General features: G+C 64.4%; 53 protein-coding genes and 3 tRNA genes (1 of these 56 cut by a window edge). 24 read left to right on the forward strand and 32 right to left on the reverse strand.

Going from position 1 to position 56,683, the window contains the following annotated elements; translation table 11 throughout:
* Positions 1–137: 137 nt before the first annotated feature.
* The gene (locus tag Q8R75_RS15945; protein ID WP_305615218.1) at positions 138–2,099 is read right to left on the reverse strand and encodes a DNA topoisomerase IV subunit B; all 1,962 of its coding nucleotides are present in this window, start codon (positions 2,097–2,099) and stop codon (positions 138–140) included.
* Between the two features lie 193 nt (positions 2,100–2,292).
* Here Q8R75_RS15945 and Q8R75_RS15950 point away from each other — a divergent pair, with 193 nt between their 5' ends.
* On the forward strand, positions 2,293–3,189 hold the full coding sequence (locus Q8R75_RS15950) for a recombination-associated protein RdgC (RefSeq protein WP_305615216.1): 897 nt from the start codon (positions 2,293–2,295) through the stop codon (positions 3,187–3,189).
* 18 nt (positions 3,190–3,207) lie between these two features.
* Here the strand turns inward: Q8R75_RS15950 and Q8R75_RS15955 are convergent, their stop codons facing one another.
* The 19 genes from Q8R75_RS15955 to Q8R75_RS16045 form a co-directional block, all read right to left on the reverse strand.
* Positions 3,208–5,922 carry an EAL domain-containing protein gene (locus Q8R75_RS15955; protein ID WP_305615214.1) on the reverse strand — a complete coding sequence of 905 codons (2,715 nt, stop codon included), beginning with the start codon at positions 5,920–5,922 and terminating at the stop codon, positions 3,208–3,210.
* Positions 5,923–6,387, reverse strand: coding sequence for a prepilin-type N-terminal cleavage/methylation domain-containing protein (locus Q8R75_RS15960; protein ID WP_305615212.1), 465 nt, complete (start codon positions 6,385–6,387; stop codon positions 5,923–5,925).
* Between the two features lie 175 nt (positions 6,388–6,562).
* Positions 6,563–6,638: transfer RNA gene (locus Q8R75_RS15965), tRNA-His, on the reverse strand.
* A gap of 56 nt (positions 6,639–6,694) precedes the next feature.
* Positions 6,695–6,771 (reverse strand) — tRNA-Arg (locus Q8R75_RS15970).
* A gap of 32 nt (positions 6,772–6,803) precedes the next feature.
* Positions 6,804–6,880, reverse strand: a tRNA-Pro gene (locus Q8R75_RS15975).
* An 88-nt stretch (positions 6,881–6,968) separates the two neighbouring features.
* On the reverse strand, positions 6,969–9,056 hold the full coding sequence (gene pnp / locus Q8R75_RS15980) for a polyribonucleotide nucleotidyltransferase (protein ID WP_305615220.1): 2,088 nt from the start codon (positions 9,054–9,056) through the stop codon (positions 6,969–6,971).
* 158 nt (positions 9,057–9,214) lie between these two features.
* Positions 9,215–9,484 carry a 30S ribosomal protein S15 gene (gene rpsO / locus Q8R75_RS15985; RefSeq protein ID WP_069040295.1) on the reverse strand — a complete coding sequence of 90 codons (270 nt, stop codon included), beginning with the start codon at positions 9,482–9,484 and terminating at the stop codon, positions 9,215–9,217.
* A gap of 56 nt (positions 9,485–9,540) precedes the next feature.
* Positions 9,541–10,470 (reverse strand): tRNA pseudouridine(55) synthase TruB, encoded by a 930-nt coding sequence (gene truB, locus Q8R75_RS15990; protein ID WP_305615210.1) that lies wholly within the window; start codon positions 10,468–10,470, stop codon positions 9,541–9,543.
* Position 10,471: 1 nt separating this feature from the next.
* Positions 10,472–10,846, reverse strand: a complete 375-nt coding sequence (gene rbfA / locus Q8R75_RS15995; protein WP_305626192.1) for a 30S ribosome-binding factor RbfA — start codon at positions 10,844–10,846, stop codon at positions 10,472–10,474.
* 18 nt (positions 10,847–10,864) lie between these two features.
* A complete protein-coding gene (infB, locus tag Q8R75_RS16000) occupies positions 10,865–13,630 on the reverse strand; it encodes a translation initiation factor IF-2 (protein WP_305613552.1) in 2,766 nt (921 codons plus the stop codon).
* Positions 13,631–13,651: 21 nt separating this feature from the next.
* Entirely contained in the window at positions 13,652–15,124 is a 1,473-nt protein-coding gene (gene nusA / locus Q8R75_RS16005) for a transcription termination factor NusA (RefSeq protein WP_305613551.1), read from the reverse strand.
* A complete protein-coding gene (gene rimP / locus Q8R75_RS16010) occupies positions 15,121–15,573 on the reverse strand; it encodes a ribosome maturation factor RimP (RefSeq protein ID WP_305613555.1) in 453 nt (150 codons plus the stop codon). The genes nusA and rimP overlap by 4 nt, the downstream gene beginning before the upstream one ends.
* 161 nt (positions 15,574–15,734) lie before the next feature.
* The gene (locus Q8R75_RS16015) at positions 15,735–16,793 is read right to left on the reverse strand and encodes a 23S rRNA pseudouridine(2605) synthase RluB (RefSeq protein WP_305613554.1); all 1,059 of its coding nucleotides are present in this window, start codon (positions 16,791–16,793) and stop codon (positions 15,735–15,737) included.
* A complete protein-coding gene (gene scpB / locus Q8R75_RS16020) occupies positions 16,783–17,352 on the reverse strand; it encodes an SMC-Scp complex subunit ScpB (RefSeq protein WP_305613550.1) in 570 nt (189 codons plus the stop codon). Before scpB ends, Q8R75_RS16015 begins: the two co-directional genes overlap by 11 nt.
* On the reverse strand, positions 17,312–18,136 hold the full coding sequence (locus Q8R75_RS16025) for a segregation/condensation protein A (RefSeq protein WP_305613549.1): 825 nt from the start codon (positions 18,134–18,136) through the stop codon (positions 17,312–17,314). The genes scpB and Q8R75_RS16025 overlap by 41 nt, the downstream gene beginning before the upstream one ends.
* Entirely contained in the window at positions 18,136–19,338 is a 1,203-nt protein-coding gene (locus Q8R75_RS16030) for a tryptophan--tRNA ligase (protein WP_305613548.1), read from the reverse strand. The genes Q8R75_RS16025 and Q8R75_RS16030 overlap by 1 nt, the downstream gene beginning before the upstream one ends.
* An 18-nt stretch (positions 19,339–19,356) precedes the next feature.
* A complete protein-coding gene (locus Q8R75_RS16035) occupies positions 19,357–20,013 on the reverse strand; it encodes a site-2 protease family protein (protein ID WP_305613547.1) in 657 nt (218 codons plus the stop codon).
* Positions 20,014–20,038: 25 nt separating this feature from the next.
* Positions 20,039–20,671, reverse strand: a complete 633-nt coding sequence (locus Q8R75_RS16040; protein ID WP_305626191.1) for an L-threonylcarbamoyladenylate synthase — start codon at positions 20,669–20,671, stop codon at positions 20,039–20,041.
* A 107-nt stretch (positions 20,672–20,778) separates the two neighbouring features.
* On the reverse strand, positions 20,779–21,636 hold the full coding sequence (locus Q8R75_RS16045) for a PHP domain-containing protein (RefSeq protein ID WP_305613890.1): 858 nt from the start codon (positions 21,634–21,636) through the stop codon (positions 20,779–20,781).
* An 80-nt stretch (positions 21,637–21,716) separates the two neighbouring features.
* On the opposite strand from Q8R75_RS16045, the gene gcvH reads away from it, so the two are divergent.
* Positions 21,717–22,094 carry a glycine cleavage system protein GcvH gene (gene gcvH, locus Q8R75_RS16050; RefSeq protein ID WP_305613891.1) on the forward strand — a complete coding sequence of 126 codons (378 nt, stop codon included), beginning with the start codon at positions 21,717–21,719 and terminating at the stop codon, positions 22,092–22,094.
* A 19-nt stretch (positions 22,095–22,113) separates the two neighbouring features.
* Here the strand turns inward: gcvH and Q8R75_RS16055 are convergent, their stop codons facing one another.
* The 6 genes from Q8R75_RS16055 to ppx are packed head-to-tail and all read right to left on the reverse strand — an operon-like array spanning position 22,114 to position 27,839.
* Entirely contained in the window at positions 22,114–22,851 is a 738-nt protein-coding gene (locus Q8R75_RS16055) for a GAF domain-containing protein (protein ID WP_305613892.1), read from the reverse strand.
* On the reverse strand, positions 22,841–23,452 hold the full coding sequence (locus tag Q8R75_RS16060) for an ABC-type transport auxiliary lipoprotein family protein (RefSeq protein WP_305613893.1): 612 nt from the start codon (positions 23,450–23,452) through the stop codon (positions 22,841–22,843). The genes Q8R75_RS16055 and Q8R75_RS16060 overlap by 11 nt, the downstream gene beginning before the upstream one ends.
* Positions 23,449–24,426 carry an MlaD family protein gene (locus Q8R75_RS16065; protein WP_305613894.1) on the reverse strand — a complete coding sequence of 326 codons (978 nt, stop codon included), beginning with the start codon at positions 24,424–24,426 and terminating at the stop codon, positions 23,449–23,451. Before Q8R75_RS16065 ends, Q8R75_RS16060 begins: the two co-directional genes overlap by 4 nt.
* 2 nt (positions 24,427–24,428) lie before the next feature.
* Entirely contained in the window at positions 24,429–25,199 is a 771-nt protein-coding gene (locus Q8R75_RS16070) for an ATP-binding cassette domain-containing protein (protein WP_305613895.1), read from the reverse strand.
* Complete coding sequence (locus tag Q8R75_RS16075; RefSeq protein ID WP_305613896.1) at positions 25,196–26,317, reverse strand: ABC transporter permease; 1,122 nt, start codon at positions 26,315–26,317, stop codon at positions 25,196–25,198. The genes Q8R75_RS16070 and Q8R75_RS16075 overlap by 4 nt, the downstream gene beginning before the upstream one ends.
* A 7-nt stretch (positions 26,318–26,324) precedes the next feature.
* The gene (gene ppx, locus Q8R75_RS16080) at positions 26,325–27,839 is read right to left on the reverse strand and encodes an exopolyphosphatase (RefSeq protein ID WP_305613897.1); all 1,515 of its coding nucleotides are present in this window, start codon (positions 27,837–27,839) and stop codon (positions 26,325–26,327) included.
* Between the two features lie 155 nt (positions 27,840–27,994).
* Here ppx and ppk1 point away from each other — a divergent pair, with 155 nt between their 5' ends.
* Together ppk1 and Q8R75_RS16090 are read left to right on the forward strand one after the other, a co-directional pair.
* On the forward strand, positions 27,995–30,091 hold the full coding sequence (ppk1, locus tag Q8R75_RS16085) for a polyphosphate kinase 1 (protein ID WP_305626190.1): 2,097 nt from the start codon (positions 27,995–27,997) through the stop codon (positions 30,089–30,091).
* 85 nt (positions 30,092–30,176) lie between these two features.
* Entirely contained in the window at positions 30,177–30,620 is a 444-nt protein-coding gene (locus tag Q8R75_RS16090; RefSeq protein WP_305613899.1) for a hypothetical protein, read from the forward strand.
* A 49-nt stretch (positions 30,621–30,669) separates the two neighbouring features.
* Here the strand turns inward: Q8R75_RS16090 and Q8R75_RS16095 are convergent, their stop codons facing one another.
* A complete protein-coding gene (locus tag Q8R75_RS16095; RefSeq protein WP_305613900.1) occupies positions 30,670–31,254 on the reverse strand; it encodes a hypothetical protein in 585 nt (194 codons plus the stop codon).
* 80 nt (positions 31,255–31,334) lie between these two features.
* Here Q8R75_RS16095 and Q8R75_RS16100 point away from each other — a divergent pair, with 80 nt between their 5' ends.
* The 6 genes from Q8R75_RS16100 (at position 31,335) to Q8R75_RS16125 (ending at position 35,361) form a co-directional block, all read left to right on the forward strand.
* Positions 31,335–31,694, forward strand: coding sequence for a Spx/MgsR family RNA polymerase-binding regulatory protein (locus Q8R75_RS16100; RefSeq protein WP_305613901.1), 360 nt, complete (start codon positions 31,335–31,337; stop codon positions 31,692–31,694).
* Complete coding sequence (locus tag Q8R75_RS16105) at positions 31,687–32,559, forward strand: Hsp33 family molecular chaperone HslO (protein ID WP_305613902.1); 873 nt, start codon at positions 31,687–31,689, stop codon at positions 32,557–32,559. The genes Q8R75_RS16100 and Q8R75_RS16105 overlap by 8 nt, the downstream gene beginning before the upstream one ends.
* An 82-nt stretch (positions 32,560–32,641) precedes the next feature.
* Positions 32,642–33,442, forward strand: coding sequence for a septum site-determining protein MinC (minC, locus tag Q8R75_RS16110; RefSeq protein WP_305613903.1), 801 nt, complete (start codon positions 32,642–32,644; stop codon positions 33,440–33,442).
* 21 nt (positions 33,443–33,463) lie between these two features.
* Complete coding sequence (gene minD / locus Q8R75_RS16115) at positions 33,464–34,279, forward strand: septum site-determining protein MinD (protein WP_305626189.1); 816 nt, start codon at positions 33,464–33,466, stop codon at positions 34,277–34,279.
* A 1-nt stretch (position 34,280) separates the two neighbouring features.
* Entirely contained in the window at positions 34,281–34,538 is a 258-nt protein-coding gene (gene minE / locus Q8R75_RS16120) for a cell division topological specificity factor MinE (protein WP_304923056.1), read from the forward strand.
* A gap of 52 nt (positions 34,539–34,590) precedes the next feature.
* A complete protein-coding gene (locus Q8R75_RS16125) occupies positions 34,591–35,361 on the forward strand; it encodes a fused MFS/spermidine synthase (RefSeq protein ID WP_304923055.1) in 771 nt (256 codons plus the stop codon).
* Positions 35,362–35,461: 100 nt separating this feature from the next.
* Here the strand turns inward: Q8R75_RS16125 and Q8R75_RS16130 are convergent, their stop codons facing one another.
* The 3 genes from Q8R75_RS16130 to Q8R75_RS16140 all read right to left on the reverse strand — a co-directional run bounded on the left by Q8R75_RS16130 (position 35,462) and on the right by Q8R75_RS16140 (position 37,210).
* Complete coding sequence (locus Q8R75_RS16130) at positions 35,462–35,785, reverse strand: cytochrome c (protein WP_305613908.1); 324 nt, start codon at positions 35,783–35,785, stop codon at positions 35,462–35,464.
* An 11-nt stretch (positions 35,786–35,796) separates the two neighbouring features.
* A complete protein-coding gene (locus Q8R75_RS16135) occupies positions 35,797–36,114 on the reverse strand; it encodes a c-type cytochrome (RefSeq protein WP_069040320.1) in 318 nt (105 codons plus the stop codon).
* Positions 36,115–36,220: 106 nt separating this feature from the next.
* Positions 36,221–37,210, reverse strand: a complete 990-nt coding sequence (locus Q8R75_RS16140) for an MDR family oxidoreductase (RefSeq protein WP_305613905.1) — start codon at positions 37,208–37,210, stop codon at positions 36,221–36,223.
* Between the two features lie 135 nt (positions 37,211–37,345).
* Here Q8R75_RS16140 and arsS point away from each other — a divergent pair, with 135 nt between their 5' ends.
* The 8 genes from arsS to Q8R75_RS16180 are packed head-to-tail and all read left to right on the forward strand — an operon-like array spanning position 37,346 to position 45,961.
* Complete coding sequence (gene arsS, locus Q8R75_RS16145; protein WP_305613906.1) at positions 37,346–38,308, forward strand: arsenosugar biosynthesis radical SAM (seleno)protein ArsS; 963 nt, start codon at positions 37,346–37,348, stop codon at positions 38,306–38,308.
* Between the two features lie 10 nt (positions 38,309–38,318).
* Positions 38,319–39,713 (forward strand): sodium:solute symporter, encoded by a 1,395-nt coding sequence (locus Q8R75_RS16150; RefSeq protein ID WP_305613907.1) that lies wholly within the window; start codon positions 38,319–38,321, stop codon positions 39,711–39,713.
* Positions 39,710–40,672 carry a hypothetical protein gene (locus Q8R75_RS16155; protein WP_305626188.1) on the forward strand — a complete coding sequence of 321 codons (963 nt, stop codon included), beginning with the start codon at positions 39,710–39,712 and terminating at the stop codon, positions 40,670–40,672. The genes Q8R75_RS16150 and Q8R75_RS16155 overlap by 4 nt, the downstream gene beginning before the upstream one ends.
* Positions 40,669–42,834 carry a bifunctional TVP38/TMEM64 family protein/FAD-dependent oxidoreductase gene (locus Q8R75_RS16160; protein WP_305663793.1) on the forward strand — a complete coding sequence of 722 codons (2,166 nt, stop codon included), beginning with the start codon at positions 40,669–40,671 and terminating at the stop codon, positions 42,832–42,834. The genes Q8R75_RS16155 and Q8R75_RS16160 overlap by 4 nt, the downstream gene beginning before the upstream one ends.
* Positions 42,831–43,517 (forward strand): TIGR04283 family arsenosugar biosynthesis glycosyltransferase, encoded by a 687-nt coding sequence (locus Q8R75_RS16165; protein WP_305613930.1) that lies wholly within the window; start codon positions 42,831–42,833, stop codon positions 43,515–43,517. Before Q8R75_RS16160 ends, Q8R75_RS16165 begins: the two co-directional genes overlap by 4 nt.
* Complete coding sequence (locus Q8R75_RS16170) at positions 43,510–44,142, forward strand: TIGR04282 family arsenosugar biosynthesis glycosyltransferase (RefSeq protein WP_305613929.1); 633 nt, start codon at positions 43,510–43,512, stop codon at positions 44,140–44,142. Before Q8R75_RS16165 ends, Q8R75_RS16170 begins: the two co-directional genes overlap by 8 nt.
* Positions 44,136–44,891, forward strand: a complete 756-nt coding sequence (locus Q8R75_RS16175; RefSeq protein WP_305613928.1) for a DUF3047 domain-containing protein — start codon at positions 44,136–44,138, stop codon at positions 44,889–44,891. The genes Q8R75_RS16170 and Q8R75_RS16175 overlap by 7 nt, the downstream gene beginning before the upstream one ends.
* Positions 44,888–45,961, forward strand: coding sequence for an FAD-dependent oxidoreductase (locus Q8R75_RS16180; protein WP_305626187.1), 1,074 nt, complete (start codon positions 44,888–44,890; stop codon positions 45,959–45,961). Before Q8R75_RS16175 ends, Q8R75_RS16180 begins: the two co-directional genes overlap by 4 nt.
* Before the next feature lie 59 nt (positions 45,962–46,020).
* On the opposite strand, the gene Q8R75_RS16185 is transcribed toward Q8R75_RS16180, so the two are convergent.
* A complete protein-coding gene (locus tag Q8R75_RS16185) occupies positions 46,021–46,710 on the reverse strand; it encodes an ATP-binding cassette domain-containing protein (RefSeq protein WP_305613926.1) in 690 nt (229 codons plus the stop codon).
* On the opposite strand from Q8R75_RS16185, the gene Q8R75_RS16190 reads away from it, so the two are divergent.
* Positions 46,709–47,350: an arylesterase gene (locus tag Q8R75_RS16190; protein WP_305613925.1), complete on the forward strand. Its 642-nt coding sequence runs from the start codon at positions 46,709–46,711 to the stop codon at positions 47,348–47,350. The two genes, Q8R75_RS16185 and Q8R75_RS16190, sit on opposite strands and share 2 nt — an antisense overlap.
* Positions 47,351–47,534: 184 nt before the next feature.
* Positions 47,535–48,617, forward strand: a complete 1,083-nt coding sequence (gene mnmH / locus Q8R75_RS16195; RefSeq protein ID WP_305663794.1) for a tRNA 2-selenouridine(34) synthase MnmH — start codon at positions 47,535–47,537, stop codon at positions 48,615–48,617.
* Here the strand turns inward: mnmH and Q8R75_RS16200 are convergent.
* On the reverse strand, positions 48,569–49,120 hold the full coding sequence (locus tag Q8R75_RS16200) for a methyltransferase domain-containing protein (protein WP_305613923.1): 552 nt from the start codon (positions 49,118–49,120) through the stop codon (positions 48,569–48,571). The two genes, mnmH and Q8R75_RS16200, sit on opposite strands and share 49 nt — an antisense overlap.
* A 103-nt stretch (positions 49,121–49,223) precedes the next feature.
* Here Q8R75_RS16200 and Q8R75_RS16205 point away from each other — a divergent pair, with 103 nt between their 5' ends.
* The 4 genes from Q8R75_RS16205 to Q8R75_RS16220 all read left to right on the forward strand — a co-directional run.
* The gene (locus tag Q8R75_RS16205; RefSeq protein WP_305626186.1) at positions 49,224–50,897 is read left to right on the forward strand and encodes a PAS domain-containing sensor histidine kinase; all 1,674 of its coding nucleotides are present in this window, start codon (positions 49,224–49,226) and stop codon (positions 50,895–50,897) included.
* Positions 50,898–51,152: 255 nt separating this feature from the next.
* Positions 51,153–53,846, forward strand: coding sequence for a bifunctional acetate--CoA ligase family protein/GNAT family N-acetyltransferase (locus Q8R75_RS16210; protein ID WP_305612632.1), 2,694 nt, complete (start codon positions 51,153–51,155; stop codon positions 53,844–53,846).
* Positions 53,843–54,460: a DNA-3-methyladenine glycosylase I gene (locus tag Q8R75_RS16215; protein WP_305612630.1), complete on the forward strand. Its 618-nt coding sequence runs from the start codon at positions 53,843–53,845 to the stop codon at positions 54,458–54,460. The genes Q8R75_RS16210 and Q8R75_RS16215 overlap by 4 nt, the downstream gene beginning before the upstream one ends.
* 174 nt (positions 54,461–54,634) lie before the next feature.
* Positions 54,635–56,683: the 5' portion of a ligase-associated DNA damage response DEXH box helicase gene (locus Q8R75_RS16220; protein WP_305612628.1), read on the forward strand. 687 nt of this gene lie beyond the right edge of the window; only the first 2,049 of its 2,736 coding nucleotides appear in the window; it begins with the start codon at positions 54,635–54,637; the stop codon falls past the right edge of the window.

Genomic DNA, 56,683 nt, shown 5'->3' on the forward strand with positions numbered 1-56,683 from the left:
CACCCCAACCTACTAAAAGCGTGAGAGTCACCGCCGGTCCGGTGTTGAGCGACAGCCTGGTGCCAAGCTGTTTCCGCGCGACTGCCACGCTGGCATGTTGGGCATCGCTGCGCTCACCCCAACCTACATGATTCCGATCAGGCATCGGGCACCACGCTGTCGCCTTCCTGTTCCATCCACCGGCGGCGACGTTCGGCTTCTTTCTTGCCCATCAGCATGGTGAAGGTATTCATCACCACATCGGCGTCGGCGCCCGGCGTGATGCGGATCAGCCGCCGCGTTTCCGGGTTCATCGCTGTTTCCTTCAGCTCATCCGGATTCATTTCGCCCAGACCCTTGAAGCGGCTGACGGTGAGCGCGCTTTCGGCGATGCCGTCGCCGATCAGGCCGGCGAGCATGCTGTCGCGTTCGGCTTCGTCGAGCGCGTACAGCCGGCGTGCCGGGCGCGCCCTGGTCGGCGCGATCTTGATGCAGTACAGCGGCGGCTGGCCGATGAACACGTGGCCGCGCACGATCAGGCGCGGGAAGTGGCGCAGGAACAGCGTGAGCTGCAGCGTCTGGATGTGCGCGCCATCGACGTCGGCATCCGACAGGATGATCACCTTGTGGTAGCGCAGGCCGTCGAGCACCGTGTCGGGCGCGTCCGGCTTGTGCGGGTCGATGCCCAGCGCCACCGCGATGTCGTGAACCTCGTTGTTCGCGAAAATTTCCGACGCATCGATTTCGAAGGTATTCAGCACCTTGCCGCGCAGCGGCAGCACCGCCTGGAAGGTGCGATCGCGCGCCTGCTTGGCGCTGCCGCCGGCCGAATCGCCCTCGACCAGGAAGATTTCGTTCTGCTCCGGCACCGTGCCGGTGGCGTCGGTCAGCTTGCCCGGCAGCAAGGTGACGCCGGAGCCGGCGCGCTTTTCCACCACCTTGCCGGCGCGCGCGCGCGACTGCGCGCTGCGGATGGCCAGCCCGGCGATACGCTGCGCCTCGGTGGCATGGTCATTGAGCCAGCGGTCGAGCGCGTCCTTGATCGATTCGTACACCAGCTTCACTGCTTCGCGGTTGTTCAGCTTGTCCTTGGTCTGGCCCTGGAAGCGGGGTTCCAGAACCCGGGCACTCAGCACATAGCTGGCGTGATGCGACACGTCTTCGGACTGCAGCGCCAGCTTGGCCGGCATCAGGCCGTGGTGGGTTGCGTAGTCCTTTACCGATTCGAACAGCGCCTGGCGCATCCCGGATTCGTGCATGCCGCCGCCCGGGGTCGGAATCAGATTGACGAAGGATTCGCGCACCGATGCGCCTTCGACGAAGCCGATCGCCCACTCGGCGCCCTCGCCGGCGTCGTAACCAGGCAGTGCGCTGCGCGCGCCGGCAAACACGGCCTGCCGCGGCGCGCCGGGTGCCGTGTCGCCGATCGCCTCGAACAGCTGTTCGCGCAGATAGTCTTCCAGCCCGTTCGCGTAGTGCCATTCACGTGTGTCGCCGCTTTCCTCGTCCTGAAACACGATGCGCACGCCGGGCAGCATGGCGCTGCGCGCGCGCAGCAGGTGTTCGACGTCAGCGCGCTTGATTTTCGCCGTGGCGAAATAGCGCGGGTCGGGCCAGGCGCGCACCCGCGTTCCGTTGTGCGTTTTCGGGCAGTTGCCCACTTCGGTCAGGCCTTGCGACACACCGTGGTCGAAGGCAATCGCGTACTCGCGGCCGGCGCGCTTCACGGTCGCTTCCAGCCGCTTCGACAGCGCGTTGGTGACCGTGACGCCGACGCCGTGCAGGCCACCCGCGATGCGGTAGGCCTTGCCTTCGAACTTGCCGCCCGAGTGCGGGATGGTGAAGATGACTTCGATCGCCGGCACGCCCTTGGTCGGATGGATGTCCACCGGAATGCCGCGCCCGTTGTCCTCCACGGTCACCGATCCGTCGGCGTGCATGATCACGCCGAGACGGTCGGCAAAGCCGCCCTGCGCCTCATCGCAGGCGTTGTCGATCATTTCCTGCACGATGTGGTTCGGACTTTCGGTCCGCGTGTACATGTCGGGCCGCTTCTGGATCGGCGCGATGCCCTCTAGCACCTGGATTTCGGCGGCGTTGTAACTGCTGGGTTTGTTCATGTCGCAGCGGGCTGAGGTCGGTGGAACAGAGATATTCGGTACAGCGCGTGCCGACGGGGCCGCGCGAAAAGTGCGCTAGTTTGCATGCAATGGCGCCCTGCCGTCGATACCGTCGTTGCGCGGCAGCGGATTGTCCGGCGAGGCGCAGCTTGGCGGATCGCTCGTGTAGACTGCGTCCCTTTTTGCCGACGCCATGTGGTTCAAGAACCTCCAGATCTACCGCCTCTCCACGCCGTTCACCGCCACCCCCGACCAGCTTGCTGAAAAGCTCGCTGCGCAGGCCTTCCAGCCCGGTACCAGCATCGAAATGCAGCGCATGGGCTGGGTGTCGCCGCGCAACGATGAGTCGCTGGTGCATGCCGTCGCCGGTCAGATGATGATTGCGCTGCGGGTCGAGAAGAAGCTGCTGCCGGCGTCGGTCATCAACCAGTTCGCCAAGGCGCGCGCGCAGGAGATCGAGGAGCAGCAGGGTTACAAGCCCGGACGCAGGGAAATGCGCGAAATCAAGGACGCGGTGACCAACGAACTGCTGCCGCGCGCGTTCGCCATCGCGCGCGACACGCGGGTGTGGATCGACCCGGTGCGCAACCTGATCGTTGTCGACGCCGCCGCCAGCGCGAAAAGCGACGAAGTGATGCAGTTGCTGAACGAAAGCATCGAAAACCTCGGCGCGCGGCCCTTGCAGACCGCGCTGTCGCCGGTGTCGGCGATGACCGCGTGGCTGGCGGCCGACGAAGCACCCGCAGGCTTCACCGTCGATCAGGACACCGAGCTGCGTTCCAGCACCCAGTCCAAGGCCACGGTGCGCTACACACGCCATGCGCTGGAAGCGGAAGACCTGCGCCGTCACATCGAAGCCGGCAAGCAATGCACTCGCCTGGCGATGACCTGGGCCGAACGGGTGTCCTTCACGCTGACCGAAACCCTGACTTTGAAGCGCATCGCGCCGCTCGACGTGCTGACCGAAAAAGAGGATGGCAGCGGTGACGAAACCGAGCGCTTCGATGCCGACTTCGCACTGATGGCGGGCGAACTGGGCAAGTTGATCGATCAGCTGATCGAGACGCTGGGTGGCACGGACGCGCGTTGATGTGCAACGCGCGCGGGCTTACGCCGCGATGCGTAGTTTCCCGAGCAGTTTTTCCGCCAGTTCATCAGGCGGCAGCGGACGAGAGTAAAGGAAGCCCTGAATCAGATCGCACTGCATATCGACCAGCAGGTCTCGCTGGGCAACCTGTTCCACGCCCTCGGCGACGATGCTGAATCCAAGCGAGCGGGCAAGCGAAATGACCTGACGAACGATGGCCTGCTGACGCGTGTCACCAGCAAGGTTGCGAATGAATGCGCGATCGAGTTTCAGGATGTCGGCCGGCATTTCAGTCAGATAGATCAGTGAGGAATAACCGGTGCCGAAATCGTCCAGCGCGATCTTCACGCCCATGTCACGCAGGCGCTGCAGCGTCGTGCGCACGCAGCTGCCGGCACCGACCTCCGACGTTTCGAGAATTTCCAGTTCGAGCCGGTCAGACGCAAGACAGTGTCGTTGCAGGGCCGCAATAATCTTGTCGAAAAAATCTGCAGTCTCCAGATCGGCCGGGGATACGTTGATCGAGACTGGAATCGGCGGCAAACCCGCCTTGTCCCACGCTGCCATCTGCGCGCATGCCTTGTCGAGCACGAAGCCGGTCAGCCAGCCATTCAGACCGATATTCTCGATCAACGGAAGGAAAGCTCCCGGCGACACCAGCCCCCGCGATGGCGATTGCCAGCGGATCAGCGCCTCGGCGCCCATGATGGCTCCATCGTGTGCGCTCACCTTTGGCTGGAAGTGCAGCAGAAGCTCTCCGCTCTGAACTGCCCGACGCAGCTCCTGGGCGAGCTCGAAGCGCTCGCTTACCGCGGCGTTCATCGACTGCGAGTAAAAGTTGAAGCCGCCACGGCTGGACTTCTTTGCTTCGTGAAGCGCAACTTCGGCCGTACGCATCAACGATTCGAAGTCGTCCGAATTGTCCGGGTAGAGCGAGATGCCTATGCTTGCCTGCGAAATGACATCCCGATCTTCAAGGCGTACCGGCGACGCCAGCAACCGGTGGATACGCTCTGCGATGCCATGCAGCACAAACATGCGTTCCGCGTCGTCCATTCCTGTTACGAGCATCACGAATTCATCCCCGGCAAGGCGTGCGACCGTGTCTTCCGGTCGCACAAGGGATTCAAGGCGGCGTGACGCCTCGATGAGAAACATATCGCCTGCAGTCTGGCCCAGTGCTTCGTTGATGGAATTGAAGTCATCAAAATCGATGCACAGGGCGGCAACCGACGCCTTTTCCCGACCCGCACGCGTGAGCGCCTGCGTCACACGATCGCGCAGCAGCGTGCGATTCGGAAGGCCGGTCAAGGCGTCGTAGTGCGACTGACGGTAGAGCTTTTCCTCCCAGGCGAAACTCGATCCCGCAACCGACATCCGATCGGCAAGATTGCGTCCTGCGGTGATGATTTCCTCCTTGTCCCGCGGGCCATCGGTCGCCACGGCAAGCACGAGCAGACCGTCGAGCCGTCCATGGCTGCGCACTGGAAACACCAGCGCAGCCCGGCCCGGATTTTGCGGCCGGCCGCTCAGCAGCGATTCAACATCGATCTGGACATCGTTCCATTCGTCGACACAGAGGCTGCAGATCTGGGCCAGGACATCGGCCGACACATCAAGACGCGGCGAGGGATGCTCGTCGCCCGCTTGCGCACGCGCATAGGTGGCCGTTCCGCTCGGATTGATGATTGCGATGCCTGCGGCGTCGCAGGGAATGGCGTCAAGCACGCCCGAAAGAATGGCTTCGGTTACCCGCGCGGGCTCGCCCGAACCGAGTACCGCGCGATCGAGCTCTGCAAGCAGTCGAAGCATGTTGAACTTGCGCTTCAGGCGATCGGACATCGCATTGAAGGTTGCGCCGAGCAGGGCGAATTCGTCATCGCCCGGCACTTCGACACGGGCGTCCATTTCGCCACGGGCAAGACGCTTGACACCCCGTGTTAGCGCATCAAGCGGTTGCGTCTGCCGTCCGATCTGGCTCGCCGCCATCGCCACGATCAAGCCCAGCGCGAGCGCGAAGATCGCAATGAACCCGTAACGGAGGTGAGCGAGCGGCAAGGACAGCGATTGTTCAGGGACGGTCGTCAACACATGAAAGACGCCCGCCCCGTAAAGACCGTCCAGGTGGGCGCTCCAGTACCCCACCAGGTGAGGCATGCCGTTGGACAATGCGGTGATCAGTGTCCGATCACTCGACGACAGGTTGAGCGCCGGGGGCTGCAGCCCCTGCGTGCAGAGGATGGGGCGCTGCCGCTCGTCGAGGATGCAGTAGGGTGTATCGACCGAATGCCTCAGCCACAAGGCCGCCGGGTCAAGGCGGCCGTACAGTATGCGGTTGTCCGTGTTCCGACGAACGACGAGCAAGGGCGCGTGCGCGCCATAAAGGCGGACGGTTGCCCCGTGTGCAGCAAGCGCCCGGGCTTCGTCGGCATTGAGGGTCGGCACCCGCGGATCACGTTCGTCCCTGATCCAGACGAATCCGCTTGCTCCCCCTTCGACTTTGCCCGCACTGCTGTCCTTGAGTATGCCGACGCGCAGGCTGAGCTCGTTGATGAGCTCCATGCCAAGGCTCTTGCCGTCGTCACGCAGACCCTGCTGGAGCTGATCCACCAGCTGCTCGCGCATTTCGCTATAGGAAAAGGTCGCCAACACCGCCATCGGCAGCAGGGCTGCGATAAGGAAACGGCTGAAGAGGCGGCGCCCGAAACGGCTTCGCAGATGAAGGCGGACAGACATTCAGTGATCGACGGCAAGGCCGACAAACGCGCCATTGCCGGCGCGGACGATGTCATCGCGCGAGGCGGCAGCCGTGAGCGGTTTCTGACTTCGCCCATCCTTGCCCATGCTGTAGAGGTCGTAATCGCTGTTCAGCGGCACAAGGTTCTTGTCCTTGCGCAGCTGACCTCGATTCGGGCGTGGCGTGCCGCCGATGCGCAGGTACTGGTAAGCGTTTCCCCACGGGTCCAGCAACTCGCCGAATCCAACCTCGGCGAGCGAAACCGGAAATTCGTTCGCCCGGATCACATGACGATCGATCGCCATCATGATGCTTGTCATGTCGCTCATCGCAGCAGTTCGCTTGCTGCGCTCGACATAGGCTTCGTAGTTTGGGAGAGCGATTGCGACAAGTGCCCCGATGATAGCGACCACGGCAAGCAGTTCTACAAGCGTGAATCCCGAAATCCGGTATTGCCCCTGCACGGCCGCCCCCCATCGATAACTCGAAAAACATGATCGGATCTGATGATCGACCTGTGCTTGCAGGAGCGTTAACGGGCACTCGGATTGATGGCTTGAGGGCTCAGCGTGCCAAAGTCACAGACTTCGAAGCCCGTGACACGGCAAGGGATGAACTGCGGAGGGGTAACTTGAAGAGTGGGGTGGCTGATGGGACTCGAACCCACGACAACCGGAATCACAATCCGGGACTCTACCAACTGAGCTACAGCCACCACTGGGACGCCGATCGAGCGATCAGCGTTTGAAACTCTCGGGCCACACATATAAATGGCCTGCCCGGCAGGAATCGAACCCGCAACCTACGGCTTAGAAGGCCGTTGCTCTATCCAGTTGAGCTACGGGCAGGTACTAAGTTACCGCGTTGCGGACCGATGTTCTGGTCGGGGTGGAGGGATTCGAACCCCCGACATCTTGCTCCCAAAGCAAGCGCGCTACCGGGCTGCGCTACACCCCGAGAGCGCGCGATACTACCGGCGCAAAGCCGCGCGGTCAATGGCTGCAGGGCCGGTGGATCAAGAAAAATCCACCCTGCCCCGCAGTCATCAGTCCTGCTGGTCGGTCGCTTCCGGCGCGGCGAGCAGTGCCTTCATCGACAGGCGGATGCGGCCCTTTTCGTCGGTCTCCAGCACCTTCACCTTCACCTGCTGACCTTCCTTCAGGTGGTCGGCGACGTTGGCGATGCGCTCGTTGGCGATCTGGGAAATGTGCAGCAGACCATCCTTGCCCGGCAGCACGCTGACGATCGCGCCGAAATCGAGCAGACGCAGCACCGTGCCGTCGTACACCTTGCCCACTTCGACTTCCGCGGTGATCGCCTCGATGCGGCGCTTGGCGTTCTCGGCGGCTTCGGCGCTGACCGATGCGATGGTGATGGTGCCGTCGTCGCCGATGTCGATCGTTGCGCCGGTTTCTTCGGTCAGCGCGCGGATGACGGCGCCGCCCTTGCCGATCACGTCGCGGATCTTTTCCGGATTGATCTTCATCGTCAGCAGACGCGGTGCGTAGGTCGACACGCCTTCGCGGGCGCCGCTCATCGATTCCTGCATGATGCCGAGGATGTGCTTGCGCGCCTCATGTGCCTGCGCCAGCGCGACCTGCATGATTTCCTTCGTGATGCCCTGGATCTTGATGTCCATCTGCAGTGCGGTGATGCCGTTGTCGGTACCTGCCACCTTGAAGTCCATGTCGCCCAGATGATCTTCGTCACCGAGGATGTCGGTCAGCACCGCGAAGCGGTTGCCGTCCTTGATCAGGCCCATGGCGATGCCAGCCACGTGCGCCTTCAGCGGCACGCCGGCGTCCATCAGGGCGAGCGAGCCGCCACACACGGAAGCCATCGACGACGAACCGTTCGACTCGGTGATTTCGGACACCACACGCATCGAGTAGCTGAATTCGTCGGCCGGCGGCAGTACGGCGAGCAGCGCACGCTTGGCCAGACGGCCGTGGCCGATTTCGCGACGCTTCGGCGTGCCGAAGCGGCCAGCTTCGCCGGTAGCAAACGGCGGCATGTTGTAGTGGAGCATGAAGCGGTCGCGATATTCGCCGCCCAGCGCGTCGATGATCTGCTCGTCACGGCCGGTGCCCAGCGTGGCGATGACCAGCGCCTGCGTTTCACCGCGGGTAAACAGCGCCGAACCGTGGGTGCGCGGCAGCACGCTGTTGCGGATGTAGATCGGACGCACGGTGCGCGTGTCGCGACCGTCGATGCGCGGCTCGCCGTTCAGGATGCGGCTGCGGACGATGCTGGCTTCGATGTCGAAGAAGTAATTCTTGATGGTGTTCACATCCGGCGCGTTGGCCGCGTCGGCGGTCAGTGCAGCCACGACTTCGCTGCGCAGCTCGTTCACGCGCTGGCTGCGCGTCTGCTTCTGCGTGATGCGGTAGGCGTCCTGAAGCTTTGCTTCAGCCAGCCCGACGATGCTGCTCCACAGCGCCTCATCACGCGCCGGCGCCTGCCAGTCCCATTCGGGCTTGCCGGCGACTTCGACCAGTTCGTTGATCGCGTTGATGGCCGCCTGCATCTGTTCGTGACCGAACACGACGGCGCCCAGCATGATTTCTTCCGACAACTGCATCGCTTCCGATTCCACCATCAGTACAGCGGCTTCGGTGCCGGCGACGACCAGGTTCAGTTCGCTGGTCTTCAGCTCGGTGGCCGTCGGGTTCAGGATGTACTGGCCGTTGGCGTAACCCACGCGGGCGGCACCGATCGGGCCGCTGAACGGAATGCCGGAAATCGACAGCGCAGCCGACGTACCGATGAGTGCGGGAATGTCGGAATCGACTTCCGGATTCAGCGACAGCACCTGCACGATGACCTGCACTTCGTTGTAGAAACCTTCCGGGAACAGCGGACGGATCGGGCGATCGATCAGACGCGACGTCAGCGTTTCCTTTTCGCTCGGACGACCTTCGCGCTTGAAGAAGCCACCCGGAATACGACCGGCCGCGTAGAACTTTTCAGCGTAATCGACGGTGAGGGGAAAGAAGTCCTGCCCCGGCTTGGCCGTCTTCGAGGCCACTACAGTGGCCAGCACCACGGTTTCGTCAATGCTCACCATGACGGCACCACCAGCCTGGCGGGCGACCTCACCGGTCTCCAGCACAACCTTCTGGTTGCCGAACATGAATTCCTTGCGGGTAGCGTTAAGCAAGTTGATTCCTTTCGTTTCGATTCACGGCGGACTTGCGCGCCCGCCAAAAAACAAACCGGCGGAGTCGCATGGACTCACGCCGGTGTGTTGTGTCAGGCCGATGAAGGCTTGACCGTAGTCTGCAGAAGCAATTACTTGCGCAGCCCGAGACGTCCGATCAGCGCGCGATAGCTGTCTGCATCGGTGCGCTTGAGGTAATCAAGCAGCTTGCGACGCTGACTCACCATCTTGAGCAGACCACGGCGGGAGTGGTGGTCCTTCACATGTTCCTTGAAATGACCGGTGAGGCCATTGATACGTGCGGTCAGCAGGGCAACCTGGACTTCGGGTGACCCCGTATCGCCGGCCACGCGCTGGAAGTCAGCCACAATGCGGGCTTTTTCGGCGGTAACGATAGCCATCTATCTAAACTCTCTCGTCTGGAAAACCCAAAATTATACGCCAGAACGGCGCAATCTCAAGCCTTTTGGCCAATTTCCTGAGGCAAAAGGCGTTTCACCTGCAATCGGCCGGCGCATGCAATGACCAGACCCAGAAACACCGCGCCGTCATAGGCCCGGTTCACCTGTCCGTCGACCATGGCCGCGCCATCCGGGAAGGCGTCGAGCCGCACGATCTGACCCTGGATCAGCCGTCGTGCCGACTCGCCATCGAGCCGGCAGGCCGGCAGATCCTGCAGCAGACAGTCCGGCGGGAGCAGCAAATCCATGCGTTGCGCTTCGTCGAGCGCGGCAAGCGTTTCAAGGGTGTGCGAGCAGTCGAGCGACAAGGGGCCGGTCAGCGTGCGCCGCAAGCCGCTCAGGTGCGCACCGCAGCCGAGCACTTCGCCGATGTCTTCGGCCAGCGTGCGGATGTAGGTACCCTTGCTGCAGCGCACCCGGATTGAAAACGAGGGCAATGCGCAGTCGAGCAATTCGATGTCGTGGATGCGCACGTGGCGTACCGCTCGCTCGATGGTTTCGCCGGCACGCGCGTACTCGTACAGCGCCTTGCCCTGGTGCTTGAGTGCGGAATGCATCGGCGGGATCTGCTCGATGTCGCCGCGGTGGGCTGCCAGTGCGTCCAGCAGCCGGTCGAGACTGACGTCGACCGGACGGGTGTCGAGGATCTCGCCTTCTGCGTCGCCGGTGCTGGTGCGCACGCCCAACCTGACATGCGCAAGATATTCCTTGTCGGCATCCAGCATCAGACCGGCAAAGCGCGTCGCATCACCGAAGCAGACCGGCAGCAGTCCGCTGGCGAGCGGATCGAGCGTACCGGTGTGCCCCGCACGGGCAGCCTGGAACAGGCGGCGCGCTTTCTGCAGCGCGTCGTTCGAGCTCAACCCGATGGGCTTGTCGAGCAGCAGCACGCCATGAACGGCTTTCCAGCGCGAACGAGGTTGCAAATCAGTCGTCGCTGCTCGAGGAAGGTCCGGAATGCAGCGCCTTGTCGATCAGGCGCGACAGGTGATCAGCGCGTGCAAGGGTTTCGTCATGCACGAAGTGCAGCGCGGGCGTCGTGTGTATGCGCACCCGGCGACCCAGTTCGCGACGCAGGAAACCCGATGCGCGCACCAGGCCTTCCTGGATGTGCGCCAGTGCCTCACCCTCTGCCATCGTGGTGTAGAAAATCTTGGCGTGTGCGTAGTCGGGCGTGATCTCGACCGCGGTCAGCGAAATCATGCCGACGCGCGGGTCCTTCAACTCGGTCGCGATCAACTGCGCAAGCTCGCGGCGGATCGCTTCCGATACCCGGTCGCTGCGTGAATAACGTTCGCTCATCTGAGGGGCGGGCCGATATCAGGCCAGCTTGCGGGCGATCTCTTCGATCTCGAACACTTCGAGCTGGTCGAGTTCTTCGATTTCGTTGTAGCCGCGCAGCGACAGACCGCACTCGTAGCCTTCCTTCACTTCCTTCACATCGTCCTTGAAGCGCTTGAGCGATTCGAGTTCGCCGGTCCAGACGACCACATTGTTGCGCAGCAGGCGCGCACTGGCGCCACGCTTGACCAGACCCGAGGTGACCATGCAGCCGGCGATGGTGCCGATCTTGGTGCCGCGGAACACCTGGCGGATTTCCACGGTACCGAGGATGTTCTCGCGCTTCTCCGGCGACAACATGCCGGACAGTGCCGCCTTCACCTCATCGACGGCTTCGTAGATGATCGTGTAGTAGCGGATGTCGACACCGAAGTTCTCGGCCAGCTTGCGCGCACCAACGTCTGCACGCACGTTGAAGCCGATGATGACACCCTTCGATGCCTGGGCCAGATTGACGTCCGTTTCCGAAATGCCGCCGACCGCTGCGTGGATGACCTGCACCCGCACTTCCGGCGTGGACAGCTTGGTGAGCGACTGTACCAGCGCTTCCTGAGAACCCTGCACGTCAGCCTTGATGATGAGCGGAAGCGTCTTGACCTCGCCGTCACCCATCTGCTCGAACATCGATTCCAGCTTGGCCGCCTGCTGCTTGGCCAGCTTCACGTCGCGGAACTTGCCCTGACGGAACAGCGCGATTTCGCGCGCCTTGCGTTCGTCGCCCAGCACCAGTGCTTCGTCGCCGGCAGCCGGTACGTCTGACAGACCCTGAATCTCGACCGGGATGGACGGGCCGGCTTCGTTGATCGACTTGCCCGCCTCGTCCAGCATGGCGCGCACACGACCGAACACCTGGCCGCACAGAATGATGTCGCCGCGCTTGAGCGTGCCCTGCTGCACCAGCACCGACGCCACGGGACCTTTGCCCTTGTCGAGGCGTGCTTCGATGACCAGTCCGCGGGCCGGCGCGTCGCGCGGTGCGGTCAGTTCAAGCACTTCGGCCTGCAGCAGTACGTTCTCAAGCAGTTCATCGATGCCGGTACCCACCTTCGCGGACACCGAGATGAACGGCGAGTCACCACCATATTCTTCCGGCACGACGCCTTCGGCCACCAGTTCCTGCTTGACGCGATCCGGGCTGGCGCCCGGCTTGTCGATCTTGTTGATCGCCACGATCAGCGGCACATTGGCCGCCTTGGCGTGGTGGATGGCTTCGCGCGTCTGCGGCATCACGCCGTCGTCCGCAGCGACCACCAGAATCACCAGGTCGGTTGCCTTGGCACCGCGGGCACGCATGGCCGTGAAGGCCTCGTGACCCGGCGTGTCGAGGAAGGTGATCATGCCGCGCGGCGTATCGACGTGATAGGCACCGATGTGCTGCGTGATGCCGCCCGCTTCGCCTGCGGCAACACGGGCACGGCGAATGTAGTCGAGCAGCGAAGTCTTGCCGTGATCGACGTGACCCATGACCGTCACAACCGGTGCGCGCGGCAGCAGTTCGACGTCCTTGTGTTCTTCCGTGGTTTCGCCGAGGAAGGCTTCCGGGTCGTCCAGCTTCGCCGGCTTGGCGATGTGACCCATTTCCTCGACCAGAATCATGGCCGTTTCCTGATCAAGCACCTGATTGATCGTGACCATCTGACCAAGCTTCATCAGCACCTTGATCAGTTCAGTGGCCTTGATCGCCATCTTGTGCGCGAGGTCGGCCACCGAAATGGTTTCCGGCACGAGCACTTCACGCACCACGGCCTCGACCGGCGCCTGCTGCTGGCCTCCCTGGTCGTGGTCCCGATGGTTGCGTCCCTTGGGACCGCCGCGCCAGCCGCCGGTGCCGGCGTCGCCGCGGGTCTTGATCTGGCGGCGTTTTGCCGCGTCGTCCTTCCACGCGGTGCCGGGCTTCGCCTTCGCCGCGGGCGCCGCTTTAGCCTTTACACCCTTGTCATCGGCCTTGGCCGGCTTGTGCAGCGTGCCGGGCGTGCTTACCTTGGTCGTTACAGGTGCTGCCTTCGCTTCTTCATCCGCCTTCGTCTTGGCGTCGAGATCGGTCTGCTTCTTGATCAGGTCGTCCGCGATCCGCTTGCGCAGTGATTCAGCGCGATCGACCTTGTCCTTCAATTCCTTTGCCTGATGCTCGAGCAACCTGGAGTGGCGGTCAGCTTCTATCTCCCGCGTGCTGCGCAAACGCACTGTGGGTGCTTCCACCGCACCTTCGACGATCGGCTCTGCCGCCGACTCCGGCTCGATGTCCACGAGGACTTCGGGCAAAACGGCTTCGGGCGCAGCGGCTTCGGGCTCGGGCGGCTCTTCCGCGACAGGCGCGATTTCGACAACCGCCACCGGTTCAGGCATCACCACGACCGCTTCAGCGACAACAGCCACTTCAGCGACAACAGGTGCTTCAGCGACAACAGGCGTTTCAGTGGCCTTTTGCGCAGCTTCTTCCGCAAGCAATTCCGCAGGGTCACGCTTCACAAGAACGCGCTTCTTGCGCACTTCGACCTGAACGGTGCGAGCCTGTCCGGATGAATTGGTCGCCTTGATTTCGGTCGTTTCGCGACGGGTCAGCGTGATTTTCGTCTTTCCCGCGGTATCACCGTGCTGACGACGCAAGTAGTCGAGCAGACGGGACTTGTCTTGCTCGGTCAGCGAATCACGTTCGCTCTGCTTGTCGACACCCGCGTGCCGGAGCTGCTCCAGCAGCGCGGCAGCCGGCATTTTCAGCTCGGTCGCAAATTGGGAAACACTCATCAACGCCATACCTGTCCTCGATTATTCAAACCAGTGCGCGCGCGCAGTGGTAATCAGCGATGTCGCACGTGCGGAATCGATGCCGGCGATTTCAACCAGTTCATCGACCGCCAGATCTGCGAGATCGTCACGCGATCGCACATTGGCGCGCGCAAGCTGCGCAGCCAGTGGCTTGTCCATGCCGTCCAGTCCGAGCAGATCGTCATCGACCTGCTCCAGTTGCTCCTCGTCCACGATGGCTTCGGTCAGCAACACGTTGCGTGCGCGGTTGCGCAATTCATTCACCGTGTCTTCGTCGAACGCTTCGATTTCGAGCACTTCGGCAAGCGGCACGTAGGCAACCTCTTCCAGGGTCGAGAAACCTTCCTCGATCAGGATGTCTGCAACTTCTTCATCCACATCGAGCTTCGCCATGAAAAGCAGCCGGATGGCAGCGTTCTCGGCATCGGACTTGGCGGCCGACTGCTCGATGGTCATCAGGTTGATCTTCCAGCCCGTCAGCTCGGATGCAAGACGTACGTTCTGACCGCTGCGACCGATGGCGATCGCCAGATTGTCCTCGCTCACGACGACATCCATACTGTGGGCGTCTTCGTCGACGACGATACTCGCGACTTCGGCCGGCGCAAGCGCGCCGATGACGAACTGGGCCGGGTCGGGCGACCAAAGGATGATGTCCACCCGCTCGCCACCCAGTTCATTGGTCACCGCCTGCACGCGCGAACCGCGCATGCCGATGCAGGTGCCCTGCGGATCAACGCGCTGATCGTTGGATTTAACCGCGATCTTGGCGCGAATACCTGGGTCGCGCGCCGCGCCCTTGATTTCGATCAGGCCGTCTTCGATCTCGGGCACTTCGAGCTCGAACAGCTTCATGATGAATTCCGGCACCGTGCGCGACAGGATGATCTGCGGCCCGCGCGCCTGGCGATCAACCCGCAGCAGGATGGCCTTGACGCGATCGCCGACACGCAGGTTTTCACGCGCGATGATGTGTTCGCGCGGCAGCAGGGCTTCCAGGCGGCCGCATTCGATAATGGCGTTGCCGCGCTCGATGCGCTTGATGGTGCCCGTGACCAGATGGTCCTTGCGTTCGAGGAAATCGCTCAGGATCTGCTCTCGCTCGGCATCGCGGATGCGCTGCAGGATTACCTGCTTGGCGGCCTGCGCGCCAATGCGACCGAAATCGATCGGCTCGAGGGCTTCTTCAATGTATTCGTCGAGCTGCACGTCGGAAATCTGGTCCTGCGCATCGGTCAGGCCGATCTGCGCTTCTTCGTTTTCGAGCTCGCTGTCAGGCACCACCAGCCAGCGTCTAAACGATTCGTACTCGCCGGTTTCGCGGTCGATGGTCACGCGCACGTCGGCGTCGTCATGGGTACGCTTCTTCGTGGCCGAAGCCAGTGCAGATTCAAGTGCGCCAAATACCACTTCGCGGGCGACATTCTTTTCGCGCGCCAGCGCATCAACCAGCAACAGAATCTCGCGACTCATCGTTTCAACTCCTGCTTGCGTTCAAAGTCCGGCACCAGACGGGCGCGCTCGATCTGCGACAACTCGAACTCGTGTGCCACACCCTTGATTTCCATGGTCAGTCGGCCGTCGCTGACACCAGCCAGGCGCCCGCTGAAACTTCTTTGGTTGTTCAACGGGATGCGTAACCGCAGCTGCGCTTCCTGCCCGGTGAAACGGATGAAGTCGGCCGCTTTCTTGAGCGGTCTGTCGAGTCCCGGCGACGACACTTCAAGCCGGTCGTAGTCGACGTTTTCAACAGTGAAAAGCCGTGTGAGGTGATTACTCACCGCCACGCAATCATCCACATTGATGCCCTGCTCCGCATCGATGAAAATGCGCAGAAGCCGCCCGCGCGGGGACGTTTCCACATCGACCAGTTCGTATCCGAGCCCGCTTACTGCCTGCTCGATGAGCTCTGCAACATTCATCCTTGCAACACAATTCCGGACGCACAAATAAAAAATGGGCTGACCGCCCATCAAACAAACGCCGGCACCGCCAGCGCGACAAGTCCGTTAGTGTATCAGAGCGCGACAATCCACTTCAACATGAATGGCCAGATTGCCCGCGCACAAGGATGTTTTGAAAGTCAGGATTCGCCGGCCGGGGCGGTCGACGGGCGGCGGCGGCGGCGTGGTGCGCGTTTGCGCACAGGCGCGTCACCGTCGGCACGTTGTACCTGAGCCGGCGGCTGACCTGAAGGTGCGCCGTTGCCGGGTTCGCGCGGCTTGCGCGGACCGCGACGACGGCCATTGCCCTGCCCCGGTTTGGCTGCCGGAGCGACCTCTGCGGATTTCGCACGCGGCCTGCCGACGGCTGGTACGCCGGTCAGCAGGCGCGATACATCTTCCGGCTTGAGTTCTTCCGCTTCGCCGCGGTGCAGGCGGCGCGGCAGTTCGAACGGTCCATAGCGCACGCGCATCAGCCGGCTCACCGCAAGGCCGACAGTCTCGAACATGCGCCGGACCTCGCGATTGCGCCCTTCCGAAATGGTGACGCGATACCAGTGATTCGATCCTTCTCCGCCTCCGTCCGACAAGGCATTGAATCTGGCAATGCCGTCTTCGAGCTCGATGCCGGTCGTCAGGCGGGTTGCCTGTTCTTCCGTCAGCTCACCGATCAGACGCACGGCGTACTCGCGTTCGAGCTCGTAGCTCGGGTGCATCATCTTGTTGGCCAGCTCGCCACTGGTCGTGAATACCAGCAGGCCGGAGGTATTGAAGTCCAGCCGTCCGACGGCGATCCAGCGCCCGCCGCCGACGCGCGGAAGCTTGTCGAACACCGACGGCCGGCCCTCGGGGTCGTCGCGTGACACGATTTCGCCTTCCGGCTTGTGATAGATCAGCACGCGCGGTGCGCGCGGTGCGAAATGGATATGGATGAGCTTGCCGTTGACGCGGACCTTGTCTTCCGGCCCGACGCGCTGACCGACATGTGCCGGCAACGCATTCACGCTGATGCGCCCTGCCACGATCCAGTCTTCCAGCTCGCGCCGCGATCCCAGGCCCATGTCGGCCAACATCTTGTGCAGCTTCTGCGGCTCGGAAAAGACGACGGGACCGCGCTTCTTCGGACGGCTGTCCTGCGATCTGTAATTGGCCACGTTGCCATTGACCTGGGGCCCGCCCGGTCTGCGCTTACCTTGCATCATCGAAATTCATCACCTTCTGTAGTTCGGCCAGGGGTGGCAGCTCGGCAAGCGTGCGCAGCCCCAGATCGTCGAGGAATCGTCGGGTGGTGGCGTACAGCGCCGGCCGCCCGGGGACTTCCCGGTAACCTACGCTGTCGATCCAGCCACGACCTTCAAGTGCCTTGATGATGCCCGGCGACACCGACACCCCGCGGATGTCTTCGATGTCGCCGCGCGTCACCGGTTGGCGATACGCAATGATCGCCAGCGTTTCCAGCACCGCGCGCGAGTAGCGCGGCGGCTTTTCGTTCTTCAGCTTTTCCAGATACGGCTGCAGATCCGCGCGGGTGCGAAAGCGCCAACCGGACGCAACCTGTATCAGTTCGACACCGCGCCCCGACCAGTCGTCGCGCAATTCGTCGAGCAGTCGACGGAGCACCGACGCATCCAGTTCCTCATCGAACATCCGTCTGAGTTCGGCGATCGACAATGCGTCCTGCGCTGCGAGCAGCGCCGCTTCGAGTATCCGTTTGATATCAGACGGGTTCGGCGACAGCAGGTGTGGCGTGTCGGACATAAATCGGCGCAAAAGCTTCAATCTGAAGCAGTTCAATCAGGTTCTCGCGAGCCAGTTCAAGTACCGCGAGGAAATTCACCACCATCTGCGCTGCCGGTGCACCGGCTTCGAACAGCTGGTCGAAGCGCAGTGAGCCTTCGTCGGTCAGACGCCGCAGGATGCCGGACATGAACTCTCTCACCGACAAGGCCTCGCGACTGACCTTGTGATGACGGGTAACGTCGGCATGCCGCATCAGCGCCAGCCAGGCCAGCTGAAGATCCGCTGCACTGACCGCAGGCTGGATTTCCGCAATGCGCTCGGCAACCTGCACACCCACCCATTCATGCTCGCGCTGCGCGCGCGGAATGGCGTCAAGCGTCAGAGACGCCGCTTTCATCTGTTCGTATTCGATCAGTCTCCGGACAAGTTCGGCTCGCGGATCTTCGCCGTCGTCCGCCGATTCGCGCGGCGGGCGCGGCAGCAACATCCGGGATTTGATCTCCAGGAGCATCGCGGCCATCAGCAGATATTCGGCAGCAAGTTCAAGGCGATGTGTGCGCATGGCCTCGACATAGACCAGATACTGCGCGGTCAGCGGCGCCATCGGAATATCGAGTATGTCGACATTCGCCTTGCGGATCAGATAGAGCAGCAGATCGAGAGGTCCCTGAAACGCATCCAGGAACACTTCAAGCGCGTCGGGCGGAATGTACAGGTCGAGCGGAAGTTTTTCCAGCGTCTCGCCATACAACCGCACTGGTGTCGGGACAGCAACTTCAACCAGGAGCGCGTTGCTCGACATCAGGCGTAGTTCAGACCCATGGCTTCGCGCACGTCGCGCATCGTTTCCGATGCCAGCTTGCGCGCGCGCTCGCAGCCATCAGCGACGATGTTGCGCAACAGCATGGGGTCTTCTTCGTATTGCCGCGCACGTTCATGAATGGGCGCCTGTTCCTTCAACACGGCATCGATCACCGGCTGCTTGCAGTCGAGACAACCTATGCCGGCCGATCGACAGCCCTCCTGCACCCACTGCTTCGTCGTGTCGTCCGAGTAGATGACGTGGAACTGCCAGACCGGGCAGCGATCCGGATCTCCCGGATCGGTACGCCGCACGCGTTGCGTGTCTGTCTTCATGCCGCGGATCTTCTTGGTCACCAGATCCGGCTCTTCGCGCAGCATCAGCGTGTTGTTGTAAGACTTCGACATCTTCTGGCCATCCAGACCCGGCATGCGCGCCGCTTCGGTCAGCAGCGCGCCGGGCTCGGCCAGAATCATCTTGCCGCCACCTTCCAGGTAGCCGTACAGCCGCTCGCGGTCACCCAGACTCAGGCTCTGCGCCTCGTCGAGCAGCGCATGCGCCTGTTCAAGTGCCTCGTCGCGACCTTCCTGCTGATACAGCGTGCGCAGCTCTTCGTAAAGCTTGCCGCGTTTGCCGCCCAGCTTCTTCACCGCCTCGCGCGCCTTTTCCTCGAAGCCCGGTTCCCGGCCATACAGGTGGTTGAAACGGCGAGCGACTTCGCGTGTCAGCTCGACGTGTGGCACCTGGTCTTCACCCACCGGCACCAGGTTGGCGCGGTAGATAAGGATGTCGGCCGACTGCAGCAGCGGGTAGCCGAGAAAACCGTAGGTCGCCAAATCCTTGTCGGACAGCTTGTCCTGCTGGTCCTTGTAGGTCGGCACGCGTTCCAGCCAGCCAAGCGGACACATCATCGACAGCAGCAAATGCAGTTCGGCATGCTCGGGCACGCGTGACTGGATGAAAAGCGTCGCCTGCGACGGGTCGACGCCAGCCGCCAGCCAGTCGATCAGCATGTCCCACACGCTGCGTTCGATGACCTGAGTGTCTTCGTAGTTGGTGGTCAGCGCATGCCAGTCGGCGACGAAGAACAGACAGGGGTACTCGTGTTGCAGACGTACCCAGTTCTTCAGCACCCCGTGGTAGTGGCCGAGGTGCAGGCGCCCGGTAGGGCGCATGCCGGAAAGAACACGTTCAGCGTACATGGTGTGGATTCATCCAGTTCAGAAAAGCAGCGCAATCAGGGCCATTCTGGCCAGCGTCAGCAGCGGGCGCAGGATATCGCCCAGCACGCCGGTCAGCAAAAGCGCAAGCAGCAGGAACAGGCCGTAGGGCTCAAGCCGCGCGAAGGCCATCGACGGTCCGCGCGGCAGCAGACTTACCATGATGCGGCCGCCGTCCAGCGGTGGAACCGGCAGCAGGTTGAGCACCATCAGCAGCAGGTTGATCAGGATGCCCGCCTCCGCCATCAGCGTCAGCGGCTCGCCAAAATACTGGGGAGAGGCGTCCAATGCAAATTTGTAGACCAGCCCCCAGATCACGGCCATGACCAGATTGGCGCCCGGTCCGGCGGCGGCCACCCACAGCATGTCCTGCTTGGGACGGCGCAGAAGAGAGAAATTGACCGGTACCGGCTTGGCCCAGCCGAACAGCAGCCCGGGCTGACCGAGCATCGCGGCGCCGAAATACATGACCAGCGGTACCAGTATCGTACCGACCGGATCAATGTGCTTGAACGGGTTGGCCGTGATACGACCCGCCAGATGCGCCGTCGGGTCCCCCTTGAGCAGCGCGACATAACCGTGCGCGGCCTCATGCAGGGTAATCGCCAGCACCACGGGAATGATGATGATGGCAAGTCGCGCGATCATGTCATCCATGTGCGCTCCCTGCGGAAGGTTGCGCTCACGATTCTTCGAGACCGAAGCGCGACACGTCACCCGCGCCAGCGCGTATCAGCACCGGCTCGCCGGACGACAGATCGATCACCGAGGTCGGCCGGGTGCCGCACGAACCCGCTTCGATCACCAGATCAAGGTCGTGCTGCAGGCGCTCGCGGATGTCGTCCGCATCGGTCAGCGGTAGCTCTTCCCCGGGCAGCAGCAGTGTCGATCCGAGCAGCGGCTCGCCCAGTTCGGCCAGCAGGCTGGACACCACCGGATGGTCGGGCACGCGCAGACCGATGGTCTTGCGCTTCGGATGCAGCATGCGGCGGGGCAGCTCGCGCGTCGCTTCCAGAATGAAGGTGTAGGCGCCGGGCGTGGCGCTCTTCAACAGCCGGAACTGTGTGTTGTCGACGCGCGCAAGGCTGGCGATTTCCGACAGGTCGCGGCACATCAGCGTGAAGTGATGCTGCGCGTCGACGCCGCGAATGCGCCGGATGCGTTCCAGAACCTGTGCATCGCCCATGTGGCCGACCAGTGAATAGGCGCAGTCGGTCGGAATGGCTGCCAGCCCGCCGGATCGCAGGATGTCGGCCGCCTGTCGTATCAGTCTGGGCTGCGGATTGTCGGGGTGAAGATTGAAAAGTTGGGCCAATTGGGATCGAAGGGAAAATCGAGGAGAAAAATCCGGGGCGGTCGTCTGGGTCAGTTGTCTCGGGCACGTCGCGGGTCACAGGTCGCTTCAGGACGCGCTGCGCGAGCTCAGGTCATGCAAATCACGCGCTGGTTGAGTTCCGGTGCCTGCCATATCGGTTTCAGATCGTCAGGCAATGGTGCGCTGCGCCCCAGATCGACTGCACTTTCGTCAGGCGCGTGAAAATCCGACGCACGCGAGGCGAAGAAGCCGAACCGGCGTGCCAGGCGGGCAAAGGTACGCACTTCCGCGTCGCCGTGGGAGCCGGATATCACTTCGATGCCGCGGCCATCGAGCGCATGGAATTCTTCGAGCAACTGTTCGATCCGCTCACCCGAAATACGGTAGCGCCCCGGGTGTGCAATCACGGCAACGCCGCCGGCGCCATGTATCCAGGCCAAGGCCTGGGACAGCGTGGTCCACCGGTGATCGACGAAGCCCGGGCGCCCGGGCACCAGAAAGTTGCGGAAAACGGCATGGATATCGCCTGCATAGCCCTGCTCCACCAGCACGCGCGCAAAGTGCGAGCGTCCGACAAGTGATGGGTTGCCGGCGTGGCGCATGGCGTTTTCGTAGGGCTGAACCACGCCCAGCAATGAAAGTTCATCGGCGATACGCATGGCGCGCGCATCGCGCCCGCTGCGCACCCGGGTCAGGCCGGCAGCCAGATCCGCGTTCGTCGGATCGACGCCCAGCCCCACGACATGTACCGTGATGCCGCCCCAGGTCACAGACACTTCGACGCCGTCGATGAAGGACAGGCCGCGCTCGAGCGCAGCATTCCGTGCTTCTTCGAGTCCGCTCAGCGTGTCGTGATCGGTCAGAGACCACAGTTCGACGCCGTTCGCCGCTGCGCGGGCGGCCAGGGCCGATGGGGAAAGCACACCGTCGGAGTGGCAGGAATGGCAGTGCAGGTCAGCGTTCATATCCGTTGGATTCTATCAGGCCATCGTCCCCCGCCCGGCGCAGCTACAATTCGCGCTGGTCATTTCAACCTGGAACCGCAATGAATCACCCGGACACTCTCCGCTACACCGACACGCATGAATGGGTCAGGATCGAACAGGATGGCAGCGTGACGGTCGGCATCACGGACCACGCCCAGGACGCGCTGGGCGACGTGGTTTTCCTTCAATTACCCGAGGTCGGTCAGCAGGTCGCGCGTAGCGACTCGATGGCCGTCATCGAATCGGTCAAGTCGGCTTCGGATATCCATGCACCGGTATCGGGCACGGTGACGGCGGTCAATCCGCCGGTCGCCGACGCCCCCGAACAGGTCAACAAGGACCCGTACGGTGCGTGGATGTTCGTCATCAAGCCTGATGACGCCGGCGAGATCGATGTCCTGATGGACGCCGCGCGCTACACCGCTTCCATCGCCTGATCGTCCGGCCGCAGCCTGCTTACGACTTGCTGCGGCCGATGCGCTGGCCGTGCTTGCGCAGGCTGCCTGACAGCTGATCGATGATTTCGCCGGCCGCGGCGACGATCTGGTTCGGTCCGAATCCCGCCGACTTCATTTCCCGATAGAAGGACTTGGCCAGCAGCTTGGCCATCTGGGCTGGCGGTGCCGCGCCCTGCGTGAAGGCATCCATGGCCGGCAGTGGCACATTGCCGCCGCTTTCCAGCGCGCGCTGCGCAAAACCCGAATTCAGCAGGTAAGCCAGCTGCGCGACCTGTATCGCCTTGCCCGCATAAAGTGCCAGCGCCGCCAGCAACTGCTGGTCGATCGCGGTGAAGGGGGCTTCTCCGCGTGGCCGGCGCACATTGATCACACCAAGCACGCGGCCGTCGAGCGAAAGCGGCTGGCAGATGAAACTACCACCCTCGCCCCGCACCCGGACATCCGGCGCGGCTGCATCGACGTCATCGATACGCTGCGCCACACCGGTCATCAGCACGCTGCCCGAGGTCGATATGCCGACGCCGACCCGCACCTGCAAGGCGTCTTCGGCCAGTTCGCCGCGCCACGCCGCAAGACCCAGGAGGGTGTGCTCACCCTCTCCGTCGGCCAGCATGATGGACGCACGTGCGCAGCGCACACCCGACCACACGGCATCGATCACCTGATCGAGTGCTGCCTGCAACAGACCGCGGCCGGCGTCCGGCGCGGGTGACGGTTGCGGCTTCTCAGCAGCCATCGTGAGCGCCATTCATGGTCGAGGATGCAATCCAGCCGGCAATCTGGACGCCCAGCGCATCTACAGCACGCGCCGACGCTGCCACACCGGCGGCCGCGTCGGCGCCGCTCGCCGGTTCGCTGATCGCGAACGGCAGGCTGGCCAGCACTCGCTGACCACGCACGTCGGTCAATACTGCGCGACCGGACAGCAATGCGCGCGCACTGTCCGCCCGGTCGTAGTGCTGGATGAATTCATCAATGTCGACCCGCAGCCGACAACCCGTGCCCGTACTCGCGTCGTCGGTCTGCAGCATCTGGCGCAACGCGATGGTCAGCATTTCCGGTGGTGAGGCGGCCCAGCGGCTGAACGCATAGACGTCGCGTCGCGTTGCACTTTCGTAGGCCAAACGGTAGTGCATCGCGCTGCCGTCGAGCCAGCTCGGCGACCGGACTTCTATGGTGCGCAGCCCCGGGATGCGCTGCAATGTGGCACGTGCACTGCCCAGATCGTGCAGTGCCGGCGCCGGCGGACGACTGACCAGCGGCCCGCAGCCCGCCAGCCCTGCCAGCATGAGCGACAGCACGGCCGTCCGGACCCGCCGCATTGATCCAGCCCTCATCGACCCGCTCCTTCCGTGGCTGGCGCGAAACCGGGTTCGCCCGGTCCGGCACGAGATGTTTCTCGCCCCAGCAGAAGCGTCTGCGGCGATGATTCAAGTTCGCCCAGTACTCTGTTGAGCTGGCGCGAATTGCGCTGCACCTCGTCGATCAGGGTCTGCAGTCGGGGCAAGGTGTCGTCGGTGACCTGTTGTCCGGCCACCGCGGCCAGCGCATCGACGCGATCGGCCAGCTGTTTCATTGAACCCAGCAGGGCGCGCAAGTCTTCGGCGGCCCGGCGACCTTCACCGCTGGTCTGCTCGACACTGGCCAGAATGCCGCTCAACCGTTCGACGTTCTGCGGCGACATGACGGCCTGCGTACGCTCGAAGGTCTGCCGGGCTTCGGCCAGCACTGCCGGCAACCCGGCCAGTGACCTATCCAGATGTGCTGTGGCCGACTGCAGATTGGCCAGCACGCCCGAAATCCTATCGATATTGCCGTCATCGAAGAGCACATTCACGCGCAGCAGCACCTGCCGCAACACGGCCATTGTGTCCGTTGCCTGCGAACCGAGCGCTTCGAACTGCGAGCCGCCGAGCGGTATGCGTGCCGGGCCCTGATCATCGGCCAGCAGTGGCGCCGGATCGGAACCGTCGTCGTCGAGATCGATCAGCGCAAGACCGGTCACGCCGAGATAGGACAGACGCGCACGCGTGGCGGCGGTGACCGGAAAACGCTCCGGAATGTCGATACGCACATGAATTTCGCGCGGTGCGTCGGGGTTTATCGAAATCTCCTTCACCTTGCCGACCCGGATACCACGATAGCGAACCTGTGCCTGCGGACTGAGCCCACTGACATTCGAGGTCGTCACCAGCACATATTCGCGCCCCACTTCACTGTCGCTCGACAGATACCAGGTCGCGAGACCGACACAGGCGCTCATCAGCAGAAGGAACAGTCCGGCGGCAAGGGCGTGGGCACGATTTTCCATCTTCAGCGCACCGTGACGTCCGGTGCGCGCTGCAGGCGACCGGAGGCGAAGAAGTTCTGGATGAACGGATGGTCGACGTTCATGACGTGATCAAGCGGGCCATAAGCCAGTATACGTCGCTCGCCCAGCACTGCGACCTGAGTTGCCAGCGCCGCCAGCGTATCGATGTCATGGGTGACCAGAACGACCGTCAGGCCGAGCTGACCTCGCAACGTGCGGATCAGGCTGACGAAGGCGGCCGAGCGGTCGGGGTCTAGGCCTGCGGTCGGTTCGTCGAGCAGCAGAAGTTCGGGCTCGAGCGCCAGCGCCCGCGCCAGCGCCACCCGCTTGATCATGCCGCCGGACAGTTCCGACGGCATCAGCCAGGCATGCCGGGGTTCGAGTTCCACCATGGCCAGTTTCATCATGACCAGATCGCGGATGATGGCGCCATCCAGCCAGCGCAGCTCGCGCAGCGGGAAGGCAATGTTCTCGAACACATTGAGTGCAGAGAAGAGTGCGCCTTGCTGGAACAGCACGCCGAAGCGCTGGCGCAGCCGGCGATCGGCCAGGGCGTCGCCGGAGAACAGCGGCTGGCCGAACACGCGGATCTGCCCGGCGTCCGGCTGCAGCAGCCCGATCACCTGGCGCAGCAAGGTCGTCTTGCCGCTGCCCGAGCCGCCGACCAGCGCAACCACTTCGCCAGCCGCGACGGACAGGTCGATGTCCTGATGCACGACATTCGTGCCGAAGCGCGTCACCAGCCTGCGAATGTCGATGACCGGCGCGCTCATCCGCCGGGCAGTCCGATGTGACGCGTGGCGATGGCGAACAGTGCGTCGACCAGAATCACGCAGGTGATGGCGCTGACCACCGATCTGGTTGTGTTCGACGACAAACTTTCGGTGTTGGGTTTCACCGACAATCCGAAATGGCAAGCCACCAGCGCGATCACCAGCCCGAATGCAACGCCCTTTGCCAGTCCGATATACAGGTTGGCGATCGGAACCACGCGCGGCAGCGTGTCGAGAAAGAAGCCATAGCTCATGTCGAGCTGTATCGATGCGGCCACCATGCCGCCGAACAGTGCAGCCGACGATGTCCAGAGCACCAGCAGCGGCAGCGCCGTCACCAGCGCCAACACCTTGGGTAGCACCAGACGCAGGCTGCGCGGCACGCCCATCGTCGCCAGCGCATCGATCTCTTCGGTCACCCGCATCACGCCGAGCTGCGCGGTCATCGCCGAGCCGGATCGCCCGGCCACCAGCACGGCGACCAGCACCGGTCCGAGCTCGCGCACGATGCCGATGCCCAGGATGTTGACGATGAACACGTCGGCACCGAAGGTCTTGAGCTGCAGCGCCGACAGATACGACAGCACGACGCCGATCAGGAAGCCGACCAGCGCGGTGATCGGCAGCGCACTGACGCCGGTCTTGTAAAGATTGGCCGATATTTCGCGCAGCGGCGCGTCCTGCGGCCGGCGGGCGATGTGCAGCAGGTCGAGCAGCAACTGACCGATCAGTGCGACCAGATCGCCGATCTGCCGTGCGAACGACAAACCGGCGCGGCCCAGTGCCGCCAGCGAGTCGAAGGACGTCGTGGGCGGCGTCACACGACTGCGTACGCCAAGCGCCGAGGCCGACTCCAGCATGGCGAGCGTGTGCTCGCCGGCGTCCAGCGTTGCCGGCAAGCGGTCGCCCCAGATGCGCCAGAGCAGGCAGGCGCCAAGGCTGTCGATGCGTGCGATGCCGGTCAGATCCCAACGCGCGGCCGCCCGTGCCTCAACCGTGTCTAGCGCGGCGCGCAACGCATCGATGCGGCCTTCCAGCCCCTGCAACGTCCAGTCGCCCTGCAGCGACGCGACCGGCGCAGCACCTTCCCGATCAAACGATACGGTCGGTGCGTTCATGCAGGTGTCAGCGCGTCACGCCGGCTGCAAGGCGAGCGGTGCGTAGCTTCAAGTCGATTCCGATCACACCCCACAACTTCAGTTCGTCGTGCAGGCTGGCATTGGTCAGCGGCGACGCCGAAAGCCATTCCGCGCGCGCACCCAGCTGATAGCCACTGCCAGTGTGCTCGATGGTCAGCGGCAGTTCGCTGAAATCTTCACGGCTGCGATGCAGCAGCACAGCCAGACGCAGACAGAGGATGAGCGACCAGTCGCGCGCGTCGGCCGAAGCCGAGTTCACCTTCTCCAGCTTGCCCCGATGGGCGAGCACGATGCGCGCCAGACGCGATTGATCCATGCGCGAAAACCCCGGCATGTCAGCGTTTCCGACAATGTAGGCGCTGTGCTTGTGGTAGCCGGCGTGCGCGACCGAAATCCCCAGTTCGTGCAGGCAGGCAGCCCAGCTCAGCATCTGCAGGTCGGGATGATCATCAGGATGATCACCGTTTGCCGCCGGACTGAGCGCGCGGAACAGTCGCAGTGCCGTACCCCGTACGCGCTCGGCTTGCTTCTGGTCGACCTGGTAGCGCCGCATGAACTGCAACACTGTTGCGTCGCGCAAGTCCTGGTGGTGATAGCGGCCGAGCAGGTCGTACAACACGCCCAGTCTCAGCGCCCCTTCCGAAAAACTCATGCGCTCCAGTCCGAAAGCGTCGAACACCGCCGACATGATGGCGAATCCGCCTGCCAGCACTGGCAGGCGGTCGGGTCGCAGGCCTGCGATGCCGAGCCGGTTCACGTCGCCGACGCGCAGCAGCAGCGCGCGCAGCTTTTCCATGGCCTCGCGGGTCAGCGCACCCTGCGACCAGCCGTTCAATTCCATGATGTCGAGCAGCGCCCTTGCCGTGCCGCTCGACCCGACGGCTTCGTCCCAACCGAGCGAGCGATAGCCATATTCGATGGTTTCCAGCTCGCGTCGCGCCGCCAGTTCGGCTTCGCGCAGCGAGCGCTTGTCCATCCGGCCATCCGGAAAGTAGCGCAGGCTGAATGCCACGCAGCCGATGTACAGCGATTCCAGCGCCAGCGGCTCGAAGCTGCGGCCAATGATGAATTCGGTCGAGCCGCCGCCGATGTCGACCACCAGTTGCTGACTCGACGGGTTGGGGAGCGTATGCGCCACGCCGACATAGATCAGCCGTGCCTCTTCGCGCCCGGCGATCACTTCGATCGGGAAACCCAACGCCGCTTCGGCCTGCGGCAGGAGTTGCGGCGCGTTCTTGGCCACGCGCAGGGTGTTGGTGGCCACGGCGCGTACCTGGTCCGGTGCGAAGCCGCGCAGCCGCTCGTTGAATCGTGACAGCGCCTCTATGGCCCGAAGCTGCGAGGGGCCATCAAGCAATTTGCCCTGGCCGAGACCCGCCGCCAGCCGTACGGTTTCCTTGAGGCCGTCCAGCGGATAGATCTGATCGTCGACAACGCGGGCAACCTGGAGACGGAAGCTGTTCGAGCCCAGGTCAACCGCAGCGAGAAGTTCGTAGCTCATGCATCCGTAACTGAAAAATCGTCAGCGCCGGAGTTTAGCAGCCGGGGGCACCCCTGCATTCGGTGCATTTTGCGTCACACGGCTGTAATAATCGAACATGTTTCATGTCACACAATAGCGTGTTGCCTACCGATGTCGAATCCGGACTTTTGCTCATGAACTTACCGCTTGTGGTGCCACGTTTCGCACCTGATCACTTCATCAACCGCGAATTGTCGCTCATCGCCTTCAACCGACGCGTACTTGCGCAGGCGGCAGACGAGCGGGTGCCGCTGCTCGAACGGCTCAAGTTCCTGTGCATCGTGTCGAGCAATCTGGACGAATTCTTCGAGGTGCGGATCGGTGGCCTGCGCGAGCAGATCAAGCTCGGGGCACGCAGCGTCACGTCGGACGGACGCTCTGCGCAGGAGGCCTTGCGTCTGATCGCGAACGAATGCCATCAGTTGATCGCCGAGCAGTACGCGCTGCTCAACGACGTCATCCTGCCGGCGCTGGAAACCGAAGGCATCGTTTTCCTGCGCCGGGGCGCTTGGACGGATGAGCAGCGGGAGTGGATACGCGACTTCTTCATGCGCGAACTGATGCCCGTGCTGACCCCGATCGGGCTTGACCCTTCGCATCCCTTCCCGCGTGTCCTCAACAAGAGCCTGAACTTTGCAGTCGAACTCGACGGTCGCGACGCCTTCGGTCGCAGTTCGCGCTTCGCCATCGTGCAGGCGCCGCGCGCGCTGCCGCGCGTGATCAAGCTGCCGAAGGAATTGACCGGCGTCGACCACGGCTTCGTGTTCCTGTCGTCAGCGATGCACATGAATGTCGGCGATCTGTTCGAAGGCATGAACGTGCTTGGGTGTTACCAGTTCCGGGTGACCCGCAATTCCGACCTCTTCCTGGATGAGGAAGAAGTGAAGAACCTACGTCTGGCGCTGCAGGGCGAACTGCCGCAGCGCCACTATGGCGACGCGGTGCGCCTGGAGGTTGCGGACAACTGCTCCGAACACATGGCCGACTTCCTGCTGCAGCAATTCAACCTGACGCGCGATGATCTGTACCGTGCGCCGGGCATCGTCAATCTGGTGCGCCTGATGCAGGTGCCGAACTGGGTGGACCGGCCGGACCTGAAGTACCCGCCGTTCACGCCGACGTTGCCGCGAGCCATGGAAAAGCGCTACGACATCTTTTCGATGCTGCGCCGGCAGGACATCCTGCTGCATCATCCGTGGGAGGCCTTCACGCCTGTGATCGACCTGGTACAGCAGGCGGTTGATGACCCGGAAGTGGTGGCGATCAAGATGACCGTGTATCGCACCGGCATTGATTCGGTGCTGATGGAGGCCCTTGTTCGCGCCGCGCACAAGGGCAAGGAAGTGACCGTCGTGGTCGAACTGATGGCGCGCTTCGACGAGGAAGCCAATATCAACTGGGCGTCGCGGCTCGAAGATGCCGGCGCACACGTGGTTTATGGCGTGTTCGGCTACAAGACGCACGCGAAGCTTCTGATGGTGGTCCGGCGCGAGGAGATCGACGGAGTGCGCAGTTTCCGGCGCTTCGTGCATCTGGGAACCGGCAATTACCACCCGAGTACGGCGCGCTTCTACACCGATTTTGGTCTGATGACGGCCGATGAGCAGATCGGCGAAGACGTGAATGAGGTGTTCAAGCAACTGACCGGGCTGGGACACGCCGGCACGCTCACCCACTTGTGGCAGGCGCCGTTCACGCTGCACAGCAATGTGATCGCGGCGATCAACCGCGAAGCCGACAACGCGCGCGCCGGTCGCAAGGCGCGCATCATCGCCAAGATGAACTCGCTGGTCGAGGACGAAACGATCGAGGCGCTGTACAACGCCAGCCAGGCGGGTGTCGACATCGATCTGATCGTCCGCGGCGTGTGCGCCTTGCGTCCCGGTGTGCCGGGCCTGTCCGAAAAGATCACGGTGCGCTCCATTGTCGGCCGCTTCCTCGAGCACTCGCGCATCTATCACTTCCACGCCGACGGTGAAGAAAAGCTCTACTTGGCCAGCGCGGACTGGATGGAACGCAACTTTTTCCGGCGCATCGAGGTGGCGTTTCCGATACTCGATCCGAAACTGAAGCGGCGCGTGATGAAAGAGGGATTGCGCCCCTACCTGCTCGACAACAGCCAGTCGTGGGAGATGGAGCCGGATGGCCGGTATCGCAGGCGCGTATCGCGCGCCGCACGGCACTGTGCGCAGGAAACGCTGCTGGCCGAGTATTCACGCGGGAGCAAGTAAGGCGAGCTGGCAGGCGAGCCGACTCAAGCGTCGGCCGGAATTGTCGTAAACCGGATGTGTTCATTCCATCCGGACAAACGTCAAGGTGAAGGTCGCCCAGTCCCTCCTGCTCGTGTCGCTCGCCGCCACTCTCGTGGCGTGCGACAAGTTGCCCATTCCGGACCCCAATCGCGCCGCGATGCAGAAAGAACTCGACAGCAAGGCGATCGGCGGCGCATGCAGACATGCGGGCCGAGCGCTGGAAGACTGTTACCGGCTCAATCCGAAGGCGTCGAAGGCTGCCGTGTTTGCCGGCTGGCGCGAAATGAACGATTACATGACGGAAAACAAGCTCGACGTCGTACTGCCTACCCTGCCGCCCCGTGGTACCCGCATGGTGAGTGAAACGGCCCATGCCGGTGCGCCACCTGCGGACGCGAAGCACAACGGCGAAAAGGGCGGCGCCGACAGCGCATCCGACGACAAGAAGCCTGACAGCAGCAGTGCGAAACCTTCAGACGAAAAAAACCCCGCGCTGACGGCGGGGTGATTTCACGGGGTGATTCCAGCATCGGTCGCTCGCGCGACCGGCCTTCGCCCTACCGCATCGTAGCCAGTTCGCTCAGGTCCTTGCCGTCGATCCTCACGCGCGCCAGCGTCACCTCACCGTCGTCCATATCCAGCGGTTCGATGCTCACCCGGCCCGAATCGAGCAGTTGCTGCAATTTCTGTTTGCCGATGCTGGATGCGGTTGTGGTTTCGAGCGCTTCCAGGCCTGCCGCCCGGACACGCACGCCATCCGCGTAGAACGTACTGCCATCCACCGCGTAGTGCCGCTGGGCCGGCGCCTTCGGCGGCCGGAAGACCGGTGTTGCGGCAGCGACTGCCACAGTACGGCGAGGCGCCTTGGCGGTTGCCGATATGCGTTTCTTCGCGGCAACATTGACCGCCGGGCGAATCTTTTTCTTGACTTGCTCGCTGCTCGCCACTGACCGCGCCGCATAGGCGTTGTCCATCGTACCGAACAGCGAAAATCCAAACAGGGCAGACAGGGCGATTACGCCCCAGGTTTTTCCGATCATGCACGTCTCCCGAAGTTGCCCGCAGCGCCGACCGACCTGAAAACTTCGATCAACGATGTGAGCCAATTTATTGTTTAGGATGATTTTTCCAATATTAACCATTGCAGCCGCGGAGCGCCAGCACCGCCGAAGCATGTCGGCACGACTTACAATGGCGGTGATTTCCTTTCCGTACTCCGCACATGCTTCGCGTTTTCGGTATCCGGCGCTGCGACACGATGTCGCGCGCCATGGCTTGGCTGAACGAACACCAGCTCGAATTCCATCTGCACGACTACAAGAAGGACGGTGTGCCTGCCGACCGGCTGGCCGGCTGGATCGAACGCGCCGGCTGGCGCGCCATCGTCAACACGAAAGGCACGACCTTTCGCAAGCTGCCGCCCGAACTGACCGCCGATCTGGACGATGCGAGCGCGCAACCTCTGCTGACCGAACATCCGTCAGCCATCCGCCGGCCGATCATCGAGCACGGCGGACACTTGCTTATCGGCTTCGATCCGGCGAACTGGAGCGAAGTCCTCAAGCGCAAGCCCAATGAGTGAGCGCGATTTCATCCAGCGCTTCATGTTCGAGGCGCTCGACATCCGTGGCGCCCTGGTCCGTTTCGATCAGGGCTGGCAGGCCATGCAGCATGGACGGGGCTATGGCGCCGTCGCGACGCGACTGCTCGGCGAAGTGGCCGTGGTCACGTTGCTGATCGGCGGACAGCTCAAGCAGCCGGCCCGTCTTACGGTTCAGGTACGCGGCCGCGGGCCGGTCGAAACGCTGGTCGTCGATTGCGACCAGCGGCTGCGCCTGCGCGGCATGGCCAGTGCGCCGCCAGACCTGGCCGATGCACCAGTCCCTGCGCTGCTTGGTGAGGGGCACCTCGTGATGACCTTGCAGACGAATGAGGCGGAAACGCCCTACCAGAGCCTGGTGCCGCTTGAAGGCGACACGGTGGCGGCGGTGTTCGAACACTATCTTGCACTGTCCGAACAGCAGCCGGCGGCGCTGTGGCTGCATGCTGATGCCGAGTGCGCGACCGGCCTGTTCCTGCAGAAGCTGCCGGATGCCGACCGCAAGGACGCCGATGGCTGGAACCGCCTGTGCCACCTCGCTGCGACCGTGACGCCTGACGAGCTGAAGACGCTGGCGCCCGAAGCACTGCTCGGCCGTCTGTTTGCCGAAGAGGCAGCGCGAGACGGCATTCGGGTGTTCGCACCGGCGATTCCGCGCCATCACTGCCCGCGCGACGAAGAAAAGTTGCGCCGACTGGTGCTGTCGCTCGGTCGCGAAGAGGTCGAATCCATCCTGCGCGAACAGGGCGAGGTGCATATCCACGACGACATGTGCAACCACGACTACCGCTTCAGCGCGCTCGACATCCAGCTTCTGTTCGGCGAAGCTCCGCCCGCCGTGCATTGATGCGGTATCCAAACGCTCCCCTGCGTCAGTTGCCCGTGCATCGGTCACTGACTAGACTTTCGACATTTCCCGCGGACACCCCATGGCGCGCAAGCCCGCTCCCCCGGCCGTAGAACTCAAAAGCGCCACGCTCGAAGCCATGCGCGCGCTGCTGCACGCAGCCGATGCGCCATCGGTCGCGGCAGCGCTGGACGCGCGGCTCGGCGCAACCCCCGGCTTTTTTTCGGGCGAACCGGTAGTCATCGACGCGAGCGCTCTGCCGTCCGATGCTGCGCCCGACTGGGCGGGCATCCGGGACGCACTGGCCCGCCACTCATTGACTGCCGTTGCAGTTCAGGGGGTCGATGACGCCGCTGCCGACACGGCGCGCGCACTCGGTTTTGCGATCGTGGCCGGCGACGCTCAGCCCGACCGGGCGCCACCGCCCGAATCCGTCGCCGAACCGGTTGCAGAAGCCGTCGTCGAACCGGTCATCGAGTGCGAACCCGTCGTCGCGGAGGCGACCGAACCGGTCGTCCCACCGGCGCCCGCCAGGCGTGCCGAAATCATCGACAAGCCGCTGCGTTCCGGCCAGCGTGTATATGCCCGCGGTTGCGACCTGATCGTGCTGGCCATGGTCAGCGCCGGCGCCGAGGTGATTGCCGACGGCAACATCCACATCTATGCGCCGCTGCGCGGGCGCGCGCTGGCCGGTGCGGCGGGCGACGTGCAGGCGCGCATCTTCACCACCTGCTTCGAAGCCGAACTGGTGTCGATCGCTGGCGTTTACCGCACCTTCGAACACACCGCGCACAGCGAGCTGCTGCGCAAGCCGGCGCATGTGCGCCTGCAGGAACATGAAGACAAACAGGTACTTGATGTCGCCGCACTGGCGACCACCTGAAACACCAGAGGGAGAACAAGAGTGACCCGTATCGTAGTTGTCACATCCGGCAAGGGCGGCGTGGGCAAGACCACCACCAGCGCCGCTTTTTCGTCCGGCCTCGCCATGAGCGGCAAGAAGACAGCCGTCATCGACTTCGACGTCGGCCTGCGCAACCTCGACCTCATCATGGGCTGCGAGCGGCGCGTCGTGTATGACTTCGTGAATGTTCTGCACGGCGAAGCCAACCTGACCCAGGCGCTGATCAAGGACAAGCACTGCGACAATCTGTTCGTGCTGCCCGCGTCGCAGACGCGCGACAAGGATGCGCTGACCGAAGACGGTGTCGAGAAGATCCTGAACGACCTGGTGGGCATGGGGTTCGACTACATCGTGTGCGATTCGCCGGCCGGCATCGAACACGGCGCGGTGATGGCACTTACCTTCGCCGACGAAGCCATCATCGTCACCAATCCGGAAGTCAGTTCGGTGCGCGATTCGGACCGCATTCTCGGCATCCTGCAGTCGAAATCGCGCCGCGCCAAGGAAGGCCGTGAGCCGGTGAAGGAGCATCTGGTCATCACCCGCTATTCGCCCAAACGTGCCAACGACGGTGAAATGCTCAGCTACGGCGACGTGCAGGAAATCCTGCGCATTCCGGTGCTGGGTGTCATCCCCGAGTCGGAAATCGTGCTGCAGGCGTCGAACCAGGGGACGCCGGCCATCCACATGGAAGGCAGCGATGTCGCGCAGGCTTACGCCGACGTGGTGGCCCGCTTCCTCGGTGAAGAGCGCCCGCTGCGCTTCGTCGATTACGAAAAGCCCGGCCTGCTCAAGCGCCTGTTCGGAGGGAAGTGACATGTCGCTGCTGTCACTGATTTTTGGCCAGAAGCCGAAAACTGCGTCGATCGCGAAGGAAAGGCTGCAACTCATCATTGCGCGCGAGCGTGGCGCGAATTCGTCGGCCGACTTCCTGCCGGCGCTGCAGCAGGAACTGGTGGCGGTCATTTCGAAGTACGTGCGTGTCAATCCCGAAGACATCAAGGTCCAGCTCGAAAGGCAGGACAACTACGAAGTACTTGAAGTCAACATCGTGCTGCCCGATCAGCGCAATTGAACCCGGCGAAGGCTTTCACTGACACGACGAGCCGTCGGCTGAGGATTTCAGGTTGAACCTCGCCGTACCGCGTCATTCGATCGACGTGTCCGAGGGGGCTGGCGTGCGCTATCTGCACTTCGGCTCCGAATGGATACAGGGTGCGATGCGCGTCGCCCGCCCGTTCGCGCTGGAACTCGAATACACGCGCGAAATGATGTTGCCGCTGCTGCTGGCGGCCGACGAAAGCTGGCCGGCGCAGGTGCTGGTCATCGGCCTCGGCGCGGCATCGGTCACCAAGTTCCTGCACCGCTACTGCGCGCAGTCGGCGCTGACCGTGGTCGAGATCGATCCGCGCATGCCGGCGGCGGCGGCCAGTTACTTCCGCCTGCCACCGGAAGACGGACGGTTGAGCATCGTGATCGACGATGGCGCGACGTTCGTTGCGACCAGCGCGCAGCAGTGGGACCTGATCCTGGTCGATGGCTACGATCACCGCGCGCGGGCCAACTCACTCGATACCGAAGCGTTCCATCGCGCCTGTCGCGCCACGCTGGCGCCGGGGGGGCGGGTCTGTCTGAACCTGTTCGGTCGCACGCGCGGTTTTCGCGCGAGCGCACAGCGGGTGATGGACGCCTACGATGGGCACGCGCTGGTGCTGCCCTCGCTCAACGAAGGCAACGCGATCTGCATCGCGTCGACTGGCCATGGAACGGGCGTGTCGATGGATGTGCTACGCGCGCGGGCGCAGCGCCTGCGTGCCGCCACCGGGCTGAACCTGTCGCCCAGCCTGAGCCGGATCGAACAGGCTGGTTATTGTGCAGGGGGCCGTCTGGTGATCTGAACGATCTGATCCGGCGCCGGCCATAAGGAAGCAACAGAAGGAAGCAACAGAAACAAAAAAAGCCGGCACTGCCGGCTTTTTTCATCGCCGAAGCGGATGTTCAGCGACGCGACACCAGCGGTCCGTCCTGGGACGCGTAGTAGGCTGCCAAGTCCGCCATGTCCTGCTTGCTCAACGCACCGACCTGAGCAGCCATGATGGCGTTCTTGCGCGAACCATTCTTGTACGATAGCAGCGACTGCAGCAGATAGTCCTCGTGCTGCCCGCCGATGCGCGGAAAAGCCGGCGCCGGGCTGTTGCCGTCGGCACCATGACAGGCCGCGCAAGCAGCCGATTTTTCCTTGCCGCGCGCCACGTCACCCGCAAGCGCGAAGCTGCTGCCGAGCAGCGCGGCGGCCGCAACAACCATCGTCTTCTTGATCATCATGACCTTCCTCATTTCTGCGCGGCGTAATACGCCGCGATGTCGGCCATGTCCTGTTCGGTCAGGCTGGCGGCAATGCCGTTCATCGACGGGTGCTTGCGATCACCGCTCTTGTAGGCCTGCAGCGCGGCAACGATGTATTCGGGGTACTGGCCCCCGATCAGCGGCACCTTGTAGGTCTTCGGAAACACTGTTTGGTAACCCGGAATGCCGTGGCAACCGATGCACATGGCGACCTTGTCCTTGGCGGCTTCTGCATTGCCTTCGACGGCAAGGGCAAGCGGGCTGACACAGAGGGCTGCGACAGCGAGAACGGTTCTGGCGCTCATCGATGATCTCTTTTTGAAGGTTGAACTTATTTCGGAAAATCGCCGCGCAGTGTAGCGAAGGACGGAGTGACCGTCAAAAGCGCTGCACGGCGCGCGGCCTGCATACTCAGACTGCAGCCGTATCGACGACCAGGCGACCGCGCACCTTTCCTTCCAGGAAGCGCGGCGCGACGTCGAGCACTTCACCGAGCCGCACCACCTGCGTCATGGCATCGAGCTTGTCCATCGGCATGTCGCGCACGATGCGCGCCCAGGCTTCCGTGCGCGGTCCGTGCGCCACGGTGACGCTGTTGATGCCGTACAGCGTGATGCCACGCAGGATGAACGGTGCGACGGTAGCCGGAAAGTCCATGCCCTGGGCCAGACCGCAAGCGGCGACGGCGCCGTTTTCACGCGTCGCGGCGCAGGCGTTGGCAAGCGTGTGCGAGCCGACACTGTCGACCACACCGGACCAGCGCTCGCGCGCCAGCGCCTTGCCCGGAGCCGACAAGGTGGCGCGATCGATGACCGATTCGGCGCCGAGCGACCTTAGATAGTCGGTTTCGTCGAGCCGGCCGGTACTCGCCACCACGCGATAGCCCAGACTGGCCAGCAGCGCCACGGCGACCGAACCCACGCCGCCACTTGCGCCGGTCACCAGCACTTCGCCATCGCCCGGCTTCAGCCCATGACGTTCCAGCGCCAGCAGGCACAGCATGGCGGTGAAGCCGGCGGTACCGACTGCCATCGCATGCTTCGCATCGAAGCCGGCCGGCAGCGCGACCAGCCAGTCGCCGCTGACGGCAGCGCGCTGCGCCAGACCACCCCAGTGGCCCTCGCCCACGCCGAAGCCGGTCAGCACGACCTTGTCGCCCACCTTCCAGCACGGGTGATCGCTGTGTTCGATCACGCCCGCAAAATCGATGCCCGGCACCATAGGCCACTTGCGCACGATGGGGCTGCGCCCGGTGATCGCCAGCGCATCCTTGTAATTCAGGCTGGACCATTGCACGGCAACGCGCACATCGGCTTCGGGCAGTGCGGCGTCCTCGACATCAGTCAGGCGGGCGATCGTCTTGCCGTCCGCGCCCTGCTCCAGCAGTATGGCCTTGAACATCTTCGGTTTCCTCCGGTCTTTGACAGTCTGCAACCCGCAGGATACTTGGTGCTCCGCAAAGCAGTAAGGTTGCGGCGGCGACAACGGTCTTCCATCCAGCACACTCCATCGCACCGCCACAGGGCTCAATCACGCATGCATGCCACACTGCCGCTTCTGCGAACGACCGACTTTCCGCCGCTGGCCCGTCGCCACACCGAAATCCTGCAACTGAATCTGGGTTACACCTGTAACCAGAGCTGCCTGCACTGCCATGTCAACGCAGGCCCTGCCCGCACTGAACAGATGAGTCTGGCCACGTTGCAGGTCGTTCTCGACTTCATCCGTGCGTCCGACGTGCGCCTCATCGATCTGACCGGCGGTGCGCCGGAAATGAATCCGCACTTCCGCTGGCTGGTGACAGAGGCCCGCAAGCTGGACGTCGCCGTGATAGATCGCTGCAACCTGACCATCCTGTCCGAACCCGGCCACGAGGGCACGGCGCAGTTTCTGGCCGACCATCGGGTGCAGGTCACTGCGTCGCTGCCCTGCTATCTCGAAGACAACGTCGATCGCCAGCGCGGCGACGGCGTGTTCGCGCGCAGCATCGCCGCGCTGCAGCAGCTCAACGCACTCGGCTATGGGCGCCCCAATTCCGGACTGGAACTGAATCTTGTGTTCAATCCGCAGGGACCGTCGCTGCCACCGCCGCAGCAGGCGCTGGAGCAGTCCTATCGCGATCGCCTCGGCGGCGCCTTCGGCATCGTGTTCACGCGCCTTTACACACTGACCAACATGCCGATCCAGCGCTTCGGCTCGACACTGGTATCGAAAGGCCAGTTCAACGCCTACATGCAGACCCTGCGTGCGGCGCACCGCGACGACAACCTCGACAGCGTGATGTGCCGCAATCTGCTCAGCGTCGACTGGGAAGGCCACGTCTATGACTGCGACTTCAACCAGATGCTGGGCCTGCCGCTGCGCATCGACGGCCGGCCGCGAGTGCATCTGTCCGAACTGATCGGCCGCGACGTGTCGGGCACGCCCATCGTCGTCATGGATCACTGCTACGGCTGCACTGCGGGACAGGGCTCGTCCTGCGCAGGCGCTCTGGCATGAAGGGCCGGTCATGAACGATCCGGTGGTGTTCGGTTTCGCCTTCTGGGGCTTTCTGGTGCTGTACGGTGTCGGCATGTATGCGCTGTCGCCGCGCGCTGTCGGGCGGGCCGGCTTCTTCGACGGCCACGACGAAGCCGGTCGCCCGGCCGGCACCTGGGCGCTCGGCGCCAGCATCTTCATATCGTGGATTTTCGCGAAGTCCATCACCAATGCGGCCAATCTCGGCGCGACCTACGGCATCGTCGGCGGACTGGCCTATGCGACTTACTGGCTGTCGATTCCGCTGGCTGGCTGGGCCATCCTGCGACTGCGCCGACGCTATGGCGCCACCAGCCTGATGTCTTTCCTGACCGGGCGGCACGGCAGGCTCGCGGCGCTGGCCTTTTCGATCGCCATCCTGGTGCGTCTGTTCAACGAGGTGTGGAGCAATACGGCGGTCGTCGGCGGCTATTACGGCCCGGCAGGGTCGAGCGAATTCATCGGTGCTGCGCTGCTGTTCACCGCCGCCACCCTGTTCTACAGCCTGAAGGGCGGCCTGCGCTCATCGATCTACACCGACGTGCTGCAGACCGGCCTGTTCGTGCTGTTCTTCGCTGTCGTGCTGCTGCTGGTGTTGCCGACGCACGGACCGGTGGCGCTCGTGAGCACCGGCGAGTTCCGGCTCGACGCCGGCGTCGACCTGCTGCTGGTCGCCGCGCTGCAGGTGCTGTCCTACCCCTTCCACGATCCGGTGCTGACCGACCGCGGCTTCATCACCGAAGAAAGGCGCATGCTGCGCGCCTTCGTCTGGGCGGGTGCGCTCGGCTTCGTGTGCATCCTGCTGTTTTCCCTTGTCGGGGTGCATGCCCGGCTGGAAGGACTGGCCGGCGGCGACAACGTGCCGGCCGCACTCGCCCGCAGCATGGGCCCGGCGGCACTGTTCGCGATGACCATCGTCATGGTGGCCGCGGCCGGTTCGACGCTCGATTCGACCTTTTCGTCGCTGGCCCGGCACGTGGCGCAGGAACTGCCGCAACTGGCCGGACGACCGGAGCCGCAACGCGCGGTTGCCCTCGGCATGGGGGCCATGGCGCTGTTCGCGATCATCGGCAATCTGCCGATGATCGCCGGCACCGACATCCTGAAAGCGACGACCATCAGCGGCACGATGGTGATCGGTCTGGCGCCGATCTTCCTGCTGGCCGGCTTCACGCAGCCGGGCACGCGCGCTGCGAAGTGGTCCTTCCACCTGGCGTTCTGGACCGGGCTCGCGCTGGGCGTGCTGCTGGCGATGGGACTGATCCCCGACAGCTGGGCCATCGGCACCGGCAAATACGCCAGACTGCTCGGCGTGAATCTTTACGGACTGCTGCTATGCACCGCCGGCTACCTGTTGCCGCCGCTGATCGCGGGACGGATGCGATGAACCCTCACCTCGTTGACGGTACGACCGACGACAACCTCGCCGACCCCGGCCGCAGCTGCCCGCTGCACTACCGCTATGGCGCGGCCGCGCTGGCCGATACCCGCGCCGATCTGGCGACGGACACGCTTTATGTCGTCGGCGGCCTGTACGGCAACCGGCCGGCGCTCGCCGCGCTCGAGCGGCTGTTCGCCATTGAGCGCGGCGACGCGCGCCTGATGTTCAACGGCGACTTTCACTGGTTCGACATCGACCCGGCCCGCTTCGGCGACGTGCAGCGGCGTGTGCTGGCCCATGACGCAAGCGCCGGCAACGTCGAAGCCGAACTGGCCGATGGCTCGGGCGATGCCGGCTGCGGCTGCAGCTATCCGGACGACGTGCCGCAGGCGCTGGTCGACCGCTCCAACCTCATTCATGCGCAGTTGTCGCGTACCGCCGGCCACGATCCGCACTGGCGCGGCGAACTGGCGGCGCTCGACTTCTGGCGCGGCGTGCGCATCGGCGATGCCCGCGTCGGCGTGGTGCATGGCGACGCCGACTCGCTGGCCGGCTGGGCGTTCGATGCCCGCACGCTCAACGAAGCTGCGCAGCGCGCCCGTCACCTGGAACAGTTCCGCCGGGCGCAGTGCGACGTGTTCGCCAGCAGTCACACCTGTCTGCCTGCGCTGAAGCGTTTCGACGGCCATGCGGTGATCAACAACGGTGCCGCCGGCATGCCCAATTTCCACGACCGTCTGTGCGGCGTCATCAGCCGGATCGCACTGACGCCGTCGCCGCATCCGGTGCTGTACGGCACACGCATCGGCGCCCTGCATGTCGATGCGCTGGCGCTCGACTACGATCTGGCCGCCTGGCAGGCCGAATTCGCCGCGCAGTGGCCGGAGGGCTCGGCGGCCGCGCTGAACTATCTCGACCGCATCGACCACGGCCCGGACTGGACACTTGAAGAGGCGGCGCCATGAACGCGCGCAAGCTTGTCCTGCTCGGGGCGGTCGTCGCACTGGTTGCCGCCTTCTTCGTTTTCGACCTCGGCCGCTTTTTCGATCTGGCCTGGTTCAAGGCGCAGCAGCGCATGCTGACCGACGAGGTCGAAGCCGCACCCTGGGCCTCCGCCGCGCTGTTTTTCGCGATCTATGTTGTCGTGACGGCGCTGTCGCTGCCCGGTGCGGCGATCATGACGCTGGCCGGCGGTGCGCTGTTCGGCTTCGTCAAGGCGCTGGTCATCGTGTCCTTCGCATCCAGCCTGGGCGCTCTGCTCGCCTTCCTGATCGCGCGCTTCCTGTTGCGCGACTGGGTGCAGGCGCGCTTCGGCACGGCGTTGCAGTCGATCAATCGCGGCGTCGAGAAGGACGGTGCGTTCTATCTGTTCACGCTGCGGCTGGTGCCGGCCTTCCCGTTCTTCGCGGTCAATCTGGCGATGGCACTGACCGCGCTGCCGGCACGCACCTTTTACTGGGTGAGTCAGCTCGGCATGCTGGCCGGCACCATCGTGTTCGTGAATGCGGGCACCCAGATCGGCCGCATCGAATCGCTTTCCGGCATCCTGTCGCCCGGGCTGATCGGCGCCTTCGTTCTTCTGGGCGTGTTTCCGCTGATCGCCCGCAGGGTGATCGATGCGGTGCGCAGCCGCGCGGTGTTCCGCCGCTGGCCGAAACCGTCACGCTTCGACTACAACCTGGCCGTGATCGGCGGCGGCAGCGCCGGTCTGGTCACCGCCTACATCGGCGCCGCAGTGAAGGCGAAGGTGGCGCTGGTCGAGCAGCACAGCATGGGCGGTGACTGCCTCAACACCGGCTGCGTGCCGTCGAAGGCGCTGCTCCGCTCGGCGCGGCTGCTGTCGCAGATCGCGCACTCGAAGTCGCTCGGCGTGCGCGAGGCGAGTGCGCAGTTCGACTTCGCCGACGTGATGGAACGCGTGGCTCGCGTGGTGCGCGCCATCGAACCGCATGATTCGGTCGAACGCTACGCCGCGCTCGGCGTCGATTGCTTCGACGCGCGCGCACGCATCACCTCGCCATGGACCGTCGAAGTGACGCAGCGCGACGGCAGCACGCGCACGCTGTCCGCACGCAACATCGTCATCGCTGCCGGCGCCCGCCCCTTTGTGCCGCCGATACCCGGCATCGACGCGATGGATCTGCTCACGTCGGACACGCTGTGGTCGCTGCGCACCCTGCCCGGCCGGCTGCTGGTGCTCGGTGGCGGCCCGATCGGCTGCGAACTGTCGCAGGCTTTCGCGCGCTTCGGCTCTGAGGTGACCCAGGTCGAAATGGCGCCGCGTCTCATGGGACGCGAAGATCCGGATGTGTCGGCACTGGTCGAAGCGCGTTTCGCCGAAGAAGGCGTGCGAGTGCTGACCGGCCACAAGGCGGTTCGGTTTGCGCGGGAAGGAGAGGCGAAGGTGCTGTACGCCGAAGGGCCGGAGGGTGAAGGACAAGAGGGCGAGGTGCGCATCGAATTCGACACCCTGCTGTGCGCCGTCGGCCGCACGCCCAATGTCAGCGGCTACGGCCTGGAAGAACTGGGCATCGCGCTGCGCACCAACAAGACCGTCGACACCAATGACTACCTTGAAACGCTGTACCCCAATATTTTCGCGTGCGGCGACGTGACCGGACCGTTCCAGTTCACGCACACCGCCGCGCATCAGGCCTGGTACGCCGCGGTCAATGCGCTGTTCGGCCGCTTCAGACGCTTTGCGGTCGATTATTCGGTCATTCCGTGGGCCACCTTCACTGAACCCGAGGTGGCGCGCGTCGGTCTGAACGAAACCGACGCAAAGGCGCGCAACATTCCGCATGAAGTGACGATCTACGAACTCGATGACCTGGATCGCGCGATCACCGACGAGGTGGCGCACGGCTTCGTCAAGGTGCTCACCGTGCCCGGGCGCGACCGCATCCTCGGCGTGACCATCGTCGGCGAGCACGCGGGCGAACTGATCGCCGAATACGTGCTGGCGATGAAGCACGGTCTGGGGCTCAACAAACTCCTGGGCACCATCCACATCTACCCGACGATGAACGAAGCAAACAAGTTCGCCGCTGGTGTGTGGAAGAAGGCGCACGCGCCACAGACGCTACTGGCATGGGTCGCGCGCTACCACGCGTGGATGCGCGGATGAGGCGGCTGTCCATCGTGCTGCCGGTGCTGAACGAAGCCGCGACCATAGGCGATGCGCTGTCGCGACTGCCGTCGGCTGACGCCTGCGACGTCGAGATCATCGTCGCCGACGGCGGCAGCCGCGACGAGACGGTGGCGATCGCGCAGGCTCACGGGGCACGCGTGGTCCGCTCCTTGCGGGGTCGTGCGTTGCAGATGAACATTGGTGCGCAGGTGGCGTCCGGCGACGTTCTGCTATTCCTGCACGCCGACACTCAGCTGCCTCCCGACGCGGTCGAACTGATCGATCGATTGATAGCGGACGGCGCGCAGTGGGGGCGTTTCGACGTGCGCATTGATGGTCGCCACCCGCTGCTCGCGGTCATCGCCACCATGATGAACCTGCGTTCCCGCCTGACCGGCATCGCCACCGGCGATCAGGCGATCTTCTGCTCGCGCGGGCTGTTCGATTCACTGGATGGCTACGCGCCGATCGCCCTGATGGAAGACATCGACTTTTCAACCCGCGCGCGTTCGCGGTCCCGACCGGCCTGCCTGAGCGCGCGCGTCACCACGTCGGGCCGCCGCTGGGAGCGCCGGGGCGTGCTGCGCACCATCATGTTGATGTGGCGCCTGCGTCTGCGCTACTTCTTCGGCGCCGATCCGCGCGATCTGGTGCGCGACTACCGACCGCATCATGAGTGAGCTCGAAACAACGGTACTGGTGTTCGCGCGTGCGCCCGAGGCCGGCCGCACCAAGACGCGCCTGATACCGTTGCTGGGCGCCGATGGCGCGGCGCGGATCAGTGCGCAGCTGACCCAACGTGCGCTGCGGGTGGCCGTCGACGCAGCCATCGGCCCGGTCGAACTGTGGTGCGCACCGGACTGCAGCCATGATTTCTTCGAACGCTGTCGTGACCGCTACGGCGTGTCGCTGCATGCCCAGTCGGGCGGCGACATCGGGGCGCGCATGGCGCAAGCCTTCGACGACGTCCTCCGCCGCCATGCCCGCGCGGTGCTGATCGGCGCCGATGCCGTGTCATTGCAGCCCGCCGACCTGCGCGCAGCAGATGTTGCGCTGCGCAGCCGCGATGCCGTGTTCGCTCCGGCCGAGGACGGCGGCTATCTGCTGGTGGGACTGCGTGTTCGGCAAGCTGCCGTGTTCGAAGGCATCGCATGGGGCAGCGCCGGGGTGTGGTCGCAGACTCTCGCGGTGATCGATCGGCTCGGCCTGCATGCGCAGACGCTTGCGACCGGATACGACCTCGACCGCCCGGACGACTATCGACGTGCCGTGGCCGAAGGTCTGCTGGTGCCCGAGCTGTGCTGACCCGCCTGCGCGCGCTGCTGCTGGCGATCGCGCTGGCGCTGACCTGCGAAATGTCGGCGATCGCGGCAGATCCGGTGTCGCTGCCCGCCTTTTCGACCCAGTCAGCCGGACCGAACGTCGGCGGATGGACGGCCTATACGCTGGGCGGCAAGGCGGAGCCTGCCGATTTCCGGCTGGCCGAGCTCGACGGCCTGACCGTGCTCCGTGTCGAGGCGTCGAATGCGGCTTCGGCGCTGATCCACACCCGCCGTTTCGATCCGCTCGCCACGCCCTGGCTGAACTGGCGCTGGCGCGCCGACGTGCTGCCGGCTGGCGGTCGCTTCGCGACGCGCGATGGCGACGACTACGCGCTGCGCATCTATGTGCTGTTCGATCTCGATCCGGCCAAGCTGTCGTTCGGCACGCGCACGAAAATCCGGCTGGCGCGTACTTTCTACGGCGAGCAGATTCCGACCGCCGTGCTGTGCTACGTGTGGGACACGCGTGCGGCGCCGGGCTCACGCGCATGGAGCGCCTACACCGACCGGGTGCGCATGATCGCCGTCGACGGTGCCGGCTCGCCGACCGGAAGCTGGCGCGAGGCGAGCCGCAATCTGGTCGAGGACTACCGCGAAGCTTTCGGCGAAGACCCGCCGGCCGTGACCGGCGTCGTGGTCGCCAGCGACAGCGACAACACCGGCGGACGTACGCTGGGCTATTTCGGCGATCTGTCAGTCACCGCTCAGCCAGCGCTGCAGCCAACGCCATGAAACGCCTCGTTCTGCTCGGTGGCGGTCACGCCCACCTGTTCGTACTGGAAGCATTTGCGCGCGAACAGCCCGATGCAATGGTCAGCCTGATCACGCCCGATGTACTGACACCTTACTCCGGCATGATGCCGGGCGTCATCGCCGGTCATTACGACTACCGGCAGGCCTGCATTGATCTCGCGCCGCTGGCTGCGCAGGCGGGCTGCGCGCTCAGGCTGGATTCCGCGGTGTCGCTGGATGCTGCGCAGCGGCAGATCCGGCTGGCCAGCGGCGAGGTGATCGACTATGACCTGCTGTCGATCGACACTGGCTCGACCCCGCGCATCCCCGATCTTCCGGGTGCCGACACCTGTGGTCATCCGGTGAAGCCGATCGGGCAGTTGCTCGAAAGCTGGCACACCGCGCGCGCCGCACGGTCTGCCGCAGTAATTGGTGCGGGTGCAGCGGGCGTCGAAATCATCATGGCGCTGCATCACCGGCAACCGCGGATGCGCTGCACGTTGATCGACCGTGCGCCGTCCATTCTCGACGGGCTGCCCGCGGGCCTGCAGCGGCGTGCGATGGCTGAACTGGCGCGCCAGCAGGTCGACGTGGTGACCGATGCGGGCGTGTCCGGACTCGACGCCGATACGCTCACGCTCGAAGATGGGCGCAGCCTTCCGAGCCAGTTCACGGTGTGGGCCACTGGAGCCGCCCCGCCAGCCTGGCTGCGCGGCAGCGGTCTCGCACTCGACGAGCGTGGCTTCATCGCCACCGGTCCGACGCTGCAGTCGCCGTCACACCCCGAAGTGTTCGCTGCCGGTGACGTGGCGACGATGATCGATTCGCCGCGCCCGAAGTCCGGCGTGTTCGCCGTGCGCGCCGGTCCGCCGCTGGCTGCCAATCTGCTGCGCGCCGCGCGGGGCTACACGCTGCAGCCCTGGGCACCGCAGACGCAAGCGCTTCTGCTGCTCGCCTGCGGCCGCCGCCACGCCATCGCGTCACGCGGGGGCTGGTCGCTGCAGGGAGACTGGGTGTGGCGCTGGAAGGACCGCATCGACCGGGCCTTCATGCGCCGTTTCGCTCTTTGACGGCAGATGAAAGATTCAAGATGCAGGATTCAAGGCCCAATCGGCTTGAATCCTGAATCTCAGATCATTCGACCGGCGGCCAGGCGGATGCGGCGTGTGCAGCGCGACGCCAGCGCTTCGTCGTGTGTCACCAGGATCAGCGTGGTGCCTTGTTCGGCATTCATGTCGAACATCAGGTCGATGACCGACGCGCCCGTCGCGGCGTCGAGATTGCCGGTCGGTTCATCGGCCAGCAACAATCCGGGCTCGGGCGCGAACGCTCGCGCCAGCGCGACCCGCTGCTGCTCGCCGCCGGAAAGCTGTCGCGGGTAGTGCGTCATCCGCCCACCCAGACCGACCCGTTCCAGCAGGGCCACCGAGCGCTCGCGCACCCGATCGACGCCGGCCAGTTCGAGCGGCAGCATGACGTTTTCAAGCGCGGTCAGCGCTGGCAGCAACTGGAATGACTGGAACACGAAGCCGACCTTTTCCCCGCGCAGCTGCGCCCGGGCGTCTTCGTCGAGCGCAAAAATGTCCTGCCCGGCGATGCTCACCGAGCCGGCCGACGGCAGGTCGAGGCCGGCCAGCAGACCGAGCAAGGTCGATTTTCCTGAACCGCTGGCGCCGACGATGGCCAAAGCTTCGCCGGCATGAACCGTGAAGGCGATATCCTGAAGAATCTGCAGCGGCGCGTTTCCGCTGCTCACCTGCTTGCCCAGCCCGATGACTTCAAGGACGGTCGGGCGTATTTCCGGAGTGTCTGTAGGCATGAAAAAAGTGTTGTTCTCGCTGTTATGCATGTTTTCCGCTGCGCTGCCGTTGCAGGCGCAGACGCTGCTTGTTGTCGGCGACAGTCTGTCAGCCGGTTACGGTCTGCGCCAGCATGAAGCCTGGCCGGTACTGCTCGGGCAGAAACTGGCGCAGGCGGGTTACGCCCATTCGGTCGTCAACGCGAGCACCAGCGGGGACACCACGGCCAACGGATTGTCGCGCATCGACGCGGCACTCGCGGCGCACAAGCCCGCCATCGTCATTCTCGCGCTCGGCGCCAATGACGGACTGCGCGGCCTGCCCGTCAGAAGCATGCGCGAAAATATCGAATCCATGACCCGCAAGGCGCAGGCGGCGGGTGCCAAGGTGCTGATCGCCGGCATGCAGCTGCCGCCGAACTACGGCCCCGACTACACGCAAAAGTTCGCCGATACCTTCAGCGAGGTCGCGACGGCCACCCGCTCTGCTTTGCTGCCTTTCCTGCTTGATGGCTTCGCCGCCGATCCGCGAAGCTTCCTGCCGGATGGCGTGCATCCAGTTGCCAGTGTGCAGTCGCGCATCGTCGACAATATCTGGACGCCGCTCAAGCCGCTGCTTGGCAAGGCGTCAGACAGCGCGTCGGCCGCGCGTCAGCGGTGACCGGAGTGCGGATGGGCAATACGCGGGGGACCTCTGCCTACATCTGTGGCGTAGCGCATCGGCAAGTCGATCGTCCTTCGCCCGGCGCGCTACCATCGCTGGCCGCAGTACTTCAAGACAAGGTTGTCATGCACAGGATTGCCCAGCGATGAGCGACGCTCAGCTTCCCCGGCGACCGGCGGGAATGGCGACGATCCATCAGTTGCACGACTTCGACGCCCTCATCGATACCCGTTCGCCGGCCGAATTCGCGCTCGACCATGTGCCGGGTGCGATCAACTGTCCGGCGCTCGACGACGCGCAGCGTGCAGAAATCGGCACGCTGTACAAACAAGTGTCGCCCTTCGTCGCCAAGCGGCGCGGCGCGGCGCTGGTCGCCCTGAACATCGGCCGACACCTGCTGGAAACCTTTCACGACAAGGGGCCGGACTGGCGTCCGCTCATTTATTGCTGGCGGGGCGGCAAGCGCAGCGGCGCCTTCGTCACCGTGCTCCGCCAGATCGGCTGGGACGCGCACCAGCTCGAAGGCGGCTACAAGCGCTACCGACGCGATGTGCTCGACCGGCTTGCCGCTGCGCCAGCCCAGCTTGATTTCCGCGTGCTGAGCGGACCGACCGGCAGCGCCAAGAGCCGGGTGCTCGAAAGGCTGGCCGCACGTGGCGAACAGGTGCTTGATCTGGAGGCGCTGGCCGCGCACAAGGGTTCGGTGCTGGGCCGACAGCCCGGCCAGCCACAACCGCCGCAGCGCTGGTTCGAGTCTCAGCTGCATGCGGCACTGGCGACCTTCGATCCGACGCGCCCGGTGTACACCGAAGCGGAAAGCCGGCGCATCGGACTGGTTTCGCTGCCGAACGAGCTGATCGAGCGCATGCGGGCAGCGCGCTGCCTGCGCATCGATGCTTCGGTTGCCGCCCGTACGGACTTCCTGCTGCGCGACTACGACTACCTCACGAGCGATGCCGAGTCGCTGATTGCCGAGCTCGAACGGCTGACCGATCTGCGCGGACACGACACGATAGGCGCCTGGTCGGCGCTGGCGCGCGCCGGAGACTGGCGCACCCTGGTCGCGGCGCTGCTGGAACAACACTACGACCCGCTCTATCGGCGATCGCAGCAGTACAACTTTGCACGCCACCCGGATGCGCCCACCTTCTCGGCCGACCGGCTCGACGCAGCGGGCATCGACGCGCTGGCGGCACAGATCATCCGGCACACCGGTCAGGGCACTTTCGACGACGTGTCGGCGCGCACCGCGCAGATGCGCTGAATCATGGCCGGTGCCGGCATGGCGAGTTCGCCCTGTTCGAACGCCAGAACGCGCCCCCAGCTGCGTGCCCAGTCGAACAGTTCGTCCGGACGGAGCAGGAAATCGGGGTTCGACGGCTTGCCGAAACGCTCGTTGCCCAGCATGAAGGTTTCGTAGATCAGCACGCCGCCCGGTCTCAGCAGCGCGGCCAGCTCCGCGAGCCTCGGCCGGAAAAGGTAGCGCGTCACCACCACCGCATCGAAGCTGGCAGCGACCCAGGGCCACGGGTCCTGTTCGAGATCGGCGCACAGCGTGCGCACGCCTTGCACCTCAGCCAACTCGGCGAGCGCGGCCGCATCACGATCGGCTGCCAGCACGCGCAAGCCCTGACCTGCCAGCCAGCGGGCATGCCGGCCGGCGCCGCTGGCGAAATCGAGGATTTCCGCGCCGGGTGCACAGAGCGCCGCGAAACGGGTGACCCATTCCGATGGCGTCTGACTGGAAAAGTGGGGATGAGAGGGCATCGGAAGGCCTTTATTCAAGGTTGTCGGTGGTCGGGGCGGCATTATCATCCGAGGCACTTCAAGGAAAACAATGTTTCGCACTGCGGATATGCCGGCCTCCCCCATGACCGCCAGCGGTTTCTTCCTGTGGCGGGCGCTGCCACTGGCCATTCTGGCAGGCGCGGTCGCGGCCAGCGTGTCGGTGCCGATCGGCTTTGCCGTGTTCCTGATCGCCAGCGGCATCGGCGCGGCAGCATCGCGACAGCTCACCGTTGCCGCCGGACGCCTGGCCGCCCAGGACAGCGAAAACCTTCGCCAGCAGGACTTCGCCGATCTGGCGGCCGACTGGCACTGGGAAACCGATTCCGGATTGAGACTTCGGGTGTCGCAAACGCGTCCGGTGCTGGGCAATGCGCTCGACATCGTCGCGGTGAATGGCCTTCAGTTCTGGAAGATTGATGCGCTGTCGCCGGTGCACGGCGACTGGGAAGAGTGCCATCGCTTGATTCAGTCGCGTCAGCCCATGCATCTGCACCTGGTCCTGCGACTGCCCGATGGCAACGTACGGCACATCGACCTGCATGGCCGACCGGTGACCGACGCGAAAGGCGAGTTCTGCGGCTACCGCGGCACCGGGCGCGACGAAAGTGCCTTCGTGCAGTCGACGCGTGCCCTGCGCGAGCTGGAAACGCGGCATCGCGAAATGGTGAATCACCTGCGCGAAGTCATTTTCCGCATCGATGCCCGTGGCCGTTTCACCTATCTGAATCGGGCCTGGGAAGACCTGACCGGCCAGCCGGTGTCGCAGGCCATCGGTCAGCGTGTGCTGCGCTGGCTGTCGAAAGACGAAGCGCGCTATCTGCTCGCCAGACTTGAACCCCTGCTCGACGGTCGCCGCGACTCGATGCAGGTCGAGGTGCGCACCCATACCGCCGGTCAGCCGGCGCGCTGGCTCGAAATCGCGATCAGTGCGCGCTTCGACGGCAGCGGCGGCCTGGAAAGCCTGTCCGGCAGCATCGAGGACATCACTCAGCGCAAACAGGCCGAATCGACGCTGTACGACATGAATGCCGAACTGGAACGGCGGGTGAAGCGGCGTACCGCAGAACTCGAAGCGTCGAATCGCGAACTGGAAGCCTTTTCCTACTCGGTGTCGCATGACCTGCGCAACCCGCTGCGAGCGATCGACGGCTTTTCGCAGATCATCATCGAGGATTACGGCGACCAGCTCGACAAGATGGCGCACAGCCACCTCGGACGCATCCGGGCGGCGTCTCAGAAGCTGTCCACGCTGATCGACGACCTGATCGAACTGGGGCGCCTGACGCGTGCGCCGATCAGCCGCGTGGTGGTCGACCTGTCGGCTATCGCACGCACCATCGCGCGCGAGTTGCACGCGGAGGCGCCCGAACGCGAAGCGCGCGTGTCGATCGGCCTGCACCTGATGGCGCGTGTCGACCCGATGCTCGCGCGCGTCATGCTCGAGCACCTGTTGCGCAATGCGTGGGCTTTCACCGCCGACTGCGCGCCGGCCGAGATCGAATTCGACGCCCGGCTGCGCAATCGCGAAGTCGTGTTCCACGTGCGTGACAACGGCGCCGGCTTCGACATGGCGCACGTATCGCAGTTGTTCCGCCCGTTCAACCGGCTGCACGATCAAGCCGATAACAGTGGTACCGGTATCGGACTGGCAACCGTGCAGCGTATCGTGCACCGCCATGGCGGTCGCATCTGGGCCGAAGGCGCCCCCGGCAAAGGGGCGAGCTTCTATTTCACCTTGCCAGATCCGGCAGGCTGAGCGGGATGTTAGTGAGTTTATATTGCGATTGCACATTTATTTTTTTCTAGATTCAACTTTATAAAGTCAGATCAAGTGCCTAATTAAATGATGTTTATATTTGATTGACAAAGATTGTGGTTTTCCACAAGCGGAACTTGTGCTGCGATGCAATATACTGAGATCAAGGTGCCAGGCATCACCGCGTACGGCAGCAGCAAGGCTGGCAATCACCGCCACCACCGCTGACGACATCGCAGCGCCAAGGGAGTCCCCATGCAGTACGAGCACTATCTGAAGTCCATGTTCGAACCGCAGTCGGTCGCCATCGTCGGCGCCAGCGAGCGGCACGATTCGATCGGCGCGGTCCTGATCCGCAACATGCTCGACGCGCGCTTCAACGGCGCGTTGCACGCCATCAATCCCAAACACGATTCCGTCCAGGGAGTGCCTTGTGTCGCGCGCCTCGATGATCTGCGCAAGCGGCCCGATCTGGCGGTGATCTGCACGCCGGCAGCCACGGTGCCGGGATTGATCGATGAATGCGGCCGGGCCGGCATCAAGTCGGCGGTCGTCATCAGCGCCGGCTTCGCTGAAAGCGGCCCGGCAGGCGCCGAACTCGAGCGGCGCACCCGCATCGCGGCCAAGCGCGGCGGCGTGCGCATCATCGGCCCCAACTGCCTCGGCCTGATGCGACCGTCGATCGGCCTGAATGCCACTTTTGCGCGCGCTGCAGGCAGCCCCGGCAGCATCGGCCTCATTTCTCAGTCCGGCGCCATCTGCACCGCCCTGCTCGACTGGGCGCAGACGAACGGAATCGGTTTTTCGACCGTGGTATCGCTGGGCGCATCGATCGATGTCGATTTCGGCGAAATCCTCGACTACATGATTGCCGACCCGCGTACCGAAAGCATCTTCATGTACATCGAAGGTATCCGAGACGCGCGCCGCTTCATGAGTGCGGTACGCGCCGCTGCACGGGTCAAGCCGGTGCTGGCGATCAAGGTCGGGCGTCATCCGGCGGGCACCAGGGCGGTGGCGTCACACACCGGTGCCATGGTCGGGTCGGACGATGTGTTCGATGCGGCATTGTGCCGTGCCGGCGTGGTGCGCCTGGCGAACATGGGCCAGATGTTCTCGGCTGCGAATGCACTGTTCACTGGCTTCAAGCCATCCGGCAAACGCCTCGCCGTGGTGACCAACGGTGGCGGGCCGGGCGTCATGGCGGCCGACCGGGCGGCTGATCTGGGCATCGAACTGGCTGCGCTGTCGCCGGAAACGATGGCGGCGCTCAATGGCGCACTGCCGCCGACCTGGTCACACGCGAACCCGATCGACCTGATCGGCGATGCCGATGCCGCGCGCTACGGCGCAGCACTGAAGGCTGTGCTGGCGGATCCGGGTGTCGATGGCGTACTGACGCTGCTGACACCGCAGGCGATGACACAGCCAACCGCCGTGGCCGAAACGGTCATCGCCATCGCTGCCACCGCGCACAAGCCACTGATGACCTGCTGGATGGGGGGCGAACAGGTGCGTGCCGCGCGCGCACTGTTCGAGGCGGCGCACCTGCCGACGTTCCGCTCGCCCGAGCCGGCGGTCGAACTGTTCCACCATATATCTTCCTATTACCAGAACCAGCAGTTGCTGCGCCACGCGCCCGCATCGCTGGCGCAGGACCTCGACCCGCCGTCGGTCGAATCGGCCCGGCTGGTGATCGAGACCGCGTTGTCCGAAAGGCGCACTGTGCTGACCGAAATGGAATCGAAGGCGCTGCTTGCCGCTTTCCGCATTCCGATCGCGCAGACCGTGGTGGCGCGCAGCGCGACCGAAGCCATGGTGTACGCAGAAGAAATGGGTCTGCCGGTTGCGATGAAGATCGATTCGCCCGACATCACGCACAAGAGCGACGTCGGCGGCGTGCGTTTGCACGTCGATAACCTGCGCGCAGTGCGCGACTGCTGGCAGGAACTGATGGCCGAAGTCGGCCGGCGCAAACCCGATGCCCGGCTGACCGGCGTGTCGATCGAACCCATGGTGACCAAACCCAACGCGCGTGAGCTGTTCGTCGGCGTGGTGCATGACGATGTGTTCGGGCCGGTCATCAGTTTCGGCCACGGCGGCACGCGCATCGAGGTGCTGCGCGATCGCGCGGTGACGCTTCCACCGATCAATGTCGAACTGGCGCGCGATGCCATTCAGCGCACCCGCGTGTCGGCCATGCTGGGCGAATTCCGCGGTATGCCGGCGATCGACATGGACGCGCTTGAACGGGTGCTGATCCGCGTGTCCGAAATGGTGTGTGAGCTGCCGTGGATACGCGAAATGGACATCAACCCGCTGCTGGTCGATGAAAGCGGCTGCGTGGCGGTGGATGCGCGCATCATCCTGGCCGATGTATTGCCGACCGCAACCCCCTACTCGCACATGGCGATCCACCCCTATCCGGCGCGGCTGGAACATGTGGTGAATCTGCCCAATGGCGCGCGCACCATCATCCGACCGATCCGGCCGGAAGATTCAGACCGCGAAGCCGACTTCGTGCGCGCCCTGTCGCCGGAAACGCGCTACCTCAGGTTCATGAGCACGATCAAGGAGTTGCCGGGCCCGCTGCTGGCACGACTGACGCAAATCGACTACGACCGCGAAATGGCGCTGGTGGCCATAACCGGTGATGGCGACAACGAAGAGCAGATCGGCGTGTGTCGCTATGTGGTCAATCCGGACGGCGAATCGTGCGAATTCGCCATCGTCATCGCCGATGCCTGGCAGCGTCAGGGTCTCGCCCGCACGATGATGAACCTGCTGATCGAAGCCGCACGCGAACGAGGGCTCAAGGTGATGGAAGGCGTGTTTCTCGCCAACAACGAACGCATGTTGCGTTTTGTGCAGAGCCTGGGCTTCCACATCAACCGCGATCCGGAAGACAGTTCGCTGTTCAACGGCGAACTGGATCTGCGTCCGTCGTGATCGCCCTGCCCGCCCGCTGCAGCTGGTGCGGGCAGGACCCGTTGTATGTCGGCTATCACGACACTGAATGGGGCGTGCCGGTGCGCAACGAGGCCGCGCTGTTCGAACGGCTCATTCTCGAAGGAGCGCAGGCCGGTCTGGCCTGGATCACGATACTGCGCAAGCGCGAAGGCTACCGGCGCGCCTTCGACGGCTTCGACGCCGCGCGCATTGCGCGGTACGGCGATGAAGACCGTGCGCGCCTGATGGCCGACGCCGGCATCGTGCGCAACCGGCTGAAGATCGACGCCACGATCGGCAACGCGCGCGCGCTGCTTGCGCTGCACGAGCGCGACGAATCGCTCGCCGGCTTGCTTTGGGACCAAGTGGACGGTCAACCGCTGATTAACCACTGGCGCCGTCCGGCCGACTGCCCGACCACGTCCGACCTGTCGGACCAGCTGTCGAAGCGGCTCGCCCAGCGCGGCTTCCGCTTCGTCGGCAGCACCATCGTGTATGCCTGGATGCAGTCGGTTGGCGTCGTGAACGACCACATGGTCGACTGCTTCCGTCATCGCGAACTGGTGCGTCCGCTGCCCCCTCACCCGGCGCTGCGCGCCACCCTCCCCCGCTGAGGCGGGAGAGGGTATGAACCACGACCCGCACGCAGACCGCTCCTGCCATGCCCCGCTCCCGCTCCCGCTCCCGCTCCCGCCTCTGCGGGAGCGGGAGCGAGTGTTCTGGCGCATAGGCGAACCGTCGCGGCGCGCGATAGTCTGAGCGCCGTCCTCAATGCGCACGCACTGCTGATGTCCGGCTCCGACGATTCACCCGGCGATTTGCCCAACATTCCGCCTGAAACTCCGCCCACCGATGCGTCCGACATGCACACCCGCGCCGACATCCGGCGCATCGTCGCGTCGTCTTCGCTCGGCCGGCAGCTGCGCGCTGCGCGGGCAAAGAAGCAGCGCGAGCAGGCAGAACCTGTACCGGCACGACCGACCCGGCGCGCCCGCCGCGCCGGCGGTGTGCTGCCTGACGTCGGCGCGCTGCAGGCGCGCATCGACGGCCTGTACGCGGCACGCGGCTGGTGCGTGTTCGATTTCCAGCGCACGGTGTGGGCACATCTGCAGCAGGGCCGCAGCGGCCTGCTGCACGCCGGCACCGGCTCGGGCAAGACCCTGGCCGTCTGGCTGGGGGCGCTGCTGCGGGCCGCAGCCCGGCCGGCACCTGGTCTGCGCGTGCTGTGGATCACCCCGATGCGTGCGTTGGCCGCCGACACCGCGCTGACGCTGGGCGAATCGGCGCGCGCGCTCGGTCTGGACTGGGACGTCGGTCTGCGCACCGGCGACACCGGCGCGGCCGAGCGCGCCCGTCAGGCGCGCGCACTGCCGCAGGCGCTGGTCACCACACCGGAGAGCCTCACGCTGCTGCTTTCGCACGACACCGCGCGCGAACAGCTGGGCGCGCTGTGCGCCGTGGTGGTCGATGAGTGGCATGAACTGATCGCCAACAAGCGCGGCGTGCAGACGCAACTGGCGCTGGCGCGGCTGCGGCAGTGGAATCCGGCGCTGCCGGTGTGGGGTTTGTCCGCCACGCTGGGCAATCCGGACCATGCGATGCAGGTGTTGTGCGGCCCGGGTGGCGAACGGGTGGCCGGCGAAATGGTGCGGCCGGTGAAGCTCGACAGTCTGATTCCGGCGCACACCGAACGCTTTCCATGGGCCGGCCATCTGGGCGTGAAGCTGCTCGACGCCGTGCTGACCGAACTGGACGCCAGTCCGTCGACCTTGCTGTTCACCAACACGCGGTCGCAGGCCGAGCTGTGGTACCAGGCGCTGCTGGCGGCGCGCCCGGACTGGGCGGGACTGATCGCGCTGCATCACGGCTCGCTGTCGCGCGACGTGCGCGAGTGGGTCGAAGCCGGGCTGAAGAACGGCACGCTGCGCGCCGTGGTGTGCACCTCCAGCCTCGATCTGGGCGTGGACTTCCTGCCGGTGGAGCGCGTGCTGCAGCTGGGCTCGCCGAAGGGTGTGGCGCGACTGATGCAGCGCGCCGGCCGCTCGGGCCACGCACCCGGCCGCACACCGCACGCCACCTGCGTGCCCGGCCATGGCCTGGAACTGATCGATTCGGCCGCCGCGCGCCGCGCAGTCGCGGCCGGTCGCATCGAACCGCGACACAGCCCGGAGGCGCCGGTCGATGTGCTGGTGCAGCACCTGGTGACGCTGGCACTGGCCGGTGGTTTCGATGCCGACGCGCTGAAGGCGGAAATCCGAACCACCCATGCCTACCGCGCACTGGATGATCGCACCTGGGACTGGGCGATGGATTTCGTCACCCGCGGTGGCGCCTCGCTTGCCGCCTATCCGGATTACTGCAAGGTCGAACGCGATGGCGACGGCCGCCACCGTGTGCCGCGCGCCGACATTGCCCGTCGCCACCGCATGCAGATCGGCACCATCACCGCGGATTCCGCGGTCGACGTGCGCTGGGCGAGAGGTGGAAAGAGCGGAGGAAAAAGCGGTGGAAACAACGCTGGGCAGACCATCGGCGCCTCCGGTGTGGCGGCGCTGGCTGGCGGCCGACTTGGCCAGGTCGAGGAATCCTTCATCGGCCGCCTGAAGCCGGGCGACTGTTTCCTGTTTGCCGGGCGCGTGCTCGAACTGGTCGCGGTACGCGACATGCAGGCGCTGGTGCGCGCCGGCAATGCAGCGCGCGGCACTGTGCCGCGCTGGGCCGGCGGACGCATGCCACTGTCCAGCGAACTGGCGCAGGAAATCCGCGCCCTGATCGCGCTCGCCGCCCGGGGTGAGTATCCGGAGCCGGAAATGCAGGCGCTGCGTCCGCTGCTCGAC

Source organism: Methyloversatilis sp. (assembly GCF_030696805.1).
GTDB lineage: Bacteria > Pseudomonadota > Gammaproteobacteria > Burkholderiales > Rhodocyclaceae > Methyloversatilis.

Bases quoted from the DNA above. Each gene is read 5' to 3' on its own strand.
- Q8R75_RS16035 (WP_305613547.1), bottom strand. From the start codon at position 20,013: ATGGATGACATGATCGCGCGACTTGCCATCATCATCATTCCCGTGGTG.
- Q8R75_RS16055 (WP_305613892.1), bottom strand. From the start codon at position 22,851: ATGGCTGCTGAGAAGCCGCAACCGTCACCCGCGCCGGACGCCGGCCGC.
- Q8R75_RS16190 (WP_305613925.1), top strand. From the start codon at position 46,709: ATGAAAAAAGTGTTGTTCTCGCTGTTATGCATGTTTTCCGCTGCGCTG.
- Q8R75_RS15945 (WP_305615218.1), bottom strand. From the start codon at position 2,099: ATGAACAAACCCAGCAGTTACAACGCCGCCGAAATCCAGGTGCTAGAG.
- gcvH (WP_305613891.1), top strand. From the start codon at position 21,717: ATGAATCACCCGGACACTCTCCGCTACACCGACACGCATGAATGGGTC.
- Q8R75_RS16075 (WP_305613896.1), bottom strand. From the start codon at position 26,317: ATGAACGCACCGACCGTATCGTTTGATCGGGAAGGTGCTGCGCCGGTC.
- pnp (WP_305615220.1), bottom strand. From the start codon at position 9,056: ATGTTCGGCAACCAGAAGGTTGTGCTGGAGACCGGTGAGGTCGCCCGC.
- Q8R75_RS16170 (WP_305613929.1), top strand. From the start codon at position 43,510: ATGAGTGAGCTCGAAACAACGGTACTGGTGTTCGCGCGTGCGCCCGAG.
- Q8R75_RS16155 (WP_305626188.1), top strand. From the start codon at position 39,710: ATGAACCCTCACCTCGTTGACGGTACGACCGACGACAACCTCGCCGAC.
- nusA (WP_305613551.1), bottom strand. From the start codon at position 15,124: ATGAGTCGCGAGATTCTGTTGCTGGTTGATGCGCTGGCGCGCGAAAAG.
- Q8R75_RS16200 (WP_305613923.1), bottom strand. From the start codon at position 49,120: ATGCCCTCTCATCCCCACTTTTCCAGTCAGACGCCATCGGAATGGGTC.
- arsS (WP_305613906.1), top strand. From the start codon at position 37,346: ATGCATGCCACACTGCCGCTTCTGCGAACGACCGACTTTCCGCCGCTG.
- infB (WP_305613552.1), bottom strand. From the start codon at position 13,630: ATGAGTGTTTCCCAATTTGCGACCGAGCTGAAAATGCCGGCTGCCGCG.
- Q8R75_RS16140 (WP_305613905.1), bottom strand. From the start codon at position 37,210: ATGTTCAAGGCCATACTGCTGGAGCAGGGCGCGGACGGCAAGACGATC.
- Q8R75_RS16025 (WP_305613549.1), bottom strand. From the start codon at position 18,136: ATGTCGAGCAACGCGCTCCTGGTTGAAGTTGCTGTCCCGACACCAGTG.
- Q8R75_RS16065 (WP_305613894.1), bottom strand. From the start codon at position 24,426: ATGGAAAATCGTGCCCACGCCCTTGCCGCCGGACTGTTCCTTCTGCTG.
- Q8R75_RS16105 (WP_305613902.1), top strand. From the start codon at position 31,687: ATGAGTGAGCGCGATTTCATCCAGCGCTTCATGTTCGAGGCGCTCGAC.
- Q8R75_RS16030 (WP_305613548.1), bottom strand. From the start codon at position 19,338: ATGTACGCTGAACGTGTTCTTTCCGGCATGCGCCCTACCGGGCGCCTG.
- Q8R75_RS16130 (WP_305613908.1), bottom strand. From the start codon at position 35,785: ATGATCAAGAAGACGATGGTTGTTGCGGCCGCCGCGCTGCTCGGCAGC.
- rpsO (WP_069040295.1), bottom strand. From the start codon at position 9,484: ATGGCTATCGTTACCGCCGAAAAAGCCCGCATTGTGGCTGACTTCCAG.
- Q8R75_RS16205 (WP_305626186.1), top strand. From the start codon at position 49,224: ATGACCGCCAGCGGTTTCTTCCTGTGGCGGGCGCTGCCACTGGCCATT.
- Q8R75_RS16135 (WP_069040320.1), bottom strand. From the start codon at position 36,114: ATGAGCGCCAGAACCGTTCTCGCTGTCGCAGCCCTCTGTGTCAGCCCG.
- rimP (WP_305613555.1), bottom strand. From the start codon at position 15,573: ATGAATGTTGCAGAGCTCATCGAGCAGGCAGTAAGCGGGCTCGGATAC.
- Q8R75_RS16045 (WP_305613890.1), bottom strand. From the start codon at position 21,636: ATGAACGCTGACCTGCACTGCCATTCCTGCCACTCCGACGGTGTGCTT.
- Q8R75_RS16015 (WP_305613554.1), bottom strand. From the start codon at position 16,793: ATGCAAGGTAAGCGCAGACCGGGCGGGCCCCAGGTCAATGGCAACGTG.
- Q8R75_RS16070 (WP_305613895.1), bottom strand. From the start codon at position 25,199: ATGAGCGCGCCGGTCATCGACATTCGCAGGCTGGTGACGCGCTTCGGC.
- Q8R75_RS16150 (WP_305613907.1), top strand. From the start codon at position 38,319: ATGAACGATCCGGTGGTGTTCGGTTTCGCCTTCTGGGGCTTTCTGGTG.
- minE (WP_304923056.1), top strand. From the start codon at position 34,281: ATGTCGCTGCTGTCACTGATTTTTGGCCAGAAGCCGAAAACTGCGTCG.
- ppk1 (WP_305626190.1), top strand. From the start codon at position 27,995: ATGAACTTACCGCTTGTGGTGCCACGTTTCGCACCTGATCACTTCATC.
- Q8R75_RS16100 (WP_305613901.1), top strand. From the start codon at position 31,335: ATGCTTCGCGTTTTCGGTATCCGGCGCTGCGACACGATGTCGCGCGCC.
- Q8R75_RS16160 (WP_305663793.1), top strand. From the start codon at position 40,669: ATGAACGCGCGCAAGCTTGTCCTGCTCGGGGCGGTCGTCGCACTGGTT.
- rbfA (WP_305626192.1), bottom strand. From the start codon at position 10,846: ATGAGCGAACGTTATTCACGCAGCGACCGGGTATCGGAAGCGATCCGC.
- Q8R75_RS16185 (WP_305613926.1), bottom strand. From the start codon at position 46,710: ATGCCTACAGACACTCCGGAAATACGCCCGACCGTCCTTGAAGTCATC.
- Q8R75_RS16180 (WP_305626187.1), top strand. From the start codon at position 44,888: ATGAAACGCCTCGTTCTGCTCGGTGGCGGTCACGCCCACCTGTTCGTA.
- Q8R75_RS15955 (WP_305615214.1), bottom strand. From the start codon at position 5,922: ATGTCTGTCCGCCTTCATCTGCGAAGCCGTTTCGGGCGCCGCCTCTTC.
- Q8R75_RS16060 (WP_305613893.1), bottom strand. From the start codon at position 23,452: ATGAGGGCTGGATCAATGCGGCGGGTCCGGACGGCCGTGCTGTCGCTC.
- Q8R75_RS16210 (WP_305612632.1), top strand. From the start codon at position 51,153: ATGCAGTACGAGCACTATCTGAAGTCCATGTTCGAACCGCAGTCGGTC.
- Q8R75_RS15950 (WP_305615216.1), top strand. From the start codon at position 2,293: ATGTGGTTCAAGAACCTCCAGATCTACCGCCTCTCCACGCCGTTCACC.
- scpB (WP_305613550.1), bottom strand. From the start codon at position 17,352: ATGTCCGACACGCCACACCTGCTGTCGCCGAACCCGTCTGATATCAAA.
- mnmH (WP_305663794.1), top strand. From the start codon at position 47,535: ATGGCGACGATCCATCAGTTGCACGACTTCGACGCCCTCATCGATACC.
- Q8R75_RS16165 (WP_305613930.1), top strand. From the start codon at position 42,831: ATGAGGCGGCTGTCCATCGTGCTGCCGGTGCTGAACGAAGCCGCGACC.
- minC (WP_305613903.1), top strand. From the start codon at position 32,642: ATGGCGCGCAAGCCCGCTCCCCCGGCCGTAGAACTCAAAAGCGCCACG.
- ppx (WP_305613897.1), bottom strand. From the start codon at position 27,839: ATGAGCTACGAACTTCTCGCTGCGGTTGACCTGGGCTCGAACAGCTTC.
- Q8R75_RS16095 (WP_305613900.1), bottom strand. From the start codon at position 31,254: ATGGTTAATATTGGAAAAATCATCCTAAACAATAAATTGGCTCACATC.